The organism is Uliginosibacterium sp. sgz301328 (assembly GCF_041807905.1).
Classification (GTDB): domain Bacteria; phylum Pseudomonadota; class Gammaproteobacteria; order Burkholderiales; family Rhodocyclaceae; genus JBGVSA01.
In genome coordinates this window covers 1-51157 of record NZ_JBGVSA010000028.1, presented here as the reverse complement: position 1 = coordinate 51157, position 51157 = coordinate 1, and the positions used below count along the sequence as shown (strand labels likewise).

The following is a 51157-nucleotide window of genomic DNA, read 5'->3' as shown; positions in this document are numbered from 1 at the left end:
CAGCGACGAGTTCCGCAGCCGCCTGACTTGACGAGTAGCGCAGGGGACCAGCTGCAGGCTGGCGGTGATGTTGGGGTCGGATCGACGGTTACTTTCTTGTCGAAAACAAGAAAGTGACTCGGCCGCCGGGACGAACTCCCGGCCGTCGAGCATTAGCAGTCGAGGCCACGCCCGAACATCCCACCGTTCTGGCGCTCATCAGGGTCGGATGGCGAGGTACGCCTGCACGATGGCGAGACTTGCCACGTGCATGGATTGACTGAAAGAGCCAGCGACTGCCATTGAGAAGAGATCATCAAATGAAGCACGACCACATTCGATGTCTTCGGCTACATCCAGTTGCAGCGCCCCGGCCTTCTTCAGAGATTCAGCAAGGAACACATGCACACGGTTAGTCTGTCGCGCCGGATTGGCCCAAAGCGAAGTGATCAGTGTCATGGACTTCGCTGTATAGCCCGTCTCTTCCCGCAACTCACGCCGCGCAGCAACGCCGATGTCCTCCCCTGTCTCCACAACACCGGCTGGAAGTTCTATGCATATAGCATTCGCGGCCGGCCGATACTGGCGCACCGTGACAACGCAGCCATCGTCGGCTACGGCCACGATATGCACCCACTCTTTATCCTCAATGACGTAGTACGGCTCGATCTGAGCACCGGAAGGCAGACAGTAGGTCTTCGCCTTCAACGTTAGCCACTGATCGGAAAGCACTACGTGCTCGGAAATCTGTTTCCACCGCTTCACGCCTCTCCTCCCTGTTCTCCAGAAATCGGAAGGCCTCACCCTATCCATGGACGGGTCGCGATGTTTGATCGCTTTTACGCTATTGATCGGGCGGCCCGTCGTGGCGGGCGACGAGGGACGACGAAATCGGTCGGGGTAGCAAGAGTCAATCGCTGGCTGAGCGCGACGGGAAGCCACAGCTCGCGCCGGTATTCGCTGGGCAGCGCATAGCCGCGAACGACGTCCAGGTCGCGCAGGAATGAACGGCCTTCGGCGGGCTCGGCATCCGCCTCGTCCCGGACACGCTGATGAATCTGTGCCAACGCGGGCATGCCCCTGCCGACAAGCGTGATGACAGCGTAATCCTGCGCCGGCAATGTCATGCAATCCACGTGCAGCAACGCCGCACGCAACTGCACCACCGGGATGGCCACGTGCATGTCGATGTGGTCCTGCGCATGCGTGTCGTACAGGGTGCCCGCATCGAACATGCGCAATTGCCGCCATCCGGGCGTGCGCGCCAAGGCTGCCTGCACGTCGAGCTGCTTGCCCACGCAGTGGCACTCGTGCATGGCGCCTGAATACGGCATGCACACGACATCCAGCCCGCTCAGGCGACGCAGCGTGATCGGCACCGGCCGTGCCGCTTCGGTTGTCGGCGCAGGCAGCGCACTGGGCGAACATCCATAGGTGCGGACAAAGGCATGGGTGAATGCCGCCAGCGACCCGTAACCCGCGTCGTGGGCGATGGACGTTATCGAGGTCTCGCCACGTTCGATCTGCCTGCGGGCGCGTTGCAGTCGCAGGCGGCGGACGGTCGCCATAGGCGTCTCGCGCGTCTTCTGGCGATACACATGATCGAAGTGATTCGGCGACATGCACGCCACGTCGGCGAGGTCGCGCAGGCGGATGTCCTCTCCAAAGTGCCTGTCGATGTACGACATCACGCTGGACATGGCCTGGATGGTGCGCAGGAACGAGGCGGCGGTGACACGCATGTGCGTATCCTAGCGACGATCCGGTGCACGGTGCCAGCGCGCCGGATCAAACGGCTGCAGGGCAGGCGTCGCTAGGCCCGCCCTGCGGAACGGGCGCTTACTTGCGCGCCTCGGGCGGCGTGGCGCCGATCGGCCACAGCGCCCACATCTGCACGCGCTGCTTCATGCGCCCGGCGGTGGCACCCGCCTGCGGACCGAAGCCGACGAAGTAATCGCCGCGCACACGGCCGCGGATGGCGCCGCCGGTATCCTGCGCCAGCACCAGCCGTTGCAGAGCCGGCCCGTCCGGCATCGGAGCGGTCAGGAAGACCGGCGTGCCCAGCGGCACTGTGGTGATGTCGACCGCGATCGAGCGTCCGGCAGTGAGCGGCACGTTCTGCGAACCGCGCGGGCCGGTGCCGGTGGCCGCTTCTTCGCGGAAGAAGACATAGCTCGGGTTGGCATCGAGCAGTTCGTTCAGGCGCCCGGGATTGGCCGTGGCCCAACCCTTGATGCCCTGCATGCTGGCCTCCTCAAGCTTGAGTTCGCCCTTCTGCACCAGCCAGCGGCCGATGGACTGGTACGGGTAGCCGTTCTGGTCGGCGTAAGCCAGGCGCACGCGGCTGCCGTCCGTCATCTGCACCTGACCGGAGCCCTGCACCTGCAAAAAGAAGAAGTCGATCGGCTCATCCGTCCACATCAGGATGCTCTTGGCATCGGTGCGCTTTTCGATGTCGCTGCGCATGCCATAGGGCACCAGCTTGCGGCCCTCGACGCGGCCGCGCAGGCGCATGTTCTTGAGTTCCGGATAGATCGATGACAGGTCGACGGTGATGAGGTCGTCCGGTACGCCATAAACCGGCACCGAGTAGCGCGCGGTTTTGCTGCGGCTGCCACGGATCAGCGGCTCGTAATAGCCGGTCAGCAGGCCTTCGGTGGTGCCGTCGGCGTTGTGCACGACCCACGGCTGCGTGCGGGACTGGAAGAAGGCACGGACTTCGCGGGCCGACGGATTGGCCGGCAACTGGCGCGCCGCGTCGCACACCGGCGTCCAGGCCGACACCATCTCAGGCAGGCGCAGCGCGCGGCACGAGGCCAGGAATACAGGCCACGCCTGCGCAAGGTCGTCCTGCTGCCAGCCCGGAACCTGGTCCCACGCGGCAGCGGAGAAAGCCGGCGCGGGGGGTGGGGTGGGTACGCCGGGCTGGGTCGGGACCGGGCATTGCTGGCACACCGGGCAGGCGGGGCATTGGGCAGCGGTGGCGCCCGGCAGGGCGGGCGCCTGGGCCGGCGGCGGAGTGGGGCTGGAGGCGCATGCCGCGAGCAGCACGGCCAGCAGGGCAGGGAGAATGAATCTCATCGGGATACGGAGGTGGTCTGAAACAAAGGAGAAAGTATACTGGCGCTCCCGTATGGATCGGTCCGGGCATTCGCGCCCCAACGCACATGTGGATCATCTTTGTCGAAGCCGGCGTCGCGCTGGCATTGCTGCTGCTGATTGTGTGGGCGACCTGGCCGAAGAAGAAACCGCAAAAGGATCGTCCCGATGAGCCCCGCTGATCTCGAACGCCTCGTCAATCGCGCCGAACATCTGATGGCGCGCATCGAGGCCTCGCTGCCGCCGCTGCCGCCCGAGGCAGACTGGAGCGCCCACGCCTATCGCTGGCGCACGCGTGCCGGGCGTGGCTGGCTGGAGCCGCTGCACAACCTGCTGCCGATGAATCTGGCCGACCTGCATGACATCGACACGCAGAAGGAGCGCATGAACGCCAACACGCGCCAGTTCGTGCAGGGGCGTCGGGCCAACAACGTGCTGCTGACCGGCGCGCGCGGCACCGGCAAGAGCTCGCTGGTGCGCGCCATGCTCAACGAATACGGCAAGGATGGCCTGCGCGTGATCGAGATCGACAAGACCGATCTCACCGATCTGCCACACATCGTCGACCTCATCCGCACGCGCCCCGAACGCTTCATCCTGTTTTCGGACGATCTGTCGTTCGAAGACGCCGAGCCCGGCTACAAGGCGCTCAAGAGCGTGCTCGACGGTTCGTTCGCCGCGGTGCCGGACAACGTGCTGATCTACGCAACCTCCAATCGCCGCCACCTGATGCCCGAGTACCACTCGGAGAACCTCGCCGGCCATCGCAACGACGAAGAAATCCACCCGGGCGAGGCAGTCGAAGAGAAGGTTTCGCTGTCCGAACGGTTCGGCCTGTGGCTGTCGTTCTATCCGTTCAGCCAGCAGGAATACCTGGACATCGTGCGCCACTGGCTGGTGGAGCTGTCGGTCGACGTCACCGACTGGGAGCCGATCCGCCACGAAGCGCTGCAATGGGCGATGATGCGCGGCTCGCGCAGCGGCCGCGTGGCGCTGCAGTTCGCCCGCGACTACGCCGGCCGCGTGGCCTGACGCCGCCATGCTGAGCGCCCTCGAACTGACCGGACGCGCCCGCACCCACGTGCGCGAGTTCGTGATCGACGAGGCCACGCGCTTCGTCGCCCACGACAAGGCCGGCGAGGCGTTCATGCACATGCGCGCGGCGGCAGCGCGCCACGGCATCGATCTGGTACCGCTCAGCGCATTCCGCGATTTTGCCGGCCAGATGAAAATCTGGACCGCCAAGTGGAATGGCGAGCGCCCGCTCTACGACGCGGACGGCGGCGTCATTCCGCACGGCGCGCTCGACGAAGACGGTCTGGTCGACGCCATCCTTTCGTGGTCGGCCCTGCCCGGCGCCAGCCGTCATCACTGGGGCAGCGAATTCGATGTCATCGATCGTGCGGCCTTGCCCGACGGTTATCGCCCACGTCTGCTGCCGGACGAATATGTGGCCGGCGGCCCGTTCGCGCGCCTGGGCGAATGGCTGCATACCGGGCCGATCGAATTCGGCTTCTTCCGGCCCTACGATATCGAGCGCGGCGGCCTGCACCCTGAGCCCTGGCATCTGAGCTGGGCACCGCTTGCGGTGCCGGCGCTGGGTGCGCTCACGCCCGAACTGATGCGCGAGGCCATCGAAGCGGCCAGCGACATGCCCGGACGCGAGCGCGTGCTGGCACGCATCGAACACATCCACACCGTACAAGTCTGCCGTGTCGGCGCCCCCGCATGGCCCGTATGAATTCACAGAGAAGCGCTGCAATGACCCCCAAGATCGTCACCGTCGCCGCCGCCGTCATCACTCGCCCCGACGGCAGCTTCCTGCTCGGCCAGCGTGGCGAGGAGACGTTCTACACCGGCTACTGGGAATTTCCGGGTGGCAAGGTCGAACCCGGTGAAACCGCCCACGATGCCGTCATCCGCGAACTGGAAGAAGAGCTCGCCATCAAGGTCCACGGCGCCCGCCCGTGGATCGTGCGCCGGCACCTGTACGAACATGCTCACGTCACGCTGAATTTCTTCGAGGTCTACGACTGGACGGGCGAGCCCCAGCCGCTGGTGCACAGCGCCCTGGCATGGCAGCGCGCCGACGCGCTCGAAGTCGGCCCGATGTTGCCGGCCAACGGACCGATCCTCAAAGCGTTGCGGCTGCCGCGCCGCTTCGGCGTGACGCACGCGCACGAGATCGGCGTCAACGCGCAACTGTCCGCGCTGGATACGTCGCTGGCGGTGGGCCTGCAGGCCGTGGTCATCCGCGAACACGCCCTGCCTCCAAGCACACGCCAGGCGTTTGCACGTGAAGTCGTGGCGCGTTGCCGCGCCGTGGGCGCCCTGGCGATCGTCGGTGGCGATGCGGCGCTGGCCGCCGAAGTCGGCGCAGACGGCCTGCAACTGACCGCCGCACAACTGGCGGATGCCTCCGCACGCCCCGGCTTCGAATGGGTCGGAGCGTCGTGTCATACGCGCGCAGAACTCGAACGCGTGGCAGAACTGGAGCTGGATTACGCCGTGCTCGGCAACGTCAGAGCCACGCCCACGCACCCGGGCAAGGCGGGCATCGGCTGGGAGCAATTCCACGCTTTGACGCGCGATCTGCCCATGCCGGTCGTCGCCATCGGCGGCCTGCGCGAATCCGACATGTCGGACGCACGCGGCGCTGGCGCACACGGCATCGCGGCGGTACGCAGCATCTGGGGCCGGTGAGCGGCGGCATGTCCTCGGGATGGATCGTCGATGCCACGCACGAGGATTTCATCGTCGCGGCCAAGCCGGCCGGGGTTTCCTTTCATAACGATGGCGACACACCAGGCTTCGTGACGCGGCTGCGCGCGGATGCCGGTCTTGCCGATCTGCATCCGGTGCATCGGCTCGATCGCATCACGTCGGGGCTGGTGCTGCTGGCGCGCAACGCGGATGCCGCGCGCGAGCTGGGCGAACTGTTCGAGTCGGGCCGCATCGAGAAGTACTACGTGGCCCTCTCGGACCACAAACCGTCGAAGAGCCAGGGCCGCATCCAGGGCGGCATGGAAAAGGGGCGCGGCGGTAGCTGGAAGTTCGTGCGCGAGGGCGGGCAGTTGGCGGTGACGCAGTTCTTCAGTTTCACGCTGGCCAATGGTCTGCGCCTGTTCATCGTGCGGCCGCGCACGGGCCGTACGCACCAGATCCGCGTGGCACTCAGGAGTCTGGGCGCCCCGATCCTTGGGGACGCGCGCTACGGCGGCGCGGCGGCGGATCGCGGCTACCTGCACGCGTGGGCATTGCGCTTTGAATGGCACGGCACGATGTGCCAGTTCATGTTGCCACCGGACGAGGGGAGCGCATTCACGAGCGCCGAGACCTCGCAGATGCTCCATGCCCATCCGCCTTTCGATCTTCCCTGGCCACGCTGGCAAGCGCCCCGGCCCGTGCAGTAACCGGCTAACACCAGGGCTGTCTCCGACGCGCTCAACATGCGCTTGCGCGCTGCGCGCACACCCCACGGAGACAGATCATGGCAGCCAAGAAAATCCTCGCGCTGGTCGGCGACTTCGTCGAAGACTACGAAATCATGGTGCCCTTCCAGGCGCTGCAGGCGGTCGGACATACGGTGCACGCGGTGTGCCCCGACAAGAAGGCGGGCGAGACGGTCGCCACGGCCATCCATGACTTCGAAGGGCAGCAGACGTATTCGGAAAAGCGCGGCCACAACTTCTCGCTCAACGCGAGCTTCGCCGAGGTCGATCCGGCCAGCTACGACGCTTTGCTCATTGCCGGCGGACGCGCCCCGGAATATCTGCGCCTGAACCCGAAGGTGATCGACGCCGTGAAGCATTTCTTCTCCGCCGACAAACCGGTGGCGGCAATCTGCCATGGGCCGCAGATACTGGCCGCGGCGCGCGTCATTGACGGCCGCAGGGTATCGGCCTACCCGGCCTGCCGCCCGGAAGTCGAACTGGCCGGCGGCCGCTACGCCGAGATTCCCATCGACGGCGCGGTCACCGACGGCAAACTCGTCACCGCGCCGGCGTGGCCCGCCCACCCGGCGTGGATCTCGCAATTCCTCGTTGTACTGGGCACGCGTATCGAACTGTAGCCACGTCCCGCTGCGCGCGACGACGCTTGATCGCGCGCAGCCAGCGGACAAGTGGTCGATGGAAGATGAGCGCTGTTTCGTGCCACGCTTCCCGGCCACCATGCGCAATCGCCTGTTCATCATCTTTGTCGCGCCGCTGTTCGCCCTGCTGCTCGCCGTCGGCGCGCGCGCGGAGGTGGCCGCCCCGCCTTTCTCGCTCGTCGTGGACCAGGCCGGGCTGCTTTCGGCCGACGAGCATGCCGCCCTTGCAGGCGCACTGACAAGACTGGAAGCCGACACGGGCGCCCAGGTTGCCGTGCTGACGGTGGACAGCACAGCCGAGGAGGACATCGCGCCCTTCGCCAACCGCGTCTTCAACACGTGGAAGCTCGGCCGGAAGGGTGTCGACGATGGCGTGCTGATGGTTGTCGCGCACGACGACCACCGCATGCGCATCGAAGTCGGCTACGGCCTGGAGGGCGCCATTCCCGATGCCATCGCCAAACGCATTCTCGACGAGTATCTCGCCCCCGCATTCCGCCGCGGCGACTATGCGGCAGGTATCACCGCTGGCGTCGATGCGCTGAGCGCACTGGTCCGGCACGAAGATCTGCCAGCGCCTGCATTCACCGCGCCGCCGCTTGAACGCTGGGTCGCCAGTTGGGCGCCGGCGGGCGAAACCCGCTACTACACCGTGCTCGTGAACGAGGGTGTCATCCTCGCCCTGATGGTGCTGCTCTACCTGGCGATGCGCGGACATTTTCGCCGCGCACGGGTGGTGGAGAAGACCGTCGGTCGCAAGGACAAGAAAGTGGTGCGGCGGACTGTCGAGAAACCGGCCGGCACGCCACGCATGGTGGCGTTGATCGTCTGCGGCGCCCTCGGCGTGTTCCTCGCCTGCCTTGGCCTCATCACCGGCGATGGCGACGGCGGCAACGGGCTGACGTTAGGCGCCGACATCGTCGACGTGGTGCCCGTTCCGGTCGCGCGCCTGCTGACCCATACGCTGCCGGCGTGGACCGTCGTGCCGCTTTTCTTCATCGCCTTCATCGTGGCCGGGCTGCTGTTCCTGCTGCTGTTTGGCGGCTTCGGCATGTTGCTCGGGCAGCGTTACGCATTCATGGGTTATTCGGCACTGATCTTCGGTGCGGTCGTCGGCGTCATCGCCGGCAGCCTGACAGTCGGCGTGATCGTGGCCATCGTCGTCGCCATCGGTGCGCACCCACGCGTGGGCTGGATCAAGCCGGGCAGTGGCGGAGGAGGTTCGGGCCATTCGGGCGGATCGTCGTCCGGGTCGTCCAGTTCGAGCAGTTCGAGCAGTTCGAGCTCTTCGAGCGGCGGGGGCGGCTCCAGCGGCGGAGGCGGCGCATCGAGCAGTTGGTGATGGTTACGGCGACGTGGGTGGCGCCATGGCGCGGGCGGTGTCGAGCACCAGATCCCACATGACCTGCGCCGTTGGCGAGAGCGAACGGTTGCGGCGGCGGGCCAGCATGATCGGCCGGGTAACGTCGGGAATCAGTGGCCGCGCGACCAGCGCGTCTCCCGGCAGGGGTAGTGACAGGCCCGGCTGAACGCTCACGCCGATGCCGGCCTCGAGCAGGCGGAACACCGTCGTCGAGTGTCCCACCTCCTGCACCACGCGGTATTGCACGCCGTGCTGAGCCAGCGCGCGATCGATGAGCGGACGGCTGCCGGAGTTGTAGTCGAGCAGCACCAGCGACTCGCCTTCCAGTTGCGTCCACTTGACCCGTGCCGCTTTCGCCAGCCGATGGTCGCGTGGGCAGACGAGGTAGAAGTGATCGGTCATGACGATCTGCACGACCAGGTCGTTGGCCGAAATCGGGTCGACGATCACCGCAAAATCCACCTCGCCGCTGCGCACGCTTTCCAGTACCAGCCGCTGCACGAGATCGTGCAACACCAGTTCGATCTGCGGATAGCGCTGGGCCGCCGCCGCGATCGTGGCGGGCATCAGGCTTGCGGAAATGGTCGGTGCACACGCCACGCGAACGCGTCCGCTGCGCGCTTCGCTGCGGGTACGGGCCTGCCGCAGCGCGGTTTCCAGTTCATCGATGAGACGCCCGACCTCGCCCGCCAGCGCGCGCCCTTCAGCGGTCAGCGAGACTTCGCGCGTGGTGCGGTCGAGCAGCGTCAGGCCGAGTTCGGATTCCAGCTCGCGGATGGCGCGGCTCACCGCTGGCTGGGTCAGGCCGATGGCTTCGCCGGCACGGCTGAAGCTGGCATGCTCGCTGACGGCGAGAAATACCCGCAGCTGACGAAGCGATATGTTTGGCGTCATGGCGATGCAGCGGACAATTCATGCCAGATGCGCATGAATTCATGCGATAAATGAATTTGTATTTTAGACGTCGCGGCGGTGTAATGCGGCCTTCGTACGACAACAATCAGGTGCGCGCATGGCACGCCCGCGTTTTCTCCCCGACAACTTCACCCTCGCGCTGGTCACGACGGTCCTCATCGCCAGCTTCTTTCCCTGCCAGGGCAGGACGGCCGAAGTCTTCAACGTCATCACCGACGTGGCGATCGGGATGCTGTTCTTCTTCCACGGTGCCAAGCTTTCGCGCGCAGCGGTGATCGCGGGCATCACGCACTGGCGCCTGCACCTGGTGGTGCTGGCGTGCACGTTCGTGCTCTTCCCCGTGCTGGCCATCGTGCTGCGCCCGCTGATGACTTTTGTCATCACGCCGGAGCTGTACCTCGGCGTGCTGTTCCTGTGCACGCTGCCGTCCACCGTGCAGTCGTCGATCGCGTTCACGTCGATGGCCGAAGGCAATGTGCCGGCGGCGGTGTGCAGCGCGTCGGCGTCGAACATCCTGGGCATCTTCCTGACGCCCGTGCTGGTCGGCATGCTGATGTCGGCGTCCGGCACGGCAGCGTTCTCGATGGACAGTATCTGGAACATCGTGCTGCAACTGCTGGTGCCGTTCGTGGCCGGTCAGATCGCGCGCCGCTGGATCGGCGGCTGGGTCGATCGCCACAAGCCGATGCTCAAATACACCGACCAGGGCTCGATCCTGCTGGTGGTCTACACGGCATTCTCGGCCGCCGTCATCGAAGGCCTGTGGCACGACACACCGTGGCCCGCGCTGGTCGGTCTGCTGATCGTGTGCGGCGCGCTGCTGGCGCTGGTGCTGGCGCTGACGACGTTCATTGCGCGCAGACTGGGCTTCAATCGCGAGGACGAGATCACGATCGTCTTCTGCGGCTCGAAGAAGAGCCTTGCCAGCGGCGTGCCCATCGCCAAGGTGCTGTTCGCCAGCCACCTCGTCGGGCCGATGGTGCTGCCGCTCATGATCTTCCACCAGATCCAGTTGATGACCTGCGCCGTGCTCGCGCAGCGTTACCACGCCCGCAAGCAGGCCGCGCTGCGGGCCGCCCAGGCTTCCACCGCCTGATCGACGCGGCGCGGGAATTTCTTCCCGCGCGGGCGTTCGAACCTCTGGGCACGGCCAGTCGGGGTAGACTGGTCGTACCCACGGGGATTTCACTTGGCGGAGACTCACAATGAATACCGAACAACTCCGGGCCGCAGCCGAACGGCTGGCGCAGGCTCGTCAGGGAGGCACGCCCATCGCTGACGTGCCGGCTGACCAACGTCCGCAAGATGCAGCACAGGCCGAGGCCATCCAGCGCCTCGTCGTCGAACGATTGGGCGAACGCATCGGCGGCTGGAAATGCGTGCTGCCCTTGCCCGACCACGTCGCCTACGCGCCGATCCATGGCTCCACCATTTTCGCCGTCTCGCCGGTCAAGGCCTGGGCGCCGGGCGACACCGTCCGCATCGAGCCCGAACTGGCCTGCGTGATGTCGCACGATCTGCCTCCACGCGATGCGCCCTACATGCCGGACGAAGTCGACGCGGCCATCGGCAGCGTTCACCTGGCACTGGAACTCGTCGGCAACCGCTACGCCGATGCCGGGGCCCATTCGTTCTTCGAGATGATGGGCGACTGCCTCAACAACTACGGCCTGTTCATTGGTCCGAAAGTGGATGTCGGCGCGGACAAGGCGCGCGCGCAGATTCCGTTGACCGTCGAATCGGACGGCGGCGCCGTGCGCGAATTCTCCGGCCATCATCCGAACAAACACTCGCGCGTCGGCGTGTACTGGCTGGCGGAATACCTGCGCGCGCATGGCGAAGGCCTGCGTGCCGGGCAGGCGGTCATCACCGGATCGTACGCCGGCGTCATCGACATTCCGGTCGGCGTGCCGGTGCGTGTGTGCTACGGCGGCCTGGGCACGTTGGAGATCACCATCAGCCAGTGACGGGCTGGATTTCCGGGGAATCGTCCCCATCTAGGTTGGATCGCAGCGTGCGCCGGTTCATTCGGCGCACGCCGTGCAAGAACGATTCAAGCGCAGTCGTGTGTTCCGGCAGCCGGACACTTTCAGCCCAGGAGAGTATGTCATGATCATCCCCCGCTTTGCAGACGAGCGCGGCCACGCCAACCATGGCTGGCTCGACAGCTATCACTCCTTTTCGTTTGCCGACTATCACGATCCCGAGCACATGGGCTGGGGACCGCTGCGCGTCATCAACGAAGACCGCGTGAATCCCGGCATGGGCTTTGGCTCGCATGGTCACCGCGACATGGAGATCATCAGCTACGTGCTCGAAGGGGCGCTCGCGCACAAGGACAGCATGGGCAACGGCACCAGCATCCTGCCCGGCGATGTGCAACGCATGAGCGCGGGAACGGGCGTGGTGCACAGTGAATTCAATCATTCGCCGGACAAACTGGTGCACTTCCTGCAGATCTGGGTCATTCCGGACCGCATGGGCAGCGCACCGGGCTATGAGCAGGTGCATTTCGACGATGCGGAAAAGCGTGGGCGCCTGCGCCTGGTCGCTTCACCGGACGGCGCTGAAGGCAGCGTGCGCATCCAGCAGGATGCGCAGCTCTACGCGAGCCTGCTCTCCGACGGCGAAGAAGCCACGCATCGCTTCGCGCCCGGCCGCCTGGGCTACATCCATGTCGTGCGCGGCACGGTCTCCATTGCCGGTGCGACGTATGCGGCTGGCGATGCTGTCAAGCTCGTCGACGAGAGCACCGTGGCAATTCGCGGCGGTGTCGGCGGCGGCGAAGTGCTGCTATTCGATCTGCCGCGACTGCAGTAACTGCGTCGCGATCGGCAAGGTCAGCGTCACCCGCAAACCGGGTGACGCATTGGCAACACTCGCGCTGCCTCCGTGGAACTGCGCGATGGCGCGCACCAAGGTCAGCCCCACACCAGAACCCTGATCGTCGGCGCGGCTGGTATCGACGCGATAAAAGCGCTCGAAGAGCCGCGACAAGGTCGCTTCCGGAACGCCCTCGCCATGATCGCGCACGCTGATGACGTTGGCATCGACGGTCGACGACAGCTCGACATCGATGTCGCCGGCGCCGTAACGCAGCGCATTGTCGATGAGGTTGGTGAGCGCCTGGAACAGCAATTCGCGATCGCCCAGCACGACGGCCGCGCGCCCTGACAGATTCAGCGCGCGCCCCTGCGCTTCGGCCACCGGCTCGAAAAGATCGACCACATCCCCCACCACGTCGGCAACCTCGACCGGGCGCCGCTCGGCTGCCAGCGATCCGGACTCCAGCCGCGCCAGTCGTAGCAACGCTGCAAAGGTGCGCAGCACGTCGTCGGTCTGCGCCAGCAGGGATTCCACCCGTTCGTTCGGCATGCCGCTGCCCGCGTCGCGCAGGCTTTCGATTTCATTGCGCAGGCGCGTGAGCGGGCGACGCATGTCGTGGGCGATGGCGGACGACACTTCGCGCGAGGCTTCCATCAACTGCTCGATGCGTTCGAAGGCAGCGTTGAATCGGGCCGCGAGCTGATCGATTTCGTCGCCGCGCACGGAAACCGGAAGACGGTGCGACAGTTCTCCCTGTTGCACCAGATCCGCGCCTTGCGCCAACAGCGTCAGGCGACGCCGCACACGGCCGGCGAAGAGCCACGCGATGAGCGCCGAAAGAAGCGTGGCGAGCGCACCGGCCACCGCCAGTTGCCGAAGGATGTGTGCGCGGAAGGTGGCCAGCGGCGAGCGCCGCGCAACGAGAAGACGGACGCCGTCATAGAGCACGAACACGTGCCCGGTCAGCGTATGGCCATCGGATTCGCGCGCGCGGAACTCGGAGTCGTCGATCGGGCGCACGTCGTCGGGCCACGCGTCGATGTTGCCGGTGATCTTGCCGCCGTTGGCATCGGCGAGATAGTAGACGGCGTCCCGGTCGACCGGCGCGGCCACGCGCCGCTCGATCACGTCGACCAGCGCGGCCATGCCGCCTTCGTGGAAGTCCTCTTCGAGATTGACGATCTCCAGCCGGATGGCGCTGGCGACCTGCTGGCGGATGTCGTCGCGCGCCTCCTGGTAGATCGGCACGAACAGCAGCGCGATGATGATGGCGATGCACACCGGCAGCACGGCGGCGAAGCGGAAGAACGGACTGCGCGGGAACAGCCTGGGTCGTGTCATCGCCGGATCAGGCGGTACCGAAACGGTAACCCGCCCCGCGCAGGGTGTGAATCAAGGGCGCCGCGCCGGGGGCGTCGAGCTTGGCGCGCAGGTTGGAGATATGCACGTCGATGACGTTGGTGGCCGGGTCGAAGTGATAGTCCCACACGCCTTCGAGCAGCATGGTGCGGGTGACGACCTGGTCGGCATGCCGCATGAGGTACTCCAGCAGCATGAACTCCTTGGGCTTCAGATCGATCCGGCGCCCCGCACGGGCCACGGTGCGGCGAATCAGATCCATCTCGACGTCCGCCACGCGCAGGCGCGATTGTTCGCTGGTCTCCGGTGCTGTGCGCGGACGCCGCGCCAGCACCTCGATGCGCGCCATCAGTTCTGCGATGGCGAATGGCTTGACGAGGTAGTCGTCGCTGCCGGCGCGCAGGCCCTCCACGCGGTCGTCGACTTCGCCCAGCGCGCTGAGGATCAGCACCGGCGTGTGGATCTGCGACGCGCGCAGGGTTCGCAGGATGGTCAGCCCATCGACCACCGGCAGCATGCGATCGAGCACCATGACGTCGTATTGCTCGGTCGTGGCCATGAACAGGCCCTCCTTGCCGGTGGCGGCATGGTCGACCACCATGCCGGCCTCGCGCAGGCCCTGGCACACGAAACTTGCCTGGTGCGGGTCGTCCTCGACGATCAGTATCTTCATGGCGTGCGCTTCGAGTAATGCCGATGCAGCACGAGCGGCCCGCCGACCGGGGCGTTCAGACCCAGCGCGGTGCGCTCGACGGCCGGAATCTGCGTGATGCGCTGGATGCGGCACGACTGCTCGCCGTTGCCGATTGCATCGGTGCCCGGGACGATATGGCCGTCATGCAGGCTGACCCACAGCGGCTCACGCGCGGGCAGATCGCAGGGGGCGGCGAGCGTGAGCATCCAGGGCTCGCTCACGCCCAGCCAGAGAATCAGGCGGCCATCCTTCATGGGCTGCCAGCCGAACACCTTGCTGACCCGCACGGCGCCGCGCGGCACCGACGGCCCCTTGGCCCCGACCCATTGGCTGGCAAGGACCGACAACGCGGCAACGAAGAGCAGGGCGAAAAGGCGGGGAACGAGCGTTCGGATCATGGTCGCCAATGCTATCAGGGCGGGCTGAAAACAGAACGGGGCGGTTTCTGGCCGCCCCGTTCTTGCCGGGCCGCTCGCGCGGCCTGGGTGCGATTACTTGGTCGCCGGTGCGGCAGCCGGAGCGGCTTCGGTCTTGGCGGCCGACTTCTTGTGCGAAGTCTTCTTGTGGGTGCTCTTCTTGGCCGGCGCCTTTTGCGTGGCGGCCGGGGCGGCCGACGAAGCGGCGGCATCGGCGGCCGGGGCGGCGTAGGCGCCGACGGCGATCAGGGTGGACAGCGCGGCAACAGCGACTTTGATGCTTTTCATGATCAGGTTCCTTCCTTCGTCAGACGTGGGTTGCGGAGTCGATGAACGGATTACTTGGTGGCGGCGTCAGCAGCGGGAGCGGCCTTCTTGGCGCTCGACTTCTTGTGCGACGTCTTCTTGTGCGTGGTCTTCTTGGCCGGCGCCTTTTGCGTGGCAGCGGGCGCAGCGGGAGCGGCAGCCGCATCGGCGGCCGGGGCAGCGTAGGCGCCGACGGCGATCAGGGTCGAAAGGGCGGCGACGGCGACTTTGATGCTCTTCATGGTTCGTTCCTTTGGATGACGGCAACAACGCGTTGCCATGGAGCGCACTATGGTCCTGGCCCGCTTGCCGCAAGCTGGACGGAACATTAAGCGTTGTTTAGAACTCACTGCCCGATTTCCTACGAGGTATGTCGTCGCCAGAGGCAGAGGATTCGCAAAGCGGACCGCCCCGTCACATATGCGCAAATCGTGACGGAATGAGTTCTGGAAATGCGATGCCGCTACAATCCGCTGCATGAACGTCGCGCGCTCACCGCTCGTACCCGATCCGTCCGCCCGGCCCTGGCAGCGCCGCCTGCCACCGCCGGCACTGACGCGCTACGTGGACAACTTTCTCTTCATGGAAATGCCCGCGGGCGGCGCCTTGCCGCGGGTTCTTCCGGGCACTGGCGCGCTGTGCCTGTTCCTGTATCGGGCCCCGTTGGCCGTGGCCGAATTGCACGCGGCGCGCGAGCATTCGATGTCGCAGTCGTTCGTGATGGTCAATCGACATGAAGTGCTGGACCTGTCGACCGCCGGCGCGACCGAATGCGTCGTCATCAGCTTTCGACCGGGGCGGTTGCGGTACTTCGTACCCACCAGTTTCGAGGAGTTGCAGGACCACCTCACGCCTGCCGTCGACCTGTGGGGCTCCCGCGTGGACGATGTGGCGGAAGCCCTGTCGCGGGCGACCGACTTCGATGCCCGCGTGGACATCCTCAGCGAGTTCCTGAGCGCCCGCCTGCATGAAGAGCGCGAAGCGCGCCTGGATCGCCTTCTCGACCAGCTCTACCTGACGCCCACCCTGCGCATCGCCGAGCTGGCGGAATCGGCGGGCTGGAGCGTGCGCCATTTCGAGCGATTGTTCATCGGCACGTACGGCGTGTCGCCCAAGTACTTCGCGAGGGTGGCACGCTTGCAGCAGGTTGCGCGGCGGCTGGCGCTGGAGCCGACCTGCTCGCCGGGCACGGCGGCCCTGGACGTGGGGTTCTTCGACCAGCCGCATTTCATCCACGAGTTGCACAAGCTCGCCGGGCTGTCGCCTACCGATCTCGCTCATGGCATGCGCGAGCGGCCGCATTTCTACAATCCCAAGGCGATCCAGCGCTACGTGGCGCTGCTCAAGACGCTCAGCGACTGAGTGCAGCCACGCTCGCGGCGACTTGTCGTTTTTGCCGCAAATGACGTATTGACGGGGTTTTCGGAGCGGTTTTGATGTTGCCGTACACCGTTCGTCGGCGCGCTCCATTTGTCATCAATCATCCTACTTCGCATGCGCATCGCATCGTCCAGAATGACGTGGCCCCCAGCCACCGAAGGACGGAGAAACCCATGCTCACGCCCCCCTTGAATCCCCACTTCGTGCCGCGCAAGACCGGACTTGGCGCGCACGTGGTCGCGATCCACGACGGTCGCTTGCAGACCGGCCTTCGGCAGGTGTTGCTGCTGGCCGATGGCCATCGCAGCTACGCGACCCTTGCGTCCATGCTCCCCGGGCGCAATGTCGAAGCCGAACTGGTCGAACTGGCTCAGCGCGGGCTGATCGAAGACGCGGCCGAAGGCGCCAGCGTCGAGCCCGATCAGGACCTCTCCGACCAATGGATGCACGCCAGCAGTTTCATGATGGAGCGCGCCAAGGAGACGCTGGGCGTAGCGGCCGTCGACATCGTCGAAGAACTCGAACACGCGCACGACCCCGAGGCGGCGCGCCAGGCCACCACTCACTGGTACCGAGCGATGCGTGAATCGCGCCTGCCGCGCGAACGCGCCGATGCGGATCGCATCGAGGTCGCTCGGCTGATGAGCGAACGCCGCGAGGGCTGAACGCGCAGACGGGCCGAAGGGGCGCAATCCCGGTCGGCCATGCCGCACGACAAACGCCTGTGATATAAGCAGGGGCATCGCGAAGTCCTTCGTGGTGTCTCCATGCCTTTTCTTGCCCGCTGCTGCGCTACGTTCGCAGTCTTTCTTTCGTCCATCGTATGCGCGCAGGCGCAAGAGGCCAGCCAGCCGGCGCCCCGCCCGCGCGTAGGGCTCGTGCTTGGCGGCGGCGGCGCGCGCGGTCTGGCCCACCTCGGGGTGCTGGAAGAATTGCGACGCCTGGACGTACCCATCGACTGCATTGCGGGCACCAGCGCCGGCGCGCTCATCGGCGGCATCTATGCCAGTGGCATGGATGTGCCGGAGATGGTCGAACGCATCGAGAACGCCGACTGGGACTTGCTGCTGTCGGGCACGCCCAACCGCCGCGACATCCCTTACGAACGCAAGGTCGATGACTTCACCAACTACGCGAGCTTCACGCTCGGTATCGACGCACAGGGCGTGAAGATTCCACGCAGTGTGATCGGTTCGCAGGCGATCGATCGCTTTCTCCACCAGCTCACGCGCGACGTCAACGTCGGTTCATTCCATGAGTTGCCCATTCCCTTCGAAGCGGTGGCCACCGATCTGGGTACAGGCGAGATGAAAGTGTTCGCCAGCGGCGATCTTGCCCTCGCCCTGCGCGCCAGCATGGCCGTGCCCGGCATCTTCGACGCGGTGAGCGTCGGCGATCAGTTGCTGGTCGACGGCATGTTCGTGCGAAACCTGCCTGTGGAGAACGTCAAATCGCAGTGCAACGCGGATGTCGTGATTGCCGTCGACGTGGGGCGCCCGATGAAGAAGGTTGACCAGATTCATTCACTGGTCGACGTCGTCGGGCAGGCCATGCAGATCGCCACCGGGCAGAACGTGCGCGAGCAGCGCGCGCTGCTGGGACCACGTGACATCATCATCGAGCCGCAACTGGAGGAATATTCACCGTCGAGCTTCCGCGACGTGAAGGCTATCGTGCAGCGCGGTCGGGAATCCGTCGCCGGCGTCGAACCCCAACTGCGGGCCTTGTCGGTGGGCGATGCCGAATATGCGAAATGGCGCATCGCGCTGGATCGCAAGCTGGGCGACCCCGCCCGTCCGTACGACCGCATCGAAGTCGCGGGAACCCGCTTCGTGCCGGAAGAGAACATCGCCGCGGCACTCGGCGGCAGGGATCAGCCTTCGAACCAGCAGGCGCTGCAGGGTCGGCTGGACCAGCTCTATGACACGGGCGATTTCGACCGGCTCAACTATTTCGTGCGCGATGAGGATGGTCAGCGCGTGGCGACCGTGACACCGGTCGAGCGCGCGGTGGGGCCGAACTACCTGCGCTTCGGCCTCGATATCCGCCTCGATACGCACCAGGCATCGGACATCGCCTTGCTCGGCAATCTGCAGATGACCTGGCTGAATCGCTGGGGCGCGCAATGGCGTACCAGCGCGCGGCTTGGGCTGGATTCTAATGTGTCGACCGAATTCCTCCAGCCCCTGGCGAAGTCACCGGTGTTTGTTGCCGCCAACGCTTCGGTCAGCAGCCGGACACTGGGCATCTACGATCAGGACGGCAGCCGCCTGTTCGACGTGGGTTTCTGGGAGCGCATGCTCGGCCTCGACCTTGGCTATTCGCTCGGCAGCCTGGGCGAAGTCCGCCTGGGGTATTTCTCGCAGCATCTGCGCTCGAAGATCACCACCGGCTTCATCCAGGTGCTGCTTGGCGAAGACTCGGTCAGCAGCACGCGCGCCAATGGTGTGCGCGCCAGCTTCGTCATGGATCAGATGGACAATCCGCGCTTTCCGCGCCGTGGCTATCTGGTGCGCCTGGATTACCTGAACGGCAGCGAGAAGTCATCCGACGGCTCGGAGGGCCGCTTCCAGCGTGCCGAGGGCGACTTCGACTGGGCGCATACCTACGGTGGGCTGACCACGATCCGCACGACGCTGCGGGGGCGCGCCTCGTCCAGTCGCCTGCCCGGCAGCGACGACTCCACCAACGCGGACAACCAGATCTATACGCTGGGCGGATTCCTGCAGTTGTCCGGCCTGCAGACGAACCAGCTCGCCGGCGGCAAGACAGCGCTGGCGCGCGTGATGGCCTATCGCCAGATCGCCCCTCTGCTGCCGACTTTCGGGTCGGGCACCTATGCCGGGTTCTCGCTCGAAGCCGGCCGGATGTGGAACATGATCAGCCTTACGGACAAGAATGAGACGGCGTGGATTCCGGCGGCGTCGGCCTATCTCGGCGTGGATACCTTGCTCGGGCCGCTGTATCTGGCGCTGGGCTGGGCCAACTATCACGGAGGCGCGGTGGGCGCCTACCTCTACCTGGGCTACACCAAGTAACTCAACGTAGGGCCTGACCCGCTCGGGGAAAGCGACGATTGACCATACGGCCCCGTATGTTACTGTCGCGCTTTCCGTCGCGCCGAGTCACACCATGTCGATTCCTGCCGCCTTCAAGGGCCAATTCCGGTTGCCCGCCATCGCCGCTCCCATGTTCTTGGTGTCCGGCCCCGAACTGGTCATCGCCACGTGCTGCAGCGGCATCTGCGGCACGCTGCCGACGCTCAATGCCCGGCCCGCTTCGCAGTTCGATGAATGGTTGGCGCGTATCGACACGGCCCTGTCGGCGCGGCGCGCGACACATCCGACGGTGCCGGTGGCTCCGTACGGGGTGAATCTGATCGTTCATGCGAGCAACGGCCGGCTGGCCGAAGATCTGGCGACCATCGTTCGCCATCGCGTACCGCTGGTGATTTCCAGCCTCGGCCATCCAGGTCCGGTAGTCGAAGCCGTGCATGGCTACGGCGGACTGGTATTTGCTGACGTCATCCATGCACACCATGCGCGCCGGGCCATCGAAGCCGGTGTCGACGGCATCATCGCCATCGCCTCCGGCGCAGGCGGCCATGCCGGCACGCAGAGCGCCTTTTCGCTGGTGCGCGAGATCCGCCAGTTCTGGGACGGTTGCCTCGTACTGGGTGGTGCCATCTCGGACGGCTTTGGCGTACGTGCGGCCGAAGTGCTCGGTGCCGACTTCGCCTATCTGGGCACGCGCTTCATCGCCACCCGCGAGTCGGCGGCACCCGATGAATACAAGCAGATGATCGCGACATCCCACGCGCGCGACATTGTCTACACCGCCGCCGTTTCCGGCACACCGGCCAACTTCCTGTGGCCGTCGCTGGAGCGCGCGGGGTATTCACGCGACGCACTGGCCGCGATGACGGGTAAGGCGCAGCTCCACGATCTGGACGAAGAGATCAAGGCTTGGCGCGATACGTGGAGCGCCGGCCACGGCGTGGCGACGATCGCCGATGTGCCGGGCGTGGATGAGTTGGCCAAGCGCCTGGCCGAGGAATACCGGCAGGCCTGCGCGCAGGCGCCGAGCGCGGCGATCGGCTAAGAATCAGGCGGCGCGCAGCGCGTCGGCCACCGCGGCGGCGCGCGCCTCCGCCACCGCCTGCGGAATCTTCGACTTGTCTTCGAGCACACGCGCAATAGCGCCGGCATCCACGCCGACATACGCGCGCATGCCGACACGCAGTCGCTCGATCTGCGGGTAGTCGCGCATGTCGTATCCCGGACGTCCGTAAAAGTCACACGCGCAGGCAGCCAGCATCTGCTCGAACCTTTCCGGCCGACGCAGAACATCACAACGGGCGAACAGCTTCGCCATCGTCGCCGGCCGCAGCTCCATCGCCTGGTGGACGATGCCGTGTTCGCGCGTGGTCATCACACCGACCTCGCGACATTCGGCCGGAACGCGCAGGCGTTCGCATACCGCTTCGGCCAGCGCAACGCCGCGCCCTTCGTGACCGTAGTGATGCGGCAGGATGTGTTCGGGCGTCTCACCCTTGCCAAGATCATGCACGAGGGCGGCAAAACGCACGGGCAACGATTCGCCACGGCGGGCGGCGGCGTCGAGCACCAGACCGAGGTGCGCACCGGTGTCGACCTCGGGGTGATACTTGGCCGGCTGCGGCACGCCGAACAGGGCGTCCACCTCGGGCAGCAATCGTGCGAGCGCCCCGCATTCGCGCAGGACCTCGATCATGCGCGACGGCCGCTCGCTCATCAGGCCACGCGAAATCTCCTGCCACACTCGCTCGGCGACCAAGTGGTCGACTTCGCCGGCATCGACCATCTGCCGCATCAACGCCATCGTTTCGGGCGCGACGACGAAATCCGAAAACCGCGCCGCAAAGCGCGCGAGGCGCAATATGCGCACCGGGTCTTCCGCAAACGCCGGACTGACGTGGCGAAAGACGCGCGCAGCGATGTCGCGCTGGCCGCCATACGGGTCGACCAGCGAGCCATGCTCGTCTTCGGCGATGGCGTTGATGGTGAGATCGCGACGGGCGAGGTCTTCTTCCAGCGTGACATCGGGGCTGGCATGGAAGGCAAAGCCCTTGTAGCCATGACCGGTCTTGCGCTCGGTGCGCGCCAGCGCATATTCCTCGTGCGTACGCGGATGCAGGAAAACCGGGAAATCCTTGCCCACGGCGCGGAACCCGCGCGACAGCATGTCATCGACGGTGGCGCCGACCACCACCCAATCGTGGTCGCTCACCGGCAGGCCGAGCAGGCGGTCGCGTACCGCGCCACCCACTACGTAGCAACGCAGGCCGTCGGTCATGGCCGCGCCCCGCTGGCCACAGGTGCGCGCACTGCGGCCGGTCTGGCCGGCGCGTTGTCCACGCGCACGTCCGGTTGGGTGAGCGCACCGGACAGGCGCAGCGGTACGGTCTTGCCGCGCAGGTCCTTGATCGCTGCGGGGCCGGCGCCACGCAACACCGTGGTCTGCAGCAGCATGTCGATGGTGTTCTTGCCCGGATCGGCCTCGCCATTGGCCACAAAGCGCAGCCAGTTGCTGCGCCCGGCCAGCGACTGCGTGAAGTAGGTGCCGTTGCGCAGGCCAAGATTGCCCGAAACGTCGGCAAGTTCGGTACGTTCACCTGGCTGCGCGCGATGCGTCGCATCGGCGTTGCGCGTCTGTTGCAGCGCAGTCGCCAGATCGATGCCCACCATGACCGGCTGGGCGAACTTGACGCGCATCATGCCGTTGGCATTGCTCATGAGCGATGCGAGCGATGCCCCGGTGGTATTGATCTGGGCGGTGCCGCTCAGGCGGCCCTGCAAGGGCAGCGATCTTCCAGAATCGCGCGAGGCGGCCTTCAGGTCGACGTTGTCGTAACGCTCGTCGAGCGAGAGCTTACGCGTGATGATGTCGTAGTCGGCGCTGCCGGCGACGGTGCCGCCGTACAGCGACACGCGGTGTCCGTTGCTGGCCAGCTTGCCCGCCGCGAAAGTGTAGGGCACGCGAAGCGAGTCGATACGCAATCCGCCCGCCACCACGTTGTCGAGGTTGAACGATCCCGACAGGATGCTGCCGCCCAGCCATGCGAATGGCATTTCCGGGTTGGCCGCAGCGGGCGCCATGAGGCGGTCGACGTCCAGGCGCTTGGTACTGATGTCCACGCTCGCGTTGAAGGGGTCGATTCCGTTGATCTGGGTATCGAACCGCACGTTGTCCTCGCCGGTGGTGGCCGTCACGCGCACCGTCGCGCTGTGTGCGTCGCGCACGTTGACGAGTGCGGTGCCGGCGATGGATGCGCGCGCGTTGTCGGCGGACAGACGCGGGTGGATCAGGCGCAGGTTGCCGGCAATGCGCTCCCATTCGAGCCGTCCGGCTTTCCAGTCCACGCGCAGCGGCGAGGTGGCGTCCCCTTCCGTGCCGGCGATGCCGCGACGCACCTGCCAGCGCACCTGCATGGTCTCGGCGGAAAAACCGCCCGTGGAAGGGGCAATGTTGCGCACTTCCGCCCCCAGGTTGATGTTCTCGTCCTGGCTGCGCGCGACGTAACTGGCATTGAAGCGCTCAGTGCGCGGGGCGCCGTCCGACCACGCCAGGCGCGGCGTCGTGGCGCCAAGCTGCACGGATTGCGGGCCATGCGTACCGCGCACGTCGAGCTTGGCCTGCACGGTCTGCCAGCTTTCGCCGGATTGCTCCCAGGTCACTGAGTCGGCGCGCGCGGTGGCTTCGGCGCCCGTCAGGTTACCGACGCGCCCGGTGAGGCGCGCCATCATGCCGTCGATGCGTCCGGCGGCGGCCGAATCGATGCGGTAGTTGCCGCTCAGGCGCAGGTCGCCGTCGATGGCGGGATCGCTGCCCTGGACATGTCCGCGCAGCTTGAGCGTGCCGGTGCCGCCGACGTGAAGGGCGCCGGTCTGCATGCGCAATTCCTTGAACTGAATGCGCCGATTGCTGCCAACATCGACCGCATCGCCGCCGATCTGGCGCAGGTCCATCGACGTGATGTCGGTGGCATCGGCCAGACTGACGGTGGCGGGCGTGCCGGTCACGAAATCGGCCCAGTTCCAGCGACCCTTGGCATCGCGCACGAAGTGGACGGTGATCGCGTTGGCCTGGACCGAGCGCACTACCATGCGCTTGGAAAGCAGCGGCCCAAGCGCCAGCGGCAGACGCAGTTGGCTCGCTTCAAGGAAGGTGGTGCTGCTGCGCGCTTCGCTGAGCGTGGCCTGGCGCACGCTCAGCGCCGGACGCGGCCATAGCGTCAGCGACACGCCGCCATCGAGGCGCAGGCTGCGCTGGTATCCGTCGGCGAAATAGCGCACCAGCTCGCTCTCGGTACGGCGAGCATCGAAGGTGACCCAGATGAACAGCGCGGCACCGAGAATCACGGCTGCCACGCCGCCGGCAGCAAAGCCGAGTACCTTCAGGACAGAGGTCAGACGCATTAGGAATCAACCATGGAGGGAAGTACGCCGCCAGGGCGAATCTGCCTATTTTCGCAGAGACGGGGTTCGAGCACACCTTTGCCCGCTTGTCGGTACCCGGTAAGTTGCTCAGAAAATTCCGATTCGGCCGATTCCTGTATGCAGGCATGCGTACTTCCTATTGCCGTAGGACTGCTTCATGCGCCACACTCGCCGCCACCCTTTTGCATCAGCGCTCCGCCAGCCACGCAAAGCGCCGGAGCCCATCCAGACAGGAGATCCGCATGAGCTTTTTCAGTGAATTCAAGGAATTCGCCCTCAAGGGAAACGTGGTCGACCTGGCCGTCGGCGTGATCATCGGAGGCGCTTTCGGGAAGATTGTCGATTCGATGGTCCGGGACATCATCATGCCGATCATCGGCGCGGTCATTGGCAAGATCGATTTTTCCAATCTGTTCATCGTCATGGGCCCAGTCCCCGAGGGCACGCCGCACACGCTGGACGCGCTGCAGAAGGCCGCCGTACCTGTTCTGGCCTATGGCAATTTCATCACCATAGCCATCAACTTCCTGATCCTGGCGCTCGTCATTTTCGTCATGATCAAGCAGATCAACCGCCTGCGTCGCGCCGAGGCAGCACCTGCGCCGGAGCCCGCGGCCACGCCCGAAGACATCGTCCTGCTGCGCGAAATCCGCGATTCGCTGCGTCGCCAATAGGCATTTTTGAACGCCAACGGAACGGCCCTGCGGGGCCGTTTTTTTGTGCTCTGCCCAGCATTATTTCTTGCAGTAGAAAATATTGGCGTATATATTTTCTACGGAATCACCGGAGACGCAATGTTTACGCCACAGATCCAAGCATCCCCCGACGCCGCGACCGTCCTTTCGAAAGCGACGGTGCGGGCGGCCGGTGCATTGGGCATCAGTCATGGCAGGCTGGCACAGATACTCGGCGTCAGCGCGGCGACCGTCTCTCGCATGGGCTCGGGACGATATCAACTGGCCGGGCATCGCAAGGAATGGGAACTCGCCCTGCTGGTGGTGCGGCTGTTCCGCTCGCTCGATTCCATCGTCGGCAACCAGGACGCCGCCAGACGATGGCTGCAGGGCGAGAATCTCGCGCTGGGAGCGAAACCCGAAGACCTCATCCTCAGCGCCGAAGGACTCGTCCGGGTCGTACAGTATCTGGACGCCTCGCGAGCCCGCATCTGATGGATATTCCTTCACCAGACATACTCGACGCGCACGCCCGCGACTGGCGCGCCACCCTCTGGCGGATGGTCGAAGCCCAGCACGTCACCAGCACCATGAAGCTGGTCGATAGCGGTGCCGAACACGATCTTCTCGAAATTCTGATCGAAGGCGGCAAGCCCCCCGTACCGCTGACGATGACGGGACTGGATTACCTGTTGGCCAGCCCGTTCCGCTATCCCCCGTTCCCGGCGGGTTCCCGCTTTCGTGGCCCGACCGATCCCGGCGTGTTCTATGGCGCCCAAGGGGTCCGCACCGCTGCGGCCGAGCTGGGTTACTGGCGCTGGCGTTTCCTACAGGACAGCCCGGCGCTCGAATCGATCGGGCCGGTCGCGCACACGGCGTTCGCCGTCAAGGCACAAGGGCGCGCGATCGATCTGCGGCAGCCTCCGTTGGTCGAACATTCCGCCCAATGGGCGGCACCGCGCGACTACGCCGCGACACAGGCGCTCGGGCGCGCCGCGCGCGACGCGGGCGTGGATGCAGTGATCTACACCTCTGTTCGCGACCCCAAGCCCGCGTGGTGCGCGGTCCTGATGGGGCCCCGGGCTTTTGCCCGCCCACGTCCGGAGCCGGGTACGCAATCGTGGTGGTTGACGGTGACGCCGCACGAAGCCATCTGGCTGCGCGCCAGCGAACGGATGATCTTCGAGACGGCGCGGTGGGAATGAGGGCAGCTCGCGCGTTCAGTGCATGGCCTGCGGGTCGGGGAAATCCGGCGCGAAGCGCTTGATCCACTCGTTCGCTGCTTCTTCGCTGTCGAGCACGCGGCCCTCCCGGCGCAGCACCTCATTGCGATATTGCTCGATATGGCAGATCTGTTCGACCATGCGCGCGGCGAAAGCGTCGTCCTGCGCAAGAAACTGAACGCCGATATCGAATTGCTCGCCACGGCGGATGCACCATGCCACCCGCCCGCGCATGCGGAAGGGCGGATCGGTGAACGAAATGCTCAGGCTCACTACACTGCCTACAGGCTGCGCACGTTCAGCGCGGCAGGCGATGCCTCCGAGACTGATGTCCTTGAGTCGCTGCTCGCCGGCCAGCTCGCCATCTTCCGAGCGCAACTCGATGGGCATGTCCGATGGATGGCGGATGTAGACCCTTCGCATCAAATGCGCCTCGCCCATACGGACGCCTCCCTTTGCAAGCCAGTTTTTCATTATTGGCGATGACTGCCAAAGGGCAAGATGGGTTTTGTGGCAGATCCGCTCGCGGTACGTAGTGGCGTCGCAGGGGCGGCACGTATGCGCGCCTGCACCGCAGGAGGTTCATCGAGGCACGCTTGCAAGCAACTCGAGCCGGCGCCCTACCTTGAGGCGGAAACGCCCCCGTCCGGTCTTTTCTATCGCGAGAAAATCGCAACGTTCATCGAGCCGGCGCGATAACAGGATGAGGCGCGCTTCAAGGTTGTCGTCGATGTCCGGCAAGCGCAGTGCGGCATCGAGCCGCAGTTCGCGATTGGAAAATTCGGTGCGCCCGTTTTCGGCATGCTGACCGAGCAGGCGCCACAGGATCGCGCCGGCCACGCCCTTGATGATGTAGTCGTTGTCGATGAAGACGCTGTCGTTTTCGGCAAAATGACGCACCGCCGCCACGCCCTGCGTTTGCAACGCAACCGGCTGCGTGCGCGGCGCGTCTTCGGCCACGGCGGTCTCGACGCATTGCAGGCCACGGATCGCCAGGCCCACCTGCCGTGCCAGCGTCACCAGAGCGTCTTCGTCGTCGTACGAGAAGCGTTGTTGCTCGGGACTTTCGACGTACAGCACGCCGACCAACGCATCGGCCGCGAGGATCGGCACCGCCATCTGGCTGTGCGCCTGGGCAAGACCGACGAAGGGAACTTCGGCGTCGGTGCTGAATCCCGCATCGATGGCCTGGTCCCGCACGGCACGCGCGTAGCTGTATTCGTTCGTCATGTGAGCAATGCGGATCGGTACGCGGTGCTGTGCCGCCACACCGATGACGCCTTCGCCCAGGCCGATCTCGAAGCCGACGCCGGATTCGGCATAGCCGTGCGTGGCGACGGTGTAGAGCCGCTGTTGGGCGGCATCGAACATCAGCAGCATGCTGTGGGCAATGCCGAATTGAGCATCGAGACTCTGCAGCGTCTGGTCCAGCAGGGAAGAGAGCTCGCCGATCGCGCACAGCGCTTCGCTCGCGGCTCGCAGCGCCGACAGCAGGTTGCGGCGTGGCGCGGGCGCGGGAAGACTCCCGCCCGGTACGCGCTCGATGGCGAGCACACGATAGACGTCCGAACCCAGCAGGCGGAATACTCCGGCCAGGCCCGAATGCGAAGCGATGCCGGCGAGCTTGGCCTTCATCCGCTCGAACAGCCAGCCCTCCGTCTGCGTGTGCAGGAACTGCAGGCTGAGCCGGTAGCTCGCCCCGGTGACACCGTCGGTGACATAAGCGGTGGCAAACGGATGCAGCAGGATGTTCTCGCGAGTCTTGCTGAAGAACTGGAAAGACAGCGCAACGTGCTGGTGGTCGACGTACTCGACCTGCGACACGTAGGTCACATTGGGCACGCCATCGGGCGAGCAGGTCGCAAGCGTGCTCGGGATGGCGCCCTCCAGACAATTGCGGATGGCATCGACGCTCGCCGCGCTCATGGCAGTCGATTGCCGGCACTGGGGCCGGGCGTCTGGATGAATCCCGCCGAAGGCGTGAAGCTGATGCTGCAAAGATCGGCCGGGTCCCACTGGAAGACTGCGCGCAGCAACGGCTCACCGTATTCGTGCAGAGAATGCAGGTCCGCCAGCAACGCTTCGACGTGCTGTCCCGCGCACACCTGATCGAACGGGCGCTGCGGCTCGACCACGGCGTCCTGCCCCTTGAGCTGGACCGTCTGGTTGGTGGAGGGTTTGCTGAATACCGCTGCCACGTGTCCGGAAGTCCGCACGTCCGCCAGGACCGCTGCGGCCTGCGCGTGCTGAACGACCAGCGTCACGCGACGCCGGTCGGCGGACACCCGGCAACCGAAGCACCGGGCCAGCGAAGTCTGCATGCCGCCGTCACGCGAGGCGACGGTGATCGACAGCCCGCTCTGAATGAACGCGGATAGGGCTTCGGACAAAGGTTCGGGCGGGGCGTCGGGCGACATGACGTAGCCATGGCGTACAAAACGTCATGGTAGCCAGCGCCCACGGCGCGCGCCACGTCCAGACGTGCGCGACGTCCGGCAGCGGGCGCGGATGAGGTTCGGCCCGAAGCGAACCATTATTCGCTCCAGGTGAACTTTTTCGACACTATCGGATGCCCGTCGTGAAAGCTGCGGGCAGATACGTCGATATCAGTAGTAGTGATAGACCAGCAGCGCAGCGGCGGCGATCGCGTACGGGGCGAGCGCCGAAAGGAAGGCGCATGCTGCGGAAAGGGCCTTGTCGGCCAATGGTTTATGCGTGGCGTCGTGCGCCACGTGCATGATGTGGTTCATGGTTCTCTCCTCGGTTCGGGCGAGACGGACGCGTGAAAGCGCGCCGGCGGACCCGGGATCGACAATGCGTTTTGAGTGTGGCGCGGCGTCAGTGCGCAGGTGGCTCGGGGTAACGCACATCGCCGTTGAGCGACGCGTCTGAGAGAGCCTGGGGCCACGCAAGGAGAGATGAAACCTGCAGGTGCCTTGCGTTTGCCCCGCGCGGAATGCGGATGGACATGGGGTCACCTAATTCGGATGTGGTTTGGCCCTGTCACTATAGGCCACGCAGTGCTCGGATGCGGCAAAATGATTGTTCATCGAAATCGAACAATGGGCCATGGATAACTACATCGAACTGCGAACTTTTCTCATGGTGGCTGAACTTGGCTCGTTCGCTGCCGCCGCCAAGCGGCTGGGGCTGGCGCGCTCGACGGTGACCACGCAGGTGCAGACGCTCGAACGATCGCTGGGCGTGTCCCTGCTGACCCGCACCACGCGGCACGTGTCGCTCACCGCCGAAGGCCAACGCCTGGCAGAACGCGGCGCAGTCCTGATGAGTGGGCTGCAGGAACTCGCTGCGGAAATCTCCCAACGAGCCGGGCGCGTGGCGGGCGAATTGCACGTGCAGATGACCGAATCGATTGCCAATACCCTGGTGCTGCCACGGCTGCCGGAATTCCTGCGCGCATATCCGGACCTTGCCCTGCGCGTATTGCTGTCCGAGCGGGCACCGGATCTCGCCGCGGAAGGCATTGACCTCGCCCTGCGCCTGTCGGCCGACAAGGACTCGGCATATCGATATCGTCGCTTCGGCAAGGTCAATTTCGTGATGGTGGCCAGCCCGGCCTATCTGGCCCGCTATGGCACGCCGCGCCATCCTGACGACCTGCGTCGCCATCGCACCATCGATTTCTTTGACGCGGACGCCGGACGCCCGATCGATTACGTACTGGCCAAGGGACGCGAACGCATTACGGTGCCCGCGGGCGGCATGCTGGAAGTCGACAATGCGCGGGCCGGTCTGACCTGTGCGCTGGCGGGATTGGGCATCTACGAAGACTTCAGTTTCCTGCTCCGGCCGCATCTGGCCGAAGGCAAGCTCGTACGGGTGCTGCCGGACTGGAAGCGCCCCGGGCCGGCGGTGGTGGCGCTGTATCCGTCCGGGCGCCAGCAATCGGCGCCCGTGCGGGCCTTCCTGCGTTTTCTCGACGGCGTCCTGAGCCCCGAACTCAAGGCGGACGCACAGCGCTAGCCCGGCATCGGCATGCGCCTGGCAGGGCGCGACGGGCGCCGCGACGGAAATGATCGCGGACGGCGGTCGAAGAGATTCCACCGCCGCGTGGGGCGATGCGAATCGTGCGTCGCGTTGACTTTCTTGAACCAGCGGGCGGCCAGCGCACTCATGCCCACCAGTACGAACGCGGCCAGGCCGACGATCCAGTAGTCGATATGGAAGCCATTGCGCAGGCCCCGGTTGAGTTGTTCGGCAAACACCGTGGCAGCGAGCGCGCCGGGCAGCATGCCGAGGAATGTCCCTGCCGCGAGGTGCCACAGGCGGATGCGCAACGCGCCTGCCGCGATTCCCAGCACCGGGAAAGGTGCAGCCGGAACCAGCCGCAGCATGGTCATTGCCAGTAGCCCGTGGCGACGCAGGATCGGCACCAACTGGTCCAGCCGCGCTCCGCCCAGACGCCGGACGGTACGCCTCGAGAGCAGGCGGCCGATCAGATAGTGCACCACCGACGACAACACCAGCCCGCTCATGGCGATGCCCAGGCCGCCCCAGGCGCCGAAAGCGATGACTGCGGCACTGGTGACCAGCGGACGGGGGAACATCACAAAACTCATCGGCGTATAGACCAGCACCAGCACTACCGGCGCCCACCAGTGGCGTGCAAAGGCTTTGGCCATGGCGGTGACGTTATCGACGCTCGCCAGGCTCGCCAGCGGCGTATAGCGCCATGCCAGCGCCAGCCCGGCGATGAGCACCAGTATCGCGACCAGGTTCGGCCATGCTGGCCGCGGCCGCTCATCGCGTGCGATTTCGCGTTGCGCGTCGGGAACGTCATCGGCCGCTTCGGCGAAGAGCTCAATGGCCACCGGTTGTTCGGGATCGGCAAAAGCCACCGAGCTGACCATGGCCTCGGGCCAGTGGTGTGTCTCTTCGAGGGTACGAAGCTGGTGGCCCGTGTGGCCGAGCGTTGCGACGGCAGCGGCCATGCTGCCGTGCTGTTCGATGGCCTCCGCGACGGTTTTTGCATCGACGCCCGTGTGTTCGGCCAGCAGTTCGTCGCGGAAGCGGCGGATGCGCGCTCGCACGGCCTGGTTCTCGCCGGCGTCGACGACGATGTCGCATTCGGTGTCGAGGCCCATGGAGCGATTGCTGATGTTCGATGACCCGATGCGAAGCCATTGGTCGTCGACTGCCATCATCTTGGAGTGCACATCGATACAGGTGCCGGCCGCCAGCCCGTCGCGGTGCGGGTAGCACGCATGGAAGCGCCCCCCGTGGTCGGCGGCACGAAGTTGCTGGAGAAGACGATTTCGCAGGACGTGCATGGTCATTTCTTCGAGCCAGCCGTGACTGAGCAAGCGCGTGACGAGGAAAACTTCCGGTCCGTCCGGCTCAGCCAGGCGGCGCGCCAGCGCCGCTCCGATGGTCGCCGAAGTGAAGTACTGGTTCTCGATGTAGATGTAGCGTTGCGCGCGCGCGATCATGTCGAGATAGAGCTGTTCGACGTCCCTGACGGCGGCGTGCGATGCGGTCGGCGGAAATGTGCAGGCGATGCCCAGTTCCACGTTGCGCATGTCGACGGGGATTCCCGCCGGCCACGGCAGGTTCAGTACGGCACGGGCAGGCAGACGCTCGCCAGTCGCAAGCTCCCAGCGCGTGCGCGCGATTTCGCCGACGACCTGCGCAGCTTCGCCGTCGAACATCATCATGATGTCGTGGAACGGCGGGTACGACGTACCCTGCACCTGGCGACGCGGATCGTCCGGCGCATGCTCGCGGCTGTCCCAGCGGCGGTTGCACAGATCGAAGCCGCCCACGAAGGCGATGCGATCGTCGATCACGACGATCTTCTGGTGGTGCGACCCGCCGACGGGCTGTGTGTTGTCGTATTCAAAAACAACTCGGCGATGCGGCTTCCACGTGGAAAGACCATAGGCCGGCGACAGCTCACGATCGAGCCCGAACACCATGGGGTAATCCCAGTTGAGGATGCGAATGTGCAGGCGCCTGCGCGTGCGCGCCAGCTCGTTGAGAAAATTGCCGAGCAGGCCGGTCGGTTGCCCGGCTGCATCGAAACCGGTTGCCGCGCGGCTGTCGAAGTCCCAGCCGACGATGACGATGGACCGCTGCGCCTGCCGGCAGGCCTGCACCACGGCATTGAAATACGCTTCACCATCCACCAGCAGGGCAACATGGTCCGCACGGGCTACCGCGCGACAGTTGCTGCCGATGTCGAACAGGCGCTCACGCCCCGTCTGCGTGGCTTGCATGGCTTCCTCCTGGAGTGCGCTTCGACGCGCGCTTTTGTATCCATGGAATGGGCCAGCAAGCGTCGTTCCCGACATGCAGGTCGAATGTCCAAGCGGTTGCATGACAGGCACGGGGCTGAGAGGATGATGGTGTTCCTCGGACCTTTGCCGGGTCGCGCAGCAGCGCGACCATTGCGCAATTCGTCCATCCCGCGGTATCCCGTTGAATCCGGCGCCAGTGGCGCCTTCATCACGAAAGGATGTACCGATGAGCACCGTCCGTTCCGTTGCAGTCCTCGTAGGCAGCCTGCGCAAGGAGTCGTTCAGCCGCAAGGTGGCGCTGGCGCTGGCTGGACTCGTACCGCCTTCGCTCAAGCTTGAAATCGTCGAGATCGGCAACCTGCCACTGTATGACCCGGATCTGGACGAGGGCACGCCCCCTGCGCAGTGGAGCGCGTTCCGCCAGAAGGTGAAGGCGGCCGAAGCGGTGCTGTTCGTCACGCCGGAATACAACCGCTCGGTGCCGGGCGTACTGAAGAACGCCATCGACGTGGGCTCGCGCCCGTATGGTTCGAGCGTATGGGACCGCAAGCCAGGCGCCGTCATCAGCGTGTCGCCAGGCGCATTGGCCGCCTTTGGCGCCAATCATCATCTGCGCCAGTCACTGGTGTTCCTCAATGTGCCAGCGATGCAGCAGCCGGAGGCCTACATCGGCAACGCGGCCAACCTTTTCGATGCGGAAGGCAAGCTGACCAACGACAGCACGCGCGAATTCCTGCGCAAATTCGGTGATGCGTTTGCAGCGTGGGTCGAACGCAACTGCGTCTGAGCCAGAATGGCCGGGGTGGGCATGCCCGCCGCCCCGGCGCGCGCTCAGTAGGCTGGCCGGTCGTAGGGGAAATACGCGTCCCAGAGGCTGATGTGTCCCTCGCGGGTCATGGTCAGCACATCGTGGTACGGCGAGGTCTGAAAGAACACGACGCGACGGCGGCCCACCGGCATCCACGCGTAGTTTACAAAGCTGATCGCCCCCAGGGACCGATTGTAGGTATCCAGCACACTGGTCGCCTTGCCGGATGATTCGCGTATGTGGTTGCGACTGTGGACCACGAACAGCAACTGATCGGCCAACGAGAACTGGAACGCCCCCACCGTCCAGGTCGAGCCGGTCGTCAGATCGGTTTCCACGAGATTCACGAAACCTCCGCGACACACACCGTAATAGTCGACGTCGCGGTGCGTGCTGCGAAGCGTGTAGTTGCAGCCCATGCTGTTCACGAGCAAGGCCAGTCCGGCGATACCTACCAGAACGGGGAAGATCAGCAGCAAGAACAGGCGTTTTCTGGTCATGGCCTGGTTCTCATAGCCCACGGGCCGGCTCGGACACCGGTCGGTCCCGCGCCGGAACGCCACGCTGAATCTCCAGCCACGCGTCGCCCGATACCGCGATCAAGCGCTGCCCCGCGTTGGTCGGCAGTTCGAGGGCGGCGGCGTCATGCTGGTCATCGTCAACGATGCAGACGGTCCCACGCGGTTCCTCCGCGCAGTCGACGGGTACCCATTCGTGTACCGTCACCAGGACGAAGATCACGACCACGACAAGACAGGCAATATTGAGACGCACCAGGCGCTGCTGTGTTGTCAGCCTGGGTCGGGCGATCACATAGGTCGGGGGGACCGGCACACCTGGCGGCAACGCTGCCGCAGGAATGTCTGCCGTTGTCTCCTCCGGCGCGGCAACGTGGTCTTGCCCATTCTCGGACGGCGTTACCGGCTCATCGGCCAACCTTTCGAGTTGCAGCCCGGACGCCAGCTTCAGCAGGTAACCCTCGCGCGGAAGGGTGCGGATTTCCACTTCGGGCGGCGGCCCCTGCAGATGGCGTCGCAGATTGGCAATGGCGACGGGCAGCGAATTGGGGCTGACCGGCCGACCGCTCCAGCCAATCGCGAGCAGGTCTTCCTTGCTCTGCACGACCCCTTCATTGGCGAGCAGTTGTTCAAGAATGGCCACTTCGGCGCCCGACAGACGAACGCGGACGTCCTCGCCAGCCAGCTTGCGAGTGAGCTGGCGAATCTCTGCCTCCAGCACGAATGACCCGAATATCAAGCGGCTCAAGACGCATGCTCTCTGTAGAAGATTTGCGCGGATCATCCGCCGAACCCGCGCTAAACGCCACGCCGGTCTGCGGCAACCCGCGATAAAAAGTCATGTAAGTAATTGATTAATAAGTTTTTATAATTTTTTATGTCTTTGCGCTCCCATCGGTCGACGGCACAGTGTCGCCATGCCGCCGGACAGCGCGCCTCCGATCGCATTGTCCGGCCAGCCGAATCACTCGCCATAGGAGAACTGAACATGTTGATCGTTAACCCCGAACGTGATCTCCGGATCGATCTGGATACTGGCGTCGCGCGCTACGGCTCGGACGAGGGCAAAAACCGCTCGTATATCCGGCTCGGCCGCCGCGAACGCGTGCTGCTCGCGTACCTGGCGCGCCACTGCAACGAACTGGTTTCGCGCCAGCAACTGCAGAGCGAGGTCTTTGCAGACCGCAAGAACGGCACTGCGTCGCTGACTTCAGCCATTTCGCAGATCCGCCAATTGCTGACCAACGTGGACCCGGCCTGCAAATGCCTGCTGACCATCTACGGCCAAGGCTATCTGTTCGACCCGGCCTTGTCGGAGCTGGAAGTCGTCGACGACGAAATCCGCGTTCCTCACCCGAGCATCCTTCAGCAGATGGTTGCCGCCCGGCCGTCCTGAGCCGGAAAACTGCCCGGAGCCGGGTGCGCGCACGGCTCACCCGCCTGTAGAACATTCGTTCGTACCACGGCGGCCAAGTGAGGCCGCCACGCCTTGAAAGACGTCCAATGAAGACGATGAAGAACCGCCTTGCCATCGTTGCCTTCGGAATTGCGATCAGTATGTCGGTCGCGGCCAGAGCCGAAGCGCCGATGGCTGCCGCACAAACCGTCCATTTCGCTCTCGGAACCCGTTCGGTGCATTACGACAGCACTGTGGAGCGGACACCGCGCGATTACGTGCTGCATGCCTCGCGCGGCCAGACATTGAGGATCGGTCTGGACGGCCAGTCCTCGACGCATTTCGACATTCTCACGCCGCAAAACCCGACGGCGCTGTATAACGGCGCGCACCACGGCCATCACGCGGTGCTGGCGGTGCCGACAGAGGGTCAGTACATCGTGCGCGTCTATCAAGATGTCGAGCTGACCGCCGCGACGCCTTTCCAGCTTGGCATTACCATCAGCGGAAGCCCGGCACACCGAACCGCACCGCCTTCGATGGTGATGAAACGCGCGCTGCGTTCCGCGGCCGCGTTGCTCTGATCAAGCGCAGGGAGAGATGAACATGCTGAACAGTCGAATCATCAGTGTCGCGGCCTCTTTCGGGATGGCGCTCGTCGGCTCGCCTGCGATGGCGGAGCGTTTGCCCCGCCAGGTGCCCGTGACGCTATCCAGAGGTGTGAGCAGCAGTCAGATCCGGGGAGAAATCGCCGGCTACGAGGCGGTCGACTATCGGGTGACCGCGCACGCGGGCCAGACCATGACCGTCACCTTCAAGCCGACCAGCCGGTTCGCGTTTTTCAACGTGTTGCCGCCAGATTCGGATGTCGCGCTGTTCGTTGGCGCCACGGAAGGCAGCCGCTACCAGAGTGTTCTGCCCCATGACGGTGAATACGTGTTGCGCGTATACCTGACGCGGAATGCGGCGCGCCGCCACGAAATGGCACGCTACGCGATGGCGGTTTCCGTCGTCGATCCGACGCCCGAACATCGGAACTGATCGCTTCAGGCGCTGGCTTCGTCGAGCCGGACGATGATTGTCCTGCGCTGTTGGATGGCGCTGCTTCAGTCGCCTACTACGCTAGGGCGCATTCGTCGGCGTGGTCCTGTCGATGGGCGACCGCCACACCGACGAGTTCGCGCACCCGGTCACCGCTCACCGTTTCGAGAAGAAGCAATTCGGCCGTCAGCTTCTGGAGCGCGTCGCGGTGCGCCTCCAGGACTTCGCGGCTGATGACGTTCTGTCCTTGCAGCACCTCGTCCGCGGCCTCGATCAGCGATTGCGTATGGAACGCCATCATGGCGTCCGGCAGGCTCGCCACGCTGAACAACCTGCCAGCCTGGCCGAAGCCATAGCGGCCCACCATGTCCATGGCCAGCCGCGATGCTTCCTGCAGGTCTTGTGCCGCGCCGCTGGAGGCTTCGTCGAACATGGCCAGTTCGGCATTGCGGCCGCCGAGCAGCATCTGGATACGCTTTTCGATGTCGCTCTTCATGTAGAGCGACTTGTCTTCGTCAGGCGTCACCAGCGTCACCCCGAGAGCGCCGCCGCGCGGCAGGATGGTCACCTTTTCGACATGACCGCTGCCTTGCACCACGGCCACGATGGCATGGCCCGCCTCGTGCGCGGCGATGCGGTGACGCTCGTTCTGCGACATCATCGACTTTGAACCGTTGATCTCGCCAATGCGGGCGACTTCGATGGCTTCGAGCATGTCGGCCATGGTCACTTCGCGGCGACCGTCGCGCACCATGAGCAACGCGCTTTGATTCACCAGCGTGGTGATGGTAGCCGGCGACAGGCCGGTGGTCAGGCGGGAGAGCTGAGCGAAGTCGACGTCGGGCGCCAGCGTCAGCTTGCTGCTGCTCGTGCGAAAAAGGGCTTCCCGCTCGCGCACGTCCGGCAGCTTGATCGTCACGCGTCGGTCGATCCGCCCTTCGCGCAAGAGCGCCGGCTCGATGTTGTCGGGTAGGTTGGTCGCGCCGATCACGACCACGCCGGCGTTGTCGGCAAAGCCATCCATCTCGACCAGCAACTGGTTGATGATGCGATTGCATTCGGCCGAGGCCGCGTCGGATTGCTCGCTGCGTTTGGCCACGCCGTCGAGCTCATCGATGAACAGAATGCACGGCGCGTTCTTGCGGGCCTGCTTGAATACGTTGCGCACGCGCGCCATGCCCATGCCGAACCACTTGGACGTGAAATCGCTGCCCGAAACGCTGATGAAGCTCACGCCGCATTCGCCCGCCACCGCCTTGGCAAGCATCGTCTTGCCCACGCCGGGGCCCCCCAGCATCAGCACGCCCTTGGGCGCGCGTATCCCCTGCCCGGCGTATCCGGCCGGGTCCTTCAGGTACGCCATGATGTCGCCGAGCGCTGCCTTCGCTTCGGTCGCGCCGATGACGTCGGCGAACTTGATGTCCGGCACGTCGCGCAGCGTCTTGCCCAGGCTGCGGTCGTCGTTGCGGGTCATGTAGATCAGCAGGCCGATCAGGATGAAGGTCGGCCAGATCTTTTCGATCACCCCGGCCAGCGAGTCCATCGCCCCTTCGGTGCCGGTCTTCAGCAGCGAGGCCTTTTTGAGGACGACGATCTGGTAGTCCTTGTCCGCCAGATCGTTGGTCAGGGCGCTGGCGAAATAGCCGTTCATGTCACTCACGAAGTACTTCTCGCCCGCACGCGTCGAAACGATCACACCATCCGGCGCCAGGCCGGCCGCGACGACATTGTTGTTGCGCAGGTCTTCGGCGAGCCGTCCACCGTCTTTTTCCGTCTTGAGCCAGTCGCCGGGGGAGCGCTGCATCTGTTGGGCAACCTCGCCCAGAGACGTGGGCGCGGGCTCTTGTCCGCGCACGTAGGCGAACACGCCGAGGCTGATGGCGACGACGGCAAGCACGGCCCATGGGCCGTACTTCTTGAAGAGGGGGTGTTTCCAGATTTTCATTTGGCGGGGCTGAAACGGAAGGGGCCGGACGAGTGTACGGCCGGCCATCCCCGCGCGGATCATGGCAATCGTGAAAGTGCATTACCGACGCGTGGAAGAGGCGTTGCGGCGACGGCGTGTTGCAGGGTTTTGCAGTCGTTGCGCGCGCTAGGACCTGCGTCGAATCCATTCGGTGCTCCGGATCATTCTCCGGTGTTCCATGGCGTGAGGGCGTCCGCCTACGGGCACTGGCAGGCCGGTCTGTCGATAAAGCTACGGATGGCCGCGATGGTGGGGGCTGGCTGCTCTTCCATGAGCCAGTGACCGGAATCGGCGATCACCACCTGGCGCACGTCGTCGGCCGCGAAACGCATGACGTGGGCCATGGTCGCTCCGAGTGAATGGTCGCCGCCGATGGCGAGAACCGGCATCTGCAGACGACCGCGCGCGACCGACTGCCGGTTGTCCGCCGCATCCTGATCAAATGCGGCGAATTGCATGAACCCCGCGTGCATTCGGCCCGGCCGGGCATAGAGCGCCGCGTAGTGGCGGCGCGATGCTTCGGGGAAATGCGCCGGATTGGCAGAAAAGTCGTTCCAGAACCGGTCGAGGTAAATCCGCTCGCGTCCTGCGACCAGCCGTTCCATGTCCGGGCCCCCGAAACGGAAATGCCATAGCAGGGGGCTCTTGAGGATGTCGTCCCACGGGCCGACGCCGGGAACGGGCGCATCCATCATGACAAGGCGGACAGTCCGGTCAGGGTACGCTTCTGCAAATGCAAAAGCGACCATGTTGCCAATGTCGTGACCGACCACCACGGCTTGCTGCACCTTGAGCGCATCCATGACGCCCGCCACATCTTCCGCTTCGTTCTTCTTGGTGAAGCCGTCCGTCGCCACCGCCGACAGGCCCATGCCGCGCAGATCCGGCGCGATCACCGTATGGTCACGCATCAGCTCCGCCGCCAATGGCGCCCACATGTCGCCGGTGTCTCCGTAGCCGTGCAGCAGCACGATCGCCGGACCGGTACCACCCACGCGGACGTGTACGGTGGTGCCGTTGGCGGCAATCTCGCGCGTCGTGAATCCCTCCGGGAAGGTCGTCGGGTCCGCGGCAGCGGCCTCATTGAACACCAGCGCGGCAGCAAGAATCACCAATGCCCTTTTCATGGCAGTCCTCCTTCATTTGAGTCGCTTCGGGTTTGCTGGGCAGCCGGAATATGGCTCTTACTCGGCCGTCGGGAATGTGCCGTATGGGCGCCGTGGAACACCTCGGCGGCGACGCCTGCTAATGCGCATTGGCAACGGATCCAGCCGATCCGCATAAGTCGCTGTTGCGGACAGCCAATACTGCTTCAAGGTAGGAGAAAGTGCGGGAGGTGCACCTGCCCTTAGGTCTGGCACAAGTACCGGCAGGCGTTTTTCCGCACTCGGGCTATGCAGACAGGGATTCGGTTCGCTGCCGGGGACGCGAATGACGTCCCGAGTCGATGCCGCCGCGGAGCTTCAATCGGTCCGCCCGGTACAGCGCGTGCCGTCCGTCTAAAAAGGCACGCGTCTTTCGCGCATGAGAATGTCGCCCTTCACCTTGCAGGGGAAGAGCGATCGGATGGTATGTCAGAGATATAAGAGAATCTCTGGGCCGAAATCCCGAAATCGCTGACGCTCGCGGGAGTTTTTTTTCGTGCTGTCCGCCGTCAACCTTATGCCGGAATTCATTTCACTCTGAAATCGGGCTGACTATATTGGTAGGAGTGTCGCAGCCGTCCGGGTGGGAGCAAAAGTGATTTTCCCCGTTCGCAGGAGGGCCTATAGCGAATGCCGGCCTGCGTCGGTATCGCGGCGATTGTTGATGAGGCGCTCGGCCTGCAATCAACGTAAAACCGCCGAGGCCTCCTTTAGCGTCCGGTTATCTTTCGGCCGCAATGCCGATTCCGCAGTTGTCGCTCCAATCCCAAAAGTGGACGGTGCGTTTGTGGTGGGAAACACCGGCGTGGCCTTCTGCTGCGGTTTCAACAATGGCCTCGGGCCAGCCCATGACATTCGGGTGCAAATATTTATTGCGTCGGCGCTGGTATGAAAGGTCGTTTCACAGTCTGTTTTTTTGCTTCTCAGTTCCGTCAGTCCTGATAAGCGGCTGCATTGCCGCAGGAGAATCAAATGGAAATGAATCGGAGACAGTTTTTCCAGGTGACGGGGACCGGCCTGGCCGCCTCGACCCTTGCGGCACTGGGCTTCTCACCCATGCCGGCATTGGCCGAAGCACGCGCCTTCAAGCTGGCGCGCGCCAGCGAAACGCGCAACACCTGCCCGTACTGCTCGGTCGGCTGCGGCATCATCATGTACAGCATTGGCGACAGGGCCAAGAACGTCAAATCGGACATTTTCCATATCGAGGGCGACCCCGATCATCCGGTCAATCGCGGCACGTTATGCCCGAAGGGTGCCGGCTTGATGGATTTCATCCATAGCCCGAGCCGCCTGAAATATCCGCAGGTGCGCGAGGCCGGCAGCAAGGAGTGGAAGCGTATCGGTTGGGACGAAGCGCTGGACCGCATTGCCAAGCTGATGAAGGCCGACCGCGACGCGAATTTCATCGCCAGGAACGATGACGGCAAGCTGGTGAACCGCTGGATCAGCACCGGCATGCTTTGCGCGTCGGCCTCGAGCAACGAAACGGGCTACATCACGCACAAAGCGATGCGCTCGATGGGGATGCTCGTCTTCGACAATCAAGCGCGTGTCTGACACGGCCCGACGGTGGCAGGTCTTGCCCCGACGTTTGGCCGCGGTGCGATGACGAACCATTGGGTCGACATCAAGAACGCGAATCTTGTCCTGATCATGGGCGGCAATGCCGCCGAGGCACACCCGTGCGGCTTCAAATGGGTCATTGAAGCCAAGCACAACAACAAGGCGAAGCTGATCGTCGTCGATCCGCGCTTCACGCGGTCGGCCGCGATGAGCGATTACTACGCCCATATCCGTCCGGGCACCGACATCGCATTCCTGGGCGGCATCGTCAATTACCTGCTGACGCACAACAAGATCCAGACGGAGTACGTCAGGAACTACACCAACGCGACGTTCATCGTCGGCGAGGGGTTCAGTTTCGAGGATGGCATTTTCTCTGGCTACGACGAAGCCAAGCGCAAGTACGACAACAAGAGCTGGAGCTACGAGATCGACGACGAGGGCTTCGCCAGGGTCGACATGAGCATGGAGCACGAGCGCTGCGTGCTGCAGTTGATGAAGAAGCACTACTCGCGCTACACGCCGGAGATGGTGAGCAAGATCACCGGCACGCCGGAGAAGCAGTTCCTGAAGGTCTGCGAGATGGTCGCCGACACGGCCGTGCCCGACAAGGCGATGACGATCATGTATGCGCTCGGCTGGACGCAGCACAGCATCGGCTCGCAGATGATCCGCTGCGGCGCGATCGTGCAACTCCTGCTGGGCAACATCGGTATTGCCGGTGGCGGCATGAACGCCTTGCGCGGTCACAGCAACATCCAGGGCCTGACCGACCTCGGCCTGCTGTCGACTTCGTTGCCCGGCTATCTGACGCTGCCGACCGATGCCGAGCAGGACATCGACACCTTCTACAAGCCGCGTGCATTGAAGGCCCTGCGTCCGAACCAGATGAGCTACTGGCAGAACTATCCGAAGTTCTTCGTCAGCCTGCAAAAGACGTGGTGGGGCAATGCGGCGACCAAGGAGAACAACTGGGCTTACGACTACCTGCCCAAGGCCGACAAGGTCTACGACGTGCTGCAGGCCTTCGAGCTGATGAACCAGGGCAAGCTGAACGGGTACATCTGCCAGGGCTTCAACCCGGTCGGGTCTTTCCCGAACAAGAAGAAGGTCGTCGCCGGCCTGTCGAAGCTGAAGTTCCTCGTCGTCATCGATCCGCTCAATACGGAGACGGCCGAGTTCTGGAAGAACCACGGCGAGTTCCACGACGTCAATAGCGAAGAGATCCAGACCACGGTGTTCAGCCTGCCGTCGACCTGCTTCGCGGAAGAAGACGGCGCGCTCACCAATTCCGGGCGCTGGTTGCAGTGGCACTGGAAAGGCGCCGAGCCGCCGGGCGAAGCCAAGGGCGATCCGGAAATCATCGCCCAGCTCTTCCTGCGCATCCGGTCTGCTTACGCCAAGGATGGCGGGGCCTTCCCTGATCCGATCGTCAATCTGACATGGCCGTACAAGACGCCGGGCAATCCATCCACCGAAGAGTTGGCGATGGAGTACAACGGCAAGGCGTTGGCGGACCTGACCGATCCGAAGGACCCGACCAAGGTGCTGGCAAAGGCGGGCGAACAGTTGTCCGGTTTCGGCCTGCTGCGCGACGACGGCACGACGACGAGCGGTTGCTGGATTTATTCCGGCGCCTGGACGCAGGCCGGCAACCAGATGGCGCGCCGCGACAACAGCGATCCGTGGGGCATCGGGCAGACGCTCAACTGGTCGTGGGCGTGGCCGGCCAATCGCCGCATCCTGTACAACGCCGCATCGAGCCGTCCCGACGGCCTGCCGTGGGATGCCACGCGCAAGCTGGTCTTCTGGAACGGGACTTCGTGGGGCGGATCGGACGTGCCGGACATCAATCCGGCAGCCAATCCGGCCGATGCCGACCGCGTCCAGCCGTTCATCATGACGGCCGAAGGCGTGGCGCGCCTGTTTGCGCCAAGCGGCATGGCCGACGGTCCGCTGCCGGAGCACTACGAACCCTTCGAATCGCCGCTCGATGCCAATCCCATGCACCCGCAGAACGCAAAGGCGCGCGCCAACCCCGCCGCCCGCGTATTCAAGGGCGACCTGGAGGCGTTCGGCACGGCGAAGGACTTCCCGTACGCCGCCACCAGCTATCGACTGACGGAGCATTTCCACTACTGGACCAAGAACGTGAAGACGTCGGCCATCATCCAGCCGCAGCAGTTCGTCGAGATCGGCGAGGCGCTGGCCAAATCCAAGGGCATCGCCAACGGCGACTGGGTAAAGGTGTCATCCAACCGTGCCTCGATCAAATGCGTCGCGCTCGTCACCAAGCGTATCCAGACCTTCGATTGCGGCGGCCAGAAGGTGGAAATGGTCGGTCTGCCGAACCACTGGGGCTTCGTCGGCCTGGCAAAGCCGGGCTACCTCGTCAATAACCTGACTCCATTCGTGGGGGACGCCAACTCGCAGACACCGGAGTTCAAGGCATTCCTCGTCAATATTGAGAAGGCTTGAGGAGGCGGACCATGTCATCACTGCAATCGCTGGACATCGCTGCCAGATCGGCCACGACCACCGCTACGCCACATGCGCGCAGCACGATGGAGGTCGCCAAGCTGATCGACGTCTCGAGCTGCATCGGCTGCAAGGCTTGCCAGGTCGCATGCATGGAATGGAACGACCTGCGCGACGAGATCGGCCATAACGTGGGCGTCTATGACAACCCGGCCGACCTGTCGGCCCAGTCGTGGACGGTGATGCGTTTCTCCGAGGTCGAGATGCCGACCAAGGACGAAGGCTCGCGCCTCGAATGGCTGATCCGCAAGGACGGTTGCATGCACTGCGCGGACCCGGGCTGTCTCAAGGCCTGTCCGGCACCGGGCGCCATCGTCAAGTACGACAACGGCATTGTGGATTTCATCCAGGAACACTGCATCGGCTGCGGCAACTGTCTGATCGGTTGTCCATTCAACATCCCGCGCTTTTCCAAGAAGGATGACAAGGCCTACAAGTGCACGCTGTGCTCGGATCGCGTCTCCGTCGGCCTGGAGCCGGCCTGCGTGAAAACCTGTCCGACCGGCGCGATCCGGTTCGGCACCAAGGAGGACATGCACGAGTTCGCCGCCGAACGCATCACCGATCTGAAGGAGCGCGGCTTCGAGAATGCCGGCGTGTACGACCCGGAAGGCGTTGGCGGCACGCACGTCATGTATGTGCTGCAGCACGCCGACAAACCCGAGCTTTATCACGGCCTGCCGGCCAATCCGACCATCAGTCCGATGGTGTCGGTATGGAAGGGCGTGACCAAGCCTTTGGCCGTTGCAGCCATGATCGGTGCGGCCGTGCTGGGCTTCCTCCACTACGTCAAAGTGGGTCCGCTGAATTCCGACGAAGAGAAGGATAAGGAGGAGGTGTGACGTGAGTATCGAACGCTATCGGGACCGCACCCGCATCAATCACTGGATCGTCGTGCTCCTGTTCTTGAGCGCAGGGCTGACCGGCTTTTCTCTTTTCCATCCGGCGCTCTTCTTCTTGTCCAGCCTGTTCGGCGGGGGGACGTGGAGCCGTATTCTTCACCCGTTCTTCGGACTGGTGACGGTGATCGGCTTTTTCTTCCTGTTCATGCAGGTCTGGCGCGACAACGTCTGGAACAAAGGCGACTCCGAATGGATGCGCAAATCGCCACTGCTGCTGCGAGGCGACGAAGATGCCATGCCACCGGTCGGCAAATACAACGGCGCTCAGAAGGCAATCTTCTGGCTGTTCGCCACGTGCCTCGTGCTGCTGCTGGTCACCGGCTTCACCTTTTGGCGTCCATGGTTCGCGGACGCCTTTCCGATCCCGGTGCGCCGCCTTGCCGTGCTGATCCATTCGGCATCGGCCTTCATCCTCATCCTTGGCTTGATCATCCATGTCTATGCGGCCATCTGGGTAAAAGGCTCGGTACAGGCAATGACGCAAGGTAGAGTCAGCGAAAGCTGGGCGCGTCGCCATCATGCTTTGTGGGCCAAGGAAGTCAGCGGCGAAAAGTAATCAGGGGGAGTGTTCTTGCGTCAGAGGCGGGGCGGATACCGGAGGCTCGCGGACGGTTGTCCACCGGACCGCGGGGCCGCCCCTTGTAGTCGATAGCGTTCTTCAACCATAGCGAATGACGACCAAGCAGACGATACCGATCCTCAGTCCCGAAGAAATTGCCGTCCGCGCCGGACAGCAGGTGCCCTACCAGCATCTGCCGGATCGGCTCGACCTGTTCTTCGATCGCGAAACCCGGCTCAGGCAACGTGCCGCAGGACACCCGATGCGCGACTTCCTGCTCTTCGCGGCGGAACTCACGCATGTTCAGCACGACATCCTTCAACGCTATCCCGAGGTTGCGTTGCCCGATATGGATGCGTTGCAAGCCGCCGCACGCGTCGCGCGACCACCGTTGCCCGCCGAGCACTGGCCACGCGATCCGCAGTGGCGCACGCAGTTCCGTCGCCTGGTAGAGCAACTGCTGCCGCGCCTGGACGGCAACCCGGCACAAGCCTCCGTGCGCAAGTTGCAAGACATTGGCGACGAGGCGCTGGAGAAACAGGCCGACCTTCTGCTGCATCAGGTCATGTTTGGACTCGATATGGCTGCCGCGCCAGTCATCGCAGCAGCCTTGCAGGTGTACTGGACGCACATGGTGCTGACAGTCCAGCAGCGCTACGGCAATGGTGCTTTCTCGCCCTTCGGCCGCACGACGGTGGCGACCCTGTGCCCATGCTGCGGCAGCAGGCCGACCGCTTCCATCACCCGCATCGACGCCACCAGCGGTCAGTACCGTTACCTGCATTGCTCGCTGTGCGCCACGCAATGGCACATGGTGCGCATCAAGTGCAGCCATTGTGAAAGCACCAAGGGCATCCATTACCAGGCGTTGCAGGCTGCAGACGATGAGTCCACCGAACCGCTGAGGGCTGCCGTCGAGGCGGAGACGTGCGACGAGTGTCGTCACTACCTGAAGATCGTACGCATGGAACGCAATCACGAAGTCGAGCCGGTTGCCGACGATCTGGCATCGATCACGCTCGATTTGCTGATTTCGGAAGCCGGCTATCAGCGGTATGGCGTCAACCTGTTGCTGCTCTTCGGCGAGCACGAATCGCCGCCGTCACACACTCCACCCGACAGCGGAGGGCACTGATGTCGCTGCCTGAAAAGTCCGTGGTTCACGGCTCGAAGGCAAGGCTCCAGGATCTGCCTTCGATCGACAAACTCCTTCGACTGCCCGCGGTACAAACCGCCGTGCATGCGCACGGACACACCCTCGTCACCACGCAGGCGCGTGCGATGCTCGATAGCCTGCGTACGCAGGCCATGAATGGCGAGTTGGACATCGACGCCGTGCAAGAAGAAGCGCTGAGCAGCAGTCTTGCCGAGCGCATTGAGCGCATGCTGTCGCCACGCATGCGCCGGGTCGTCAATCTCACCGGCACCGTCATCCACACCAATCTCGGCAGGGCGGTGCTGCCCGAAGCCGCCGTCCGCCATCTGGTGGCGATGATGGAAGGGCCGAACAATCTCGAATACGACTTGGATACGGGCAGCCGTGGCGACCGGGACAGCATCGTCGAAGGACTGCTGTGCGAGATCACCGGCGCACAGGCAGCGACGGTGGTGAACAACAACGCGGCGGCCGTGCTGCTGTCGATCGCAGCACTGGCTGGCGGGCGGGAGGTCATCGTTTCGCGCGGCGAACTGGTGGAAATCGGTGGTGCGTTTCGCATGCCCGACGTGATGGCCAGCGCCGGTGCAAGGATGGTCGAAGTCGGTACCACCAACCGCACGCACCTGGCCGACTACGAAAGAGCCATCACTGCGCAGACGGCGATGCTGATGAAAGTCCACACCAGCAATTACGCCATCGAAGGTTTCACCTCCGCGGTGCCGGAATCACAACTCGCCGGACTGGCACGCGAGCGCAGACTGGTGTTGAACAGCGATCTCGGCAGTGGCTCGTTGATCGACCTCGGCAAGTACGGTTTGCCGAAAGAACCGACACCACAGGAAAAGCTGGCCGATGGCTGCGGCGTGGTGACTTTCTCGGGCGACAAACTGCTGGGCGGCCCGCAGGCCGGCCTGATCGTCGGCGAGCGCGAGTTCATCCAGAAGATACGGAAATTCCCGATGAAGCGTGCGTTGCGTCTTTCCAAGCTGCCGCTGGCGGCACTGGAAGCAACGCTCACGCTTTACCTGCAACCGGAACTGCTGACGCGCGACTTGCCGACGCTGCGCTGGCTCACGCGACCGCTGGCGCAGATCGAAGCCATCGCGCAGGATCTGCTGGAACCCTTGCACACCGTGTTGTCGCCGCGCTACGCCGTTGCGCTCGCGTCGATGTCCAGCCAAGTCGGCTCGGGCTCCTTGCCGGTGGATCGCCTGCCTTCGGTCGGCCTGGCGATCGCCCCCGTCCTGCCCGGCAAGCGCGGCATCGGCTCCGCGCTCGAAACCCTGCTTGCGGCCTTGCGCAGCTTGCCGCAACCGATCATCGGACGCATCACCGACGACAAGCTGTATCTCGATTGCCGGTGTCTCGACAACGTGCGAGTCGTGACGGTGCAACTGGATCGTCTGAAGGAATTGCTCGCATGATCGTCGGCACTGCGGGCCACATCGACCACGGGAAGACCGCGCTGGTGCGGGCGCTAACCGGCACCGACACGGATCGTTTACCGGAGGAGAAGCGACGCGGCATCACGATCGAACTCGGTTATGCGTTCATGCCAACCCCGGATGGCGGGCGCATCGGCTTCATCGACATGCCCGGCCACGAAAAGCTCGTCAGGACGATGGTGGCCGGCGCCAGCGGCATCGACTACGTGCTGCTGCTTGTCGCTGGCGACGACGGCATCATGCCGCAGACGCTCGAACACCTGACGATTCTGTCCTTGCTGGGCGTGCGGCGGGGCGTGGCGGTGATTACCAAGATCGACCGCGTCGATGACGCCTTGCTGAGCGAACGTCGGCAGCAACTAAGGCAATTGCTGGACGCCGCCGGGCTGGAGGAGTTTGCCATCCTGAACGTGTCCGCCATGCGTGGCGATGGTGTGGAAGCGTTGCGCGCCTTGCTCCTGCGCGAGGCGCAAGGTCCGATGGAGGACACGAACAGTCGAAGCGCATTCCGCATGGGCATGGATCGTGCCTTCACGTTGAGCGGCATCGGCACGGTCGTCGCCGGCAGCATCGCCAGTGGCGAAGTTCGCATCGGTGACATGCTTTGTCTTGGCCATGCCAGCGATCGGCCGTATCGCGTGCGCAGCCTGCAGGTCCACGGTGAATCGGTCGAGTCTGCGCATGCGGGCCAACGCTGTGCCATGGGTCTCGCAGGCCTTGAACGTAGTGCGGTGGAACGTGGACAGATGCTCTGCGACCCGGCGATTGCGCAAGGATCGTCGCGCTTCGACGTGTGCCTGCGCGTCGCCGATACCGAGACAGAAGCGCTGCGCTCGGGAACCCTGGTGCATCTGCACGTCGGCACGCAGGAGCGCATGGCGACGGTGGCAGCGCTCGGAAAAGCGTCGATTGCACCCGGGCAGACCGGACTGGCGCAGCTCGTTCTGCAACAGGCACTGAACGTGTGGCAGGGCGATCGCTTCATTCTGCGCGACGCTTCCGCCAGCCGCACGCTCGCGGGCGGCACCGTGCTCGACACGGACGGTCCGACGCGCTATCGGCAAACGGCAGAGCGGCTGTCCTATCTCGAATCGCAACGCGACAGGGATCCGGCATTGCGCTTACAGGCCGCTCTGGCCCATGCACCGTTCGGTTTGAGCAAGTCGACATGGCTGCGCAGTGCCGGATTCAAGGATTGGCCCTTCGATCTCGGCGAGCTGCGCGACGTGGCATTTGTGCGCGAAGGCGAATGGATGATCGCGCGTGCGCACCTGGCCGATAACGAAAACGAGGTGATACGCGCGCTAGGTGAATTCCACACGCGCTATCCGGACGACATCGGGCCCGACATGCAACGTGCACGCCGGCTCGCTGCGCCTCGAATGTCGGTGGAACTGTGGGAGCACCTCATCGCGCACATGGTCGAGAACGGCAGGATCGCGCGGCGCAGGGGATTTGTGTATTTGAACGAACACGGCGTGCAACTGCTGGACGCCGAACGCGTCGTCGGCGAGCGTGCCTTGCCGCTTTTGCTGGAAGGACACTTCGATCCGCCATGGGTGCGCGACATCGCGACCATGACCGGCCTCGCCGAAATTCAGGTGCGCCATGTTCTTGCACGCATGGCCACAGCCGGCGACACGTTCCAGATCGTCAAAGACCTGTACTATCATCCGAAAGCGGTACGAGAACTGGCCTCGATTGCGCGACACATCGAGGCGCGCGATGGCAAGGTAAGCGCCATGGCATTTCGCGATGCCACGGAATTGGGGCGCAAGCGCGCAATCCAGATTCTGGAATTCTTCGACCGCATCGGTTTTTTGCGCAGGGTGGGGGACGCGCATCTGTTGCGTGCTGGCACCGCGTTGTTCCCCGACGAGAGCAATGCATGAACACGGAAGGAAATCGTTCCTGGTGGGGCGGCCGGGCTTCAAACCCGGTTGGGGACGCCATGCGTCGCCGGGTGGGTTCGACTCCCTCTTCCTTCCGCCACTACGCATTCGCGAACAGAGCAAGATGCTGTTCGCATGACGCTGGCGAAGTCTCGCGCGTGGCTGCGGGGCTGTTCATGTTCGCGAGGCGATATTAAAAGTCTTCCGCCACCACCTTTCCTGTCGCCTTTCTCATGCGCATTCTCGGTTTCGATTACCCCGACGACTGCTGGTTCGACCTCGAGCATGACATGTGGTGCCGGTTACTCACGGACGCTCGCGTGCAAGTCGGCATCACCGCATTCGGCACCCATCTGAGCGACGACATCTACATGTGCCGCCCCAAGAGCAAAGGCACCGCGCTGGAGCAAGGTCAGACAGTTGCCGTGGCCGAACTGAGCAAGATGGTCGTCGCCATCAAAACGCCACTGTCCGGCGTCATCGTCGAAGTCAATCCGCTGCTTGAAGACACGCCGGAGGTCATCAACAAGGATCCTTACGGACAGGGCTGGCTGGTATGCATCCAGCCGGATCGCTGGGAACAGGACGCGCACAACTTGGCGCATGGTGCAACGCTGGCGACGCTGGCCGAAGCGCGCATGCGGCGGGAGAGGATGGATTTTCCATCGGAGCCGCGAACATGACGACAGCGACCGGGCTGTCCATCATGGTGTGGTCCTGTGATCCGCAACACCCGGAACGCGCCGCCACGCCGTTCATCGTTGCACAGGCAGCGGCGGTACTCGATTTGAAAGTTGAGATGCTCTTTACCGCGCAGGCGGTGCTATGGCTGAAGACAGAACGACAGGACGACCTCATCGGCTTTGGCCCCGAACGCTTGTCGGTGCGGCACTACCTGCAGACAGCGGCGGACCTGGGTATCGACATGCGTGCATGTAGCCAGGCAGCACATGCCTTGGATATTGCCACTGATTCACTGGTACCGCAGTGCACAGGGATGGGAGGTGTGGCGGCTTTCGTTGAACGCGGCCAGTCACCCGAGTGGCGCACGATGGTTTTCTAGAGACGTTGTCAGTCCCTTGAAGACGGAGGACGCCTGCGATGTGAAACGGTGTTTGCCACCTGCGTTCAGAAGACGCGGCCAGATCGCTACAAAAGGAAAAGGCCCTGCGCGGGCCTTTTCTATTCCACGGTGTTGCTGTCTTACGAATCGGGATGTTGTTTCACCGTTGCGCTTCGAGCGCGCAACAGAGGTCATCTGTCGGATGACGGAGAACGTGAAAACGCACCAACTGATCTTCAAAACGTTTTCCAGTTTCTTCGTCACCAAACGACTCCAGTTGTGACACGGAAACTGCAAAGAACTCGATTCCATGCCACTGATAGTGAAAAGTCCTGAGACAACGTGGTGTGACATAGCTCAGCGTGGCCACAACCGCAGCGCCTATGCCCTGCAGACAAGGCTTTCGGGCAGAGAATTCCTCCAGCAATCCGATCCCCAGAGCATGGCAACCCCGCTGGCTAGCCTCAAATGCCGTATCAAAACAAGACAATCAACGGTTGTCCGTTTTGAAAAGCTGTATTGCATGCGCGATTGCCATGAAAAATGCAGCCACTGCTGCTGCATATGCAGCATATAAATTTGCATCCGCTGCGGTCATATTAAGCTGAAGAACTGCCGATACAGGAATGGTTTCTTTCAGCGTCAATCCCTGAAGCTGAGCGGAAACTAACCAACAGACTGCTGAGAAAATCCCCGCACTCATGCTAACGGCAGAAGCAAAATGTTGGCCTATTTCCCTCACTCTTACCCCCGGACAGTTTGTAAGTCTTTGGAGGCGTAAATCCCCCTCTCGCCAAGGTCACAAAGCGACTGGAGCGCGGGTAGCGCCTAGCTCTGCCCCGTCATTTTGGCTTAAGACCGAAGATCTGTATTGACCCAGTAAAAACCTGCTCACGTCATAATCGATGGAAAGACGATGAGCACGAAAATGGAAGATGACATCAAACGATGGACAGCCAAGCGTAAAAGCGCGCTGGTGCTGGACATTATTCAAGGCAAGACCACGGTGGCGGAGGCTAGCCGCCAGTTCGACCTGTCACCCTCGGAAGTCGAGCAATGGGTCGATGATGGCAAGCGGGGCATGGAGAACGCGCTGA

General features: G+C 64.1%; 51 protein-coding genes and 1 tRNA gene. 31 read left to right on the top strand and 21 right to left on the bottom strand.

Annotated elements, in window-relative coordinates; translation table 11 throughout:
- Positions 1-198 precede the first annotated feature (198 nt).
- The 3 genes from ACDA63_RS17355 to ACDA63_RS17345 all read right to left on the bottom strand — a co-directional run bounded on the left by ACDA63_RS17355 (position 199) and on the right by ACDA63_RS17345 (position 3060).
- Positions 199-744, bottom strand: a complete 546-nt coding sequence (locus ACDA63_RS17355; protein WP_373664543.1) for an NUDIX hydrolase — start codon at positions 742-744, stop codon at positions 199-201.
- A 74-nt stretch (positions 745-818) separates the two neighbouring features.
- Positions 819-1721, bottom strand: coding sequence for a helix-turn-helix domain-containing protein (locus tag ACDA63_RS17350; RefSeq protein ID WP_373664542.1), 903 nt, complete (start codon positions 1719-1721; stop codon positions 819-821).
- Positions 1722-1818: 97 nt separating this feature from the next.
- Positions 1819-3060 carry a murein transglycosylase A gene (locus tag ACDA63_RS17345; protein ID WP_373664541.1) on the bottom strand — a complete coding sequence of 414 codons (1242 nt, stop codon included), beginning with the start codon at positions 3058-3060 and terminating at the stop codon, positions 1819-1821.
- A gap of 186 nt (positions 3061-3246) precedes the next feature.
- Here ACDA63_RS17345 and ACDA63_RS17340 point away from each other — a divergent pair, with 186 nt between their 5' ends.
- The 6 genes from ACDA63_RS17340 to ACDA63_RS17315 all read left to right on the top strand — a co-directional run bounded on the left by ACDA63_RS17340 (position 3247) and on the right by ACDA63_RS17315 (position 8513).
- Entirely contained in the window at positions 3247-4110 is an 864-nt protein-coding gene (locus ACDA63_RS17340; protein WP_373664540.1) for an ATP-binding protein, read from the top strand.
- A 7-nt stretch (positions 4111-4117) separates the two neighbouring features.
- Positions 4118-4819, top strand: a complete 702-nt coding sequence (locus ACDA63_RS17335) for a M15 family metallopeptidase (RefSeq protein ID WP_373664539.1) — start codon at positions 4118-4120, stop codon at positions 4817-4819.
- A 20-nt stretch (positions 4820-4839) separates the two neighbouring features.
- Positions 4840-5781 (top strand): Nudix family hydrolase, encoded by a 942-nt coding sequence (locus tag ACDA63_RS17330; protein WP_373664538.1) that lies wholly within the window; start codon positions 4840-4842, stop codon positions 5779-5781.
- A gap of 8 nt (positions 5782-5789) precedes the next feature.
- Positions 5790-6491, top strand: a complete 702-nt coding sequence (locus tag ACDA63_RS17325; RefSeq protein WP_373664537.1) for a TIGR01621 family pseudouridine synthase — start codon at positions 5790-5792, stop codon at positions 6489-6491.
- Between the two features lie 77 nt (positions 6492-6568).
- Entirely contained in the window at positions 6569-7150 is a 582-nt protein-coding gene (locus tag ACDA63_RS17320) for a DJ-1/PfpI family protein (protein ID WP_373664536.1), read from the top strand.
- A 58-nt stretch (positions 7151-7208) separates the two neighbouring features.
- Positions 7209-8513 carry a YgcG family protein gene (locus ACDA63_RS17315; protein WP_373664535.1) on the top strand — a complete coding sequence of 435 codons (1305 nt, stop codon included), beginning with the start codon at positions 7209-7211 and terminating at the stop codon, positions 8511-8513.
- A 3-nt stretch (positions 8514-8516) separates the two neighbouring features.
- On the opposite strand, the gene ACDA63_RS17310 is transcribed toward ACDA63_RS17315, so the two are convergent.
- Positions 8517-9428 (bottom strand): LysR family transcriptional regulator, encoded by a 912-nt coding sequence (locus ACDA63_RS17310; protein WP_373664534.1) that lies wholly within the window; start codon positions 9426-9428, stop codon positions 8517-8519.
- Positions 9429-9546: 118 nt separating this feature from the next.
- On the opposite strand from ACDA63_RS17310, the gene ACDA63_RS17305 reads away from it, so the two are divergent.
- The 3 genes from ACDA63_RS17305 to ACDA63_RS17295 all read left to right on the top strand — a co-directional run bounded on the left by ACDA63_RS17305 (position 9547) and on the right by ACDA63_RS17295 (position 12269).
- Positions 9547-10545 carry a bile acid:sodium symporter family protein gene (locus tag ACDA63_RS17305; protein ID WP_373664533.1) on the top strand — a complete coding sequence of 333 codons (999 nt, stop codon included), beginning with the start codon at positions 9547-9549 and terminating at the stop codon, positions 10543-10545.
- Between the two features lie 109 nt (positions 10546-10654).
- Entirely contained in the window at positions 10655-11416 is a 762-nt protein-coding gene (locus tag ACDA63_RS17300; RefSeq protein ID WP_373664532.1) for a 2-keto-4-pentenoate hydratase, read from the top strand.
- A gap of 142 nt (positions 11417-11558) precedes the next feature.
- Positions 11559-12269: a pirin family protein gene (locus ACDA63_RS17295; RefSeq protein WP_373664531.1), complete on the top strand. Its 711-nt coding sequence runs from the start codon at positions 11559-11561 to the stop codon at positions 12267-12269.
- Here ACDA63_RS17295 and ACDA63_RS17290 read toward each other — a convergent pair.
- The 5 genes from ACDA63_RS17290 to ACDA63_RS17270 all read right to left on the bottom strand — a co-directional run bounded on the left by ACDA63_RS17290 (position 12243) and on the right by ACDA63_RS17270 (position 15292).
- A complete protein-coding gene (locus ACDA63_RS17290; RefSeq protein ID WP_373664530.1) occupies positions 12243-13616 on the bottom strand; it encodes an ATP-binding protein in 1374 nt (457 codons plus the stop codon). The two genes, ACDA63_RS17295 and ACDA63_RS17290, sit on opposite strands and share 27 nt — an antisense overlap.
- Positions 13617-13623: 7 nt before the next feature.
- Entirely contained in the window at positions 13624-14307 is a 684-nt protein-coding gene (locus tag ACDA63_RS17285) for a response regulator transcription factor (RefSeq protein WP_373664529.1), read from the bottom strand.
- Positions 14304-14726, bottom strand: coding sequence for a DUF6491 family protein (locus ACDA63_RS17280; protein WP_373664528.1), 423 nt, complete (start codon positions 14724-14726; stop codon positions 14304-14306). The genes ACDA63_RS17285 and ACDA63_RS17280 overlap by 4 nt, the downstream gene beginning before the upstream one ends.
- 93 nt (positions 14727-14819) lie before the next feature.
- Complete coding sequence (locus tag ACDA63_RS17275) at positions 14820-15032, bottom strand: hypothetical protein (protein ID WP_373664527.1); 213 nt, start codon at positions 15030-15032, stop codon at positions 14820-14822.
- A 50-nt stretch (positions 15033-15082) separates the two neighbouring features.
- On the bottom strand, positions 15083-15292 hold the full coding sequence (locus ACDA63_RS17270) for a hypothetical protein (protein WP_373664526.1): 210 nt from the start codon (positions 15290-15292) through the stop codon (positions 15083-15085).
- 235 nt (positions 15293-15527) lie between these two features.
- Between ACDA63_RS17270 and ACDA63_RS17265 the strand changes: the two genes are divergently transcribed.
- The 4 genes from ACDA63_RS17265 to ACDA63_RS17250 all read left to right on the top strand — a co-directional run bounded on the left by ACDA63_RS17265 (position 15528) and on the right by ACDA63_RS17250 (position 20531).
- Entirely contained in the window at positions 15528-16412 is an 885-nt protein-coding gene (locus tag ACDA63_RS17265) for a helix-turn-helix domain-containing protein (protein ID WP_373664525.1), read from the top strand.
- 191 nt (positions 16413-16603) lie between these two features.
- Positions 16604-17095, top strand: a complete 492-nt coding sequence (locus ACDA63_RS17260) for a hypothetical protein (protein ID WP_373664524.1) — start codon at positions 16604-16606, stop codon at positions 17093-17095.
- A gap of 102 nt (positions 17096-17197) precedes the next feature.
- Entirely contained in the window at positions 17198-19468 is a 2271-nt protein-coding gene (locus tag ACDA63_RS17255; protein ID WP_373664523.1) for a patatin-like phospholipase family protein, read from the top strand.
- Positions 19469-19562: 94 nt separating this feature from the next.
- Positions 19563-20531 carry an NAD(P)H-dependent flavin oxidoreductase gene (locus tag ACDA63_RS17250; RefSeq protein WP_373664522.1) on the top strand — a complete coding sequence of 323 codons (969 nt, stop codon included), beginning with the start codon at positions 19563-19565 and terminating at the stop codon, positions 20529-20531.
- A gap of 3 nt (positions 20532-20534) precedes the next feature.
- On the opposite strand, the gene ACDA63_RS17245 is transcribed toward ACDA63_RS17250, so the two are convergent.
- A complete protein-coding gene (locus ACDA63_RS17245) occupies positions 20535-21752 on the bottom strand; it encodes a multifunctional CCA addition/repair protein (RefSeq protein WP_373664544.1) in 1218 nt (405 codons plus the stop codon).
- Positions 21753-21760: 8 nt separating this feature from the next.
- Positions 21761-23887 carry an AsmA family protein gene (locus ACDA63_RS17240; RefSeq protein WP_373664521.1) on the bottom strand — a complete coding sequence of 709 codons (2127 nt, stop codon included), beginning with the start codon at positions 23885-23887 and terminating at the stop codon, positions 21761-21763.
- A gap of 263 nt (positions 23888-24150) precedes the next feature.
- Here ACDA63_RS17240 and mscL point away from each other — a divergent pair, with 263 nt between their 5' ends.
- Genes mscL through ACDA63_RS17225 form a run of 3 tightly spaced genes read left to right on the top strand, consistent with a single transcriptional unit; the run spans position 24151 to position 25787 of the window.
- Positions 24151-24582, top strand: coding sequence for a large conductance mechanosensitive channel protein MscL (gene mscL / locus ACDA63_RS17235; RefSeq protein WP_373664520.1), 432 nt, complete (start codon positions 24151-24153; stop codon positions 24580-24582).
- Between the two features lie 6 nt (positions 24583-24588).
- Positions 24589-25077 (top strand): antitoxin Xre/MbcA/ParS toxin-binding domain-containing protein, encoded by a 489-nt coding sequence (locus ACDA63_RS17230; protein WP_373664519.1) that lies wholly within the window; start codon positions 24589-24591, stop codon positions 25075-25077.
- Entirely contained in the window at positions 25077-25787 is a 711-nt protein-coding gene (locus tag ACDA63_RS17225; RefSeq protein WP_373664518.1) for an RES family NAD+ phosphorylase, read from the top strand. The genes ACDA63_RS17230 and ACDA63_RS17225 overlap by 1 nt, the downstream gene beginning before the upstream one ends.
- 15 nt (positions 25788-25802) lie before the next feature.
- Here ACDA63_RS17225 and ACDA63_RS17220 read toward each other — a convergent pair whose 3' ends face one another.
- From ACDA63_RS17220 to ACDA63_RS17205, 4 genes are all read right to left on the bottom strand, one after another.
- Positions 25803-26228, bottom strand: a complete 426-nt coding sequence (locus ACDA63_RS17220; RefSeq protein WP_373664517.1) for a PilZ domain-containing protein — start codon at positions 26226-26228, stop codon at positions 25803-25805.
- Positions 26229-26387: 159 nt separating this feature from the next.
- Positions 26388-27731, bottom strand: coding sequence for a GAF domain-containing protein (locus ACDA63_RS17215; RefSeq protein ID WP_373664516.1), 1344 nt, complete (start codon positions 27729-27731; stop codon positions 26388-26390).
- Positions 27728-28222: a hypothetical protein gene (locus ACDA63_RS17210; protein ID WP_373664515.1), complete on the bottom strand. Its 495-nt coding sequence runs from the start codon at positions 28220-28222 to the stop codon at positions 27728-27730. The genes ACDA63_RS17215 and ACDA63_RS17210 overlap by 4 nt, the downstream gene beginning before the upstream one ends.
- Positions 28223-28411: 189 nt before the next feature.
- Positions 28412-28555: a hypothetical protein gene (locus ACDA63_RS17205; RefSeq protein WP_373664514.1), complete on the bottom strand. Its 144-nt coding sequence runs from the start codon at positions 28553-28555 to the stop codon at positions 28412-28414.
- 292 nt (positions 28556-28847) lie between these two features.
- Between ACDA63_RS17205 and ACDA63_RS17200 the strand changes: the two genes are divergently transcribed.
- On the top strand, positions 28848-29789 hold the full coding sequence (locus tag ACDA63_RS17200) for a LysR family transcriptional regulator (protein WP_373664513.1): 942 nt from the start codon (positions 28848-28850) through the stop codon (positions 29787-29789).
- Here the strand turns inward: ACDA63_RS17200 and ACDA63_RS17195 are convergent.
- Complete coding sequence (locus ACDA63_RS17195) at positions 29786-32041, bottom strand: VTT domain-containing protein (RefSeq protein WP_373664512.1); 2256 nt, start codon at positions 32039-32041, stop codon at positions 29786-29788. The genes ACDA63_RS17200 and ACDA63_RS17195 overlap by 4 nt on opposite strands.
- Positions 32042-32288: 247 nt before the next feature.
- Between ACDA63_RS17195 and ACDA63_RS17190 the strand changes: the two genes are divergently transcribed.
- Entirely contained in the window at positions 32289-32849 is a 561-nt protein-coding gene (locus ACDA63_RS17190; RefSeq protein WP_373664511.1) for an NADPH-dependent FMN reductase, read from the top strand.
- 44 nt (positions 32850-32893) lie between these two features.
- On the opposite strand, the gene ACDA63_RS17185 is transcribed toward ACDA63_RS17190, so the two are convergent.
- Positions 32894-33370: a hypothetical protein gene (locus tag ACDA63_RS17185; protein WP_373664510.1), complete on the bottom strand. Its 477-nt coding sequence runs from the start codon at positions 33368-33370 to the stop codon at positions 32894-32896.
- Positions 33371-33380: 10 nt separating this feature from the next.
- Positions 33381-34136 (bottom strand): transcriptional regulator, encoded by a 756-nt coding sequence (locus tag ACDA63_RS17180; RefSeq protein ID WP_373664509.1) that lies wholly within the window; start codon positions 34134-34136, stop codon positions 33381-33383.
- A gap of 240 nt (positions 34137-34376) precedes the next feature.
- On the opposite strand from ACDA63_RS17180, the gene ACDA63_RS17175 reads away from it, so the two are divergent.
- From ACDA63_RS17175 to ACDA63_RS17165, 3 genes are all read left to right on the top strand, one after another.
- A complete protein-coding gene (locus ACDA63_RS17175; protein ID WP_373664508.1) occupies positions 34377-34784 on the top strand; it encodes a transcriptional regulator in 408 nt (135 codons plus the stop codon).
- 107 nt (positions 34785-34891) lie between these two features.
- Complete coding sequence (locus ACDA63_RS17170) at positions 34892-35368, top strand: hypothetical protein (RefSeq protein WP_373664507.1); 477 nt, start codon at positions 34892-34894, stop codon at positions 35366-35368.
- Between the two features lie 22 nt (positions 35369-35390).
- Entirely contained in the window at positions 35391-35825 is a 435-nt protein-coding gene (locus ACDA63_RS17165; RefSeq protein ID WP_373664506.1) for a hypothetical protein, read from the top strand.
- Between the two features lie 76 nt (positions 35826-35901).
- On the opposite strand, the gene ACDA63_RS17160 is transcribed toward ACDA63_RS17165, so the two are convergent.
- Both ACDA63_RS17160 and ACDA63_RS17155 read right to left on the bottom strand, forming a co-directional pair.
- A complete protein-coding gene (locus tag ACDA63_RS17160) occupies positions 35902-37770 on the bottom strand; it encodes an AAA family ATPase (RefSeq protein WP_373664505.1) in 1869 nt (622 codons plus the stop codon).
- A gap of 218 nt (positions 37771-37988) precedes the next feature.
- Positions 37989-38918, bottom strand: a complete 930-nt coding sequence (locus tag ACDA63_RS17155) for an alpha/beta fold hydrolase (protein WP_373664504.1) — start codon at positions 38916-38918, stop codon at positions 37989-37991.
- Between the two features lie 990 nt (positions 38919-39908).
- On the opposite strand from ACDA63_RS17155, the gene fdnG reads away from it, so the two are divergent.
- The 9 genes from fdnG to ACDA63_RS17110 all read left to right on the top strand — a co-directional run bounded on the left by fdnG (position 39909) and on the right by ACDA63_RS17110 (position 50060).
- Positions 39909-42980, top strand: a complete 3072-nt coding sequence (gene fdnG, locus ACDA63_RS17150) for a formate dehydrogenase-N subunit alpha (RefSeq protein WP_373664503.1) — start codon at positions 39909-39911, stop codon at positions 42978-42980.
- Between the two features lie 11 nt (positions 42981-42991).
- Complete coding sequence (gene fdxH, locus ACDA63_RS17145) at positions 42992-43882, top strand: formate dehydrogenase subunit beta (protein ID WP_373664502.1); 891 nt, start codon at positions 42992-42994, stop codon at positions 43880-43882.
- 1 nt (position 43883) lies between these two features.
- Complete coding sequence (locus ACDA63_RS17140; protein ID WP_373664501.1) at positions 43884-44498, top strand: formate dehydrogenase subunit gamma; 615 nt, start codon at positions 43884-43886, stop codon at positions 44496-44498.
- 115 nt (positions 44499-44613) lie between these two features.
- Positions 44614-45636, top strand: a complete 1023-nt coding sequence (fdhE, locus tag ACDA63_RS17135) for a formate dehydrogenase accessory protein FdhE (RefSeq protein WP_373664499.1) — start codon at positions 44614-44616, stop codon at positions 45634-45636.
- Positions 45636-47084 (top strand): L-seryl-tRNA(Sec) selenium transferase, encoded by a 1449-nt coding sequence (gene selA / locus ACDA63_RS17130; RefSeq protein WP_373664498.1) that lies wholly within the window; start codon positions 45636-45638, stop codon positions 47082-47084. Before fdhE ends, selA begins: the two co-directional genes overlap by 1 nt.
- Positions 47081-48997, top strand: a complete 1917-nt coding sequence (gene selB, locus ACDA63_RS17125) for a selenocysteine-specific translation elongation factor (protein WP_373664497.1) — start codon at positions 47081-47083, stop codon at positions 48995-48997. The genes selA and selB overlap by 4 nt, the downstream gene beginning before the upstream one ends.
- A 4-nt stretch (positions 48998-49001) precedes the next feature.
- Positions 49002-49097 (top strand) — tRNA-Sec (locus ACDA63_RS17120).
- A 133-nt stretch (positions 49098-49230) separates the two neighbouring features.
- A complete protein-coding gene (locus tag ACDA63_RS17115; RefSeq protein WP_373664496.1) occupies positions 49231-49680 on the top strand; it encodes a glycine cleavage system protein H in 450 nt (149 codons plus the stop codon).
- A complete protein-coding gene (locus ACDA63_RS17110; protein ID WP_373664495.1) occupies positions 49677-50060 on the top strand; it encodes a DsrE family protein in 384 nt (127 codons plus the stop codon). The genes ACDA63_RS17115 and ACDA63_RS17110 overlap by 4 nt, the downstream gene beginning before the upstream one ends.
- A gap of 490 nt (positions 50061-50550) precedes the next feature.
- Here the strand turns inward: ACDA63_RS17110 and ACDA63_RS17105 are convergent, their stop codons facing one another.
- Positions 50551-50763: a hypothetical protein gene (locus ACDA63_RS17105; protein WP_373664494.1), complete on the bottom strand. Its 213-nt coding sequence runs from the start codon at positions 50761-50763 to the stop codon at positions 50551-50553.
- Between the two features lie 213 nt (positions 50764-50976).
- Between ACDA63_RS17105 and ACDA63_RS17100 the strand changes: the two genes are divergently transcribed.
- The coding region (locus tag ACDA63_RS17100) for a DUF1153 domain-containing protein (protein WP_373664493.1) at positions 50977-51157 on the top strand (181 nt) is incomplete at its 3' end.

Bases quoted from the DNA above. Each gene is read 5' to 3' on its own strand.
- ACDA63_RS17350 (WP_373664542.1), bottom strand. From the start codon at position 1,721: ATGCGTGTCACCGCCGCCTCGTTCCTGCGCACCATCCAGGCCATGTCC.
- ACDA63_RS17345 (WP_373664541.1), bottom strand. From the start codon at position 3,060: ATGAGATTCATTCTCCCTGCCCTGCTGGCCGTGCTGCTCGCGGCATGC.
- ACDA63_RS17340 (WP_373664540.1), top strand. From the start codon at position 3,247: ATGAGCCCCGCTGATCTCGAACGCCTCGTCAATCGCGCCGAACATCTG.
- ACDA63_RS17335 (WP_373664539.1), top strand. From the start codon at position 4,118: ATGCTGAGCGCCCTCGAACTGACCGGACGCGCCCGCACCCACGTGCGC.
- ACDA63_RS17330 (WP_373664538.1), top strand. From the start codon at position 4,840: ATGACCCCCAAGATCGTCACCGTCGCCGCCGCCGTCATCACTCGCCCC.
- ACDA63_RS17325 (WP_373664537.1), top strand. From the start codon at position 5,790: ATGTCCTCGGGATGGATCGTCGATGCCACGCACGAGGATTTCATCGTC.
- ACDA63_RS17320 (WP_373664536.1), top strand. From the start codon at position 6,569: ATGGCAGCCAAGAAAATCCTCGCGCTGGTCGGCGACTTCGTCGAAGAC.
- ACDA63_RS17315 (WP_373664535.1), top strand. From the start codon at position 7,209: ATGGAAGATGAGCGCTGTTTCGTGCCACGCTTCCCGGCCACCATGCGC.
- ACDA63_RS17310 (WP_373664534.1), bottom strand. From the start codon at position 9,428: ATGACGCCAAACATATCGCTTCGTCAGCTGCGGGTATTTCTCGCCGTC.
- ACDA63_RS17305 (WP_373664533.1), top strand. From the start codon at position 9,547: ATGGCACGCCCGCGTTTTCTCCCCGACAACTTCACCCTCGCGCTGGTC.
- ACDA63_RS17300 (WP_373664532.1), top strand. From the start codon at position 10,655: ATGAATACCGAACAACTCCGGGCCGCAGCCGAACGGCTGGCGCAGGCT.
- ACDA63_RS17295 (WP_373664531.1), top strand. From the start codon at position 11,559: ATGATCATCCCCCGCTTTGCAGACGAGCGCGGCCACGCCAACCATGGC.
- ACDA63_RS17290 (WP_373664530.1), bottom strand. From the start codon at position 13,616: ATGACACGACCCAGGCTGTTCCCGCGCAGTCCGTTCTTCCGCTTCGCC.
- ACDA63_RS17285 (WP_373664529.1), bottom strand. From the start codon at position 14,307: ATGAAGATACTGATCGTCGAGGACGACCCGCACCAGGCAAGTTTCGTG.
- ACDA63_RS17280 (WP_373664528.1), bottom strand. From the start codon at position 14,726: ATGATCCGAACGCTCGTTCCCCGCCTTTTCGCCCTGCTCTTCGTTGCC.
- ACDA63_RS17275 (WP_373664527.1), bottom strand. From the start codon at position 15,032: ATGAAAAGCATCAAAGTCGCTGTTGCCGCGCTGTCCACCCTGATCGCC.
- ACDA63_RS17270 (WP_373664526.1), bottom strand. From the start codon at position 15,292: ATGAAGAGCATCAAAGTCGCCGTCGCCGCCCTTTCGACCCTGATCGCC.
- ACDA63_RS17265 (WP_373664525.1), top strand. From the start codon at position 15,528: ATGAACGTCGCGCGCTCACCGCTCGTACCCGATCCGTCCGCCCGGCCC.
- ACDA63_RS17260 (WP_373664524.1), top strand. From the start codon at position 16,604: ATGCTCACGCCCCCCTTGAATCCCCACTTCGTGCCGCGCAAGACCGGA.
- ACDA63_RS17255 (WP_373664523.1), top strand. From the start codon at position 17,198: ATGCCTTTTCTTGCCCGCTGCTGCGCTACGTTCGCAGTCTTTCTTTCG.
- ACDA63_RS17250 (WP_373664522.1), top strand. From the start codon at position 19,563: ATGTCGATTCCTGCCGCCTTCAAGGGCCAATTCCGGTTGCCCGCCATC.
- ACDA63_RS17240 (WP_373664521.1), bottom strand. From the start codon at position 23,887: ATGCGTCTGACCTCTGTCCTGAAGGTACTCGGCTTTGCTGCCGGCGGC.
- mscL (WP_373664520.1), top strand. From the start codon at position 24,151: ATGAGCTTTTTCAGTGAATTCAAGGAATTCGCCCTCAAGGGAAACGTG.
- ACDA63_RS17225 (WP_373664518.1), top strand. From the start codon at position 25,077: ATGGATATTCCTTCACCAGACATACTCGACGCGCACGCCCGCGACTGG.
- ACDA63_RS17220 (WP_373664517.1), bottom strand. From the start codon at position 26,228: ATGCGAAGGGTCTACATCCGCCATCCATCGGACATGCCCATCGAGTTG.
- ACDA63_RS17215 (WP_373664516.1), bottom strand. From the start codon at position 27,731: ATGAGCGCGGCGAGCGTCGATGCCATCCGCAATTGTCTGGAGGGCGCC.
- ACDA63_RS17210 (WP_373664515.1), bottom strand. From the start codon at position 28,222: ATGTCGCCCGACGCCCCGCCCGAACCTTTGTCCGAAGCCCTATCCGCG.
- ACDA63_RS17205 (WP_373664514.1), bottom strand. From the start codon at position 28,555: ATGAACCACATCATGCACGTGGCGCACGACGCCACGCATAAACCATTG.
- ACDA63_RS17195 (WP_373664512.1), bottom strand. From the start codon at position 32,041: ATGCAAGCCACGCAGACGGGGCGTGAGCGCCTGTTCGACATCGGCAGC.
- ACDA63_RS17190 (WP_373664511.1), top strand. From the start codon at position 32,289: ATGAGCACCGTCCGTTCCGTTGCAGTCCTCGTAGGCAGCCTGCGCAAG.
- ACDA63_RS17185 (WP_373664510.1), bottom strand. From the start codon at position 33,370: ATGACCAGAAAACGCCTGTTCTTGCTGCTGATCTTCCCCGTTCTGGTA.
- ACDA63_RS17175 (WP_373664508.1), top strand. From the start codon at position 34,377: ATGTTGATCGTTAACCCCGAACGTGATCTCCGGATCGATCTGGATACT.
- ACDA63_RS17170 (WP_373664507.1), top strand. From the start codon at position 34,892: ATGAAGACGATGAAGAACCGCCTTGCCATCGTTGCCTTCGGAATTGCG.
- ACDA63_RS17165 (WP_373664506.1), top strand. From the start codon at position 35,391: ATGCTGAACAGTCGAATCATCAGTGTCGCGGCCTCTTTCGGGATGGCG.
- ACDA63_RS17160 (WP_373664505.1), bottom strand. From the start codon at position 37,770: ATGAAAATCTGGAAACACCCCCTCTTCAAGAAGTACGGCCCATGGGCC.
- ACDA63_RS17155 (WP_373664504.1), bottom strand. From the start codon at position 38,918: ATGAAAAGGGCATTGGTGATTCTTGCTGCCGCGCTGGTGTTCAATGAG.
- fdxH (WP_373664502.1), top strand. From the start codon at position 42,992: ATGTCATCACTGCAATCGCTGGACATCGCTGCCAGATCGGCCACGACC.
- fdhE (WP_373664499.1), top strand. From the start codon at position 44,614: ATGACGACCAAGCAGACGATACCGATCCTCAGTCCCGAAGAAATTGCC.
- selA (WP_373664498.1), top strand. From the start codon at position 45,636: ATGTCGCTGCCTGAAAAGTCCGTGGTTCACGGCTCGAAGGCAAGGCTC.
- selB (WP_373664497.1), top strand. From the start codon at position 47,081: ATGATCGTCGGCACTGCGGGCCACATCGACCACGGGAAGACCGCGCTG.
- ACDA63_RS17115 (WP_373664496.1), top strand. From the start codon at position 49,231: ATGCGCATTCTCGGTTTCGATTACCCCGACGACTGCTGGTTCGACCTC.
- ACDA63_RS17110 (WP_373664495.1), top strand. From the start codon at position 49,677: ATGACGACAGCGACCGGGCTGTCCATCATGGTGTGGTCCTGTGATCCG.
- ACDA63_RS17105 (WP_373664494.1), bottom strand. From the start codon at position 50,763: ATGAGTGCGGGGATTTTCTCAGCAGTCTGTTGGTTAGTTTCCGCTCAG.